This window comes from Shewanella sp. 30m-14 (assembly GCF_052977125.1).
Window position 1 is genome coordinate 57,672 of sequence record NZ_JBRILW010000019.1, and the last position, 43,207, is coordinate 100,878.

Genomic DNA, 43,207 nt, shown 5'->3' on the forward strand with positions numbered 1-43,207 from the left:
TGAAAATAAAAAAGCCCCTAAAAAGGGGCTTTTATACAGAAGCTTAAATTAAAGAGCGACGTTATGAACGCGCGCTTTTTCTTTAATGTAAGAGATATAGCTCTTAGCTGAACGCGCAGTCTTCTTATCATTAGCAGCAAGCTTGGCATACTTATATGCTGTCTTGTACTGCTTTTGATTTAAGTAAGCAAGGGCAAGTTCGAACTGAACTTCACCAGGGCTTTTAACCCCCGCATCCAACGCTTTCTTAAGTGCTGTAATAGCAGCTTTATGCTGACCATCTAGCGACAAAATACGGCCTTGTCTGAGGTAAAGCTTACCAGCGTTATTGATTGCAGCCGCTTTACCATAAGTTTGAGCAGCATTTTTCAGCTCCTTAGCATTATGATAAAAACCAGCAAGAGTCGTTAAGCTCTTTTCATCTTCCTTAATTAACCCAGACTTCATATGCTTAGCGTAGATCTGCGATGCATTAAATGGCGCGCCATTTTGTGCAAGCAGTTGAGTCAAACGCGTAATATTACCCGCCGTCTCCAAAAATCCATTTTTATAAGCTAAGTCATATGTAGCAAGTGACTTAGTGAAGTCTTCGGTCATTAGATAAAACTGAGCTAACTGAACCCAAAGGCGCTTGTCGTCTGGAAATAATGGCACCATGACTTCAAGCACATTAACCGCTTGCTTATACTGCTTCTTATTAAAGTAAGCAGTCAGCTTCATCTGATATAAACCTTTATCAGGCTTATCAGACAGGGTTAAGCCTTTATCTGCAACCGCAATCACCTTGTCCCACTGCTTCTGCTCAGAATATGCAATACCTATACGCTTATAGACTTGTGCATCTTCTTTACAGGTAAACTCCATCCACTTGTAATACATTGGGATAGACTCTTTGAACTGCTTCTCTCCAATCAGGAGGTCTGCATAGAGTCTTAGAGTTTGCGCGTGATCCGTGCCGCCTAAGATATCAGCTTCAACCGCAGACTTAAGGTGCTTAGTCGCCCTACCCATCTGTCCTTTTTCCGCATAGAAGTTACCTAACATACGGTCGATATAAGCTTTATCAAAATCGTTATTAACATTGGCCTCTAGAAGAATGGCAATAGCTTCATCAAGATTACCTTCGGTATAGGCTTGAAAAGACTTTTGCACTTTCTTAGAGGCACTTTGGCCAACGGCTTTCGATTTACGCTTCTCAATCGGGCACTTCTCGGCAGCATAAGCAACCGGTGCTAGCGCGATACTTCCACCTAAACAAAGTAATAAAGCGGCAGCAATCGAATTAACTTTACGCATAATTATCTACCTCCTTTATCTAGAGTGAAATCAAGTTGGACCGTCATGCCAGGTTGTTTAAGGGCTTTACCGTCAACAATCTTTGGCTTGTACTTCCACTTTTTAAGTGCACGGCGCGCTTCTTTATCAAATAAACGCTTTGGCTCGGCTTTGATGACTTTAACGTCTTCAACACCACCTAGCTCATTAATGGTAAAGCTAAGTTGTACCCAACCTTCTTTTCCATCACGTGCTGCAGCAATTGGATACTGAGGCTCGATTCTCACGATAGGTGTAGCATCACCATCTCGTGTCATCATATTGCCTAGTTTAAATCCAGTGTTTGCACCACCGGCATCAACCCCACCCATGTTAAATGACATATTTGTATCAATGTCAGATGAACTATCTGGTGGCGTAGTATCCGGTTTTGGCGGCTGCTCTGGGGGTGTTGGCGGTTTAGGCTTAACCCTTGGCTTTTTCTGCGCTGATGCATCATCTTTGTTCATGGTGATTTCTATGACAGGTGTTTCTGTCGAGGAATCGTGGCGGGTTGGACCGCCACCTACCAAAAATGCCATGAAGACAAACAAAGCAAAAGTCACAGCAGCACCAATTATCAGTGATACTATTCCTCTCAGCATATTATTCGTTCCCCGCCGATACAGATATCTTATCGATACCCGCAGCTTTAACGTTATCAAGAACCTTAACCACTAAACCATGTCTAGCTTCTTGGTCTGCTTGAATCAATACTGCAGCCTCTGGTGCTTCTGCAAGCATACGCTCTACGTTTGCAGTTACACGTTCGATATCAACTTGACGGTTTTCCATCATGATGACACCCGTTTTGCTCACACCGATAAAGATGTTAGCTGAAGGCTTCTTCGTCGCTTGTGACGCTTCAGGCTTGTTATAGTCAAGGCCTGATGGCTTTACAAACGATGTTGTTACAATAAAGAAGATAAGCATGATGAACACGATGTCGAGCATCGGGGTCATATCAATCTCAGCTTCTTCTTCTACGCTTGAATGCTTTCTACGTGCCATGTTCAATCTCTCTCTAGTGGTGAGGCATGCTGTCTTTTAGCTTTGCTAAACTGATTTTCATTTTTGCATCAAGGCGAGTACTGAAGAATACTCCCGATAATGCTGCCACCATTCCCGCCATTGTCGGCATGGTCGCCATTGAAATACCAGCTGCCATCATACGAGCATTACTCGTCCCATGAACTGCCATCACATCGAATACTGAAATCATACCGGTTACGGTACCTAGTAGACCTATCATTGGACAGATTGCTACTAAAGTTTTGATAATCAGCATACGTGCCGTTAAATCTTGCTTCGCTTGGGATACCCAAGCTTCACGGATGCGGTGTGCATACCAAGAGGTTGAATCCTCTCGTGCTTCCCATGCAGCAATGATTGCTTTGTGCTCTTTTGGTGATATCCAATTTAGATACCAGTAGCGTTCAAGCATCAATACCCACATAACAAACAATACAGCTGCCACTAACCAGAGGACGTCGCCTCCGGAGGCCATGAAGCCCCTGACGGAATCCCAGATATCCATCAGGAATAACATTAGGCTTTCCTCTTCTCAGCGTGTGAAGCAACAATACCCGCACTTTGCTCTTCAAGTACTTGAACAATTGTCTTGCTACGTGCAACTACGATTGCATGCATAAGCATTAGCGGTAGTGCAGCAACTAGACCTTGAACTGTCGTCATAAGTGCCATAGAGATACCACCAGCCATTAGCTTAGGATCGCCAGTACCGAATAACTGGATGCTTTGGAAGGTTGCAATCATACCGGTTACTGTACCTAGTAGACCCATCATAGGTGCAATAGCTGCTAGAACCTTGATGATAGAGATGCGAGTTTCTAACGCTGGTGTTTCTTTCAGAATTGCTTCGTCAAGTTTCAGCTCTAGTGTTTCAACGTCAACATCTTTGTTGTCTTGGTATGCTTTAAGTACGCGACCAAGCGGGTTGTTACCTGGGTTATCTAGGTTCTTACGCTGCGCCTTAACTTTAGCACCAACAACTCCTAGCGTGATTAGACGCTCGATAGAGATGATTGCACCAAGAACAAGTAAAGCGATAATGATGTAACCGATAGTTCCACCCGCTTCAATACGCTCTTCAATCGTTGCTTTTTGCGTAAAGATGTTTAGAAGAACACCACGAACAGGGTCGATATAAAGATTAGCTGTACCTGACGTTGTATTTTCGAAAGCGGCAGCAGATTTAACTTGATAACCATCAGGTTGCTGTGACAGCTCCTGGATTAGGCCAAGATCGGCGTTGTAAACAACATACTGACCATCGGCAATAAGGTTATATGCACCAACTCGAGTAATAGTCGTGTCATTCACGCTACCGTCGATACCAGTAACAGTGCCTTCAAACTTAACAACCTTTCCAGATTCAGCCATTTCAAACAGCTGCTCTTCCCAGAAACGCTCTAGCTCGTCAATCTTTGGCAGTTGTTTGCGTGCACCAAGGTCTGCAATAAATACGTCACGACCAGGGTACTGTGCAGAGATATTAGAACCCGCTAGCTTACCAGCGAAATCACCCGCATCACCTTTAACAACACCAAACATCTCACCCAAGTCACCTTGAGCCGTTTTTAAGTCTTCTTCTAACTGACCGATTTTACGCTCGTTATCCAAAAACGCTTGGTTTAAGTCTTTACCGCGTTGGCGCTCTGCAGCTAAAGCATTTTTTTCACGCTTTAGTAGTTGAGCTTTATCGCCACGCTCATTTTTAAATTCTTGCTCACGCTTTACGTTAGTCTTAGATGCATTAGCACGATCAACTTTTACTTGATTAAGTAATTGGTCGATTGTTTTAGGCGCATCTGCAGCGCTAGCTATACCGGCCGTTAAAGACAGGCTCGCAGCAACGATTGCTGTAGTGATAAACTTCTTCATTATTGTGCAGCCTCCGCAGCAGGAATTGGTAACGAGAATAGATCCGGTGCACCCTGTTTACGTGCAATTCGAATACCTTTGGTTAGCTCACGAAGCGTACCATCTTCTAACTGATCCCAACCTTTAGTTTCATCGTTATACATCCAAGCTGTTTTACCGTCTAAGCTCATCGCATACAGTGAAACACGACCAAAGTTAAAGAAGTCTACTAACACTTCCTTGCCATCAAGATCTAGCTTGCCGGTTTTTACAGTTAATGTTGTACCGTATTCACGCTCGATTGAGTATGCATCTAAAATTAGACGATACTTTTCAGCAAGCGTTACTTCAGCACTGTTTAGGAGGTTCTTGAGGTTTTCAACGCGCTCTACACGAACTTCCTTATTAAATGGAAGATCTAAAGCCACAAACTGCTCTAATGCGTCAACCATCTTAAACATCAATGGCACTACGCCTTGACGTAATGAATCAACGCCGTTGATGTCATTTTGAATAGATTTCATAGTAGCTTCTTGGTCTGCAACCAGACCTGCTACGTAGTCGTTATAAGATTTTAGTGATTCACGTTCATCAGCAACTGAACCGTACTCGAACAACATGTCCTGAGCCTGGTCAAAATACTTATCAACTTTCTTCTGAGACGTTGCTGCTTCAGCGTGAATTTTAGCGTCAGCTTTCTGAACATCAGAAAGAGGATCGGCCATCACTAAGTTGCTGCCTGCTAAGGCTAGTGCGCCAATGAGCGCTGTAGCGATTTTTGTTTTATTGCTTACCTTGGACATAGTTCCCAACCAATTTGAAGTGATTAAAAAAGCTTTAACTTATCGACAACAGGGTGCGTGCGCTTATTTTGCTTTAGTTCCCTATTGCCTAAGCCCGTCTTTCTATTGTGATTGTTAATTATTATCTTCCCTTTTCTACACCTTCGAGGATGTAGACCCGCTGGCATCATTTCACAAAATGTTGACCTGTGTCAACATTTCGAAAGGCCTAAAACTGCTGGAAAACGAGCTTAGAGGATGGAAAACAATCAAAAGAGGCTTTTTCCATAAACGAGTGTTAAATATAATAATTTTAAAAAAATTGCAAATGCACAGGCACACCTGCAAATAGCTGATTAATAAGACTTATAACATTACCAGTAACGAGACCATAATTAACATTTTATTAACACACGCTAGTAAAACCTGTAAAAGATTTGCGTGAAATGGATGCAATATAAGCCTAGTCTTTCAAAACTAGCAGGTAAAAACGCTAGACTGGTAGTCAAATTATTAGATAGTAAGCCCTGTGGCAGGTTTTAAGTTATTAGCAATAACTTATAAGGTTATTGTATAAAGTTTGGCGCTAAGAGATAGATGGAACAAGTCTGTACACACTCAAATCGTGACTAAATTTACACTTCGGTGCTAAATAGAAAATCATTCAAAAAATAAAATTTGATACCAGGCAAAACTAGCTCATTAACTCGATATAGCCCCCCCAATCAGCTGGCTTGCCATCAAGTAAAACAGGTGAAAACTAAATGTTATGGAAATAAAAAACCGCCAACAAGAGAACTTGTCAGCGGCTTTAGCTTAGAGAACTAACTTTACGTTAGCGAATCATTAGAACTTTTGCGTTAGACGCAATGAGTATGAACTACCAAACATACGGTATGTTGATGGATCAGTACTCGCGTTAAATCCATTATCGATATACGGTGGTTTTTCATTTGAAATATTAGTGAAATTCAAAGAAACACGTGTACCCGTCTCGAAAGAATATGCAAACGCTAAATCATGATATAGCTGAGAATCGATTTTCTGAAGGTAGCCTTCTTCCCAGAACGCTGTCGCAGCAGTTGTAGCACCTATGTACTCTGCGGCATAACTTACAGATAGATCATTCCAGTAATAATCTAGGTTGAAATTAACTTTATCTTCAGCAAACGTCTCACCAAGACTGAAGTCAAATGTTCCAACCATTTCACGAGCTTCTGCACCAACATAGTCTGTATCTTCACGCTTCAATAAGTGAGTCCAGCCAATAAATGCTTTGAAATCACCAATAGACGTATCAAAGTTATAACTAAACTCTGAGTCGATACCTGATGCAGTACGAGAAGCTAAGTTTCGGTTTGCAGCAAAAATAGCATTAATCGTTCCATCAGGGTTACGAGTAATCTGCTGACATTCATTAGTATTTAAATCGTCATAACATAGGTTAAGAACGTTCGTTGCAGACAATGAGTCGATGACGTTGTCTAACTTAATATCCCAGTAATCAACAGTTACGTTGAAGCCTTCTAAAAACTCAGGTGAATATGAGATACCGACAGTAACAGTATCACCTTCTTCAGGTTTCAAGTCTGGGTTACCACCAACACGAGCACGCAACTGTGAATCAGATTGTGTTGCACCGCCAGCTGGAACACCTTGTGCTAAACATAGCGCTTGGCCTTCTGCAGATAAATCACCAAAACCTGTAGTGTTACAAGGGTCTTGAGCTGTTGGGAAACTGTCAGACTGACCAGCATATAGTTCGCCAACGGTTGGAGCACGATACACTTCACCGTACGTACCACGAACAAGTAAACCATTCACTGGCATCCACATTGCACCAGCTTGGAATGTTGTATTACCACCAAACGAGCTGAATTCATCGTAACGAGCACCCAACTTAAGCTCTAACATTTCAGCACCTGTCACACCTGACAGAAGAGGTAGATTTACTTCACCAAATACAGAGTTAACCCAATAAGAACCTTCAACACCAGCACCAGTATTACCTGTTACTTCATCTTTTTGTTTTCCTGAATCAGGTGTATAAGTTAACTCTTCACGACGGTATTCATAACCCCATGCAGAACCAACCATACCACCAGGGAGCTCAAATAGATCACCAGCAACCGCGGCAGTAAATACGTCTTGACGAGTACGTGTTGTATCAACAAGTTCAACACCTACATAATCAAGCATTTCATCAGTAATAGAACCTGGCCCACCAAAGAGGTCCATTGGTACACAATCTGCAATAGGTGCATCGGCAGTACCACAAGTTGCTACGCCTTTATCATTTGTAAATGATGGGCCTAGAGCATTTGATACATTTGGACCAAACCACTGGCCTTTATCTGTATCAGTACGGCTACGGTAACCTAAGTTGTAACTCATGTCCCAAGACCAATTATCATTAAACTCACCAGTCAAACCGTTAACAAACTGGAATTGTAAAACGTCTTGCTCAAATGTACGGTTGTCTTCTAAAACACGACGACTTACACGTGTAATATCTTCACCGAACGGATTATATATATTGTCTTTAGAAACACCATTTGAATATGCTTGATTACCATTTTCATCTAAAACAGCGCTACCATCTTCATTTTTTAAAGCTACGGAATAACCTGGGTCATTCAGTGTATCAAACGGCATTGGAGCAAGCTTTTGCTCTGATTGACGTAAATTTACACGTAGTTCAGAGAAGAACTGAATGGATTCAGTCAACTCAAATTGAGTCTCTACAAATGCATTCCACTTTTTATAAGGTGTTTGTAGATAGTTTACTGGTGCGTAGTTATATGTATCATTGGCAGGATCCCACCAGTTACCATTGTAAGCGCGGAAATCATCAGGATTCGTACCACTAGTACCATCTTTCTTAGTTAAAGAACCACCTGCATATTGGCTGTCTTTGTTGAAGCGGAAGTTACCATTTGGAATTCGCGACGAACCGAATGGCATCGCATTAACGCCTGGTGCAAAACCGATATCTTCGTAGTAATTACCTTCACAAAATGCACAGTTTTCAGCATTTGCTTCAGTAATGTAGTAAGTATTCTGCATTGTGAACCAATCGGTATCATTTTGCTGAATCTTCTCTTGGTCATTATAGTCAAGGCCGACAACGACATTACCGCCGTCAAACGTCTTACCTGCCACAAATGAAAGTGTGTTTTGCACACCAGAGTCAGTCTCAAAAGAATCTGCGGTCTGCGCAGTAATTTCAACGCCTTCGAAATCATTGCGAGTAAGAATGTTTACAACCCCAGCTACAGCATCTGCACCGTAAACAGCTGAAGCACCATCTTTCAAGATTTCAACACGCTTAATCATTGAAGAAGGAATCGTCTGGAAATCACCGCCATCAACTGTGCGACGACCATTAACTAACACAAGAGTTCTGATTGAACCTAAACCACGAAGGTTCACCTGTACTGAACCATTACCACCATTATTTGTCGTTGTACCAATTGGTGAACCTGACATCGCTGGCAGTCTTTGAAGCAATTGCCCAACATCTGTGATACCCATTTTGACAATGTCATCACGATCTAAAACAGTAACTGGGTTAGCGCCTTCTAAATCTGTTTGCTTAATTCTTGAACCCGTAACTTCGATACGTTCAACAGCATCTTCAGCTGCGAATGCCGCTGGTGCTGTAAACGCTGCTGTCATTGCACCGCTAACTAGCGCTAAACGCACTGAGTTAGATAGAAAGTTATTCTTATACATTGTAAATCTCCCTGGACTCTCTTTTATTTTTTTTAGCAATTCACATCAATTAACGAAAAGTTACATAAATGGGAATTCGCACACAAATAAAAACACAATGGAAACATATTTACAACATCTGCATCTCATCAAGCTTTTTTCGATACAATTACAAAGAGATAACCTCTTAAACACTAAGCAGCTAAATTATCTTTAACGAATACTTACTGGATTACTTGATTGTTCTGAGAGGATTTAAGTTTTACTCAACAGCCAGACCCTACTTTATAAAAATACAAATCAACTTACACAAATGACTGAAAGTCAAAGAAATAATAGAGGTGTGACATTTTTAAACAATGAAAAAACTTCACCCCGATCTGATTTTTTTTGGTTACTTTTAACGCAGGTAACACAAAAGTACTGCCCACCGATTTTGATTGCTTTGCAAATAAACCAGCAGTATTTAAAGGGGGGAATAACACTAAAGACAGTTGATACGCATTATATGTAAACAATTCATTCCAGACAGCTCGACCATTACAAACACCGAGAGTGGAGCGCAAGCCCTTGATAAAAAAGAAATAAATCACTGAAAGGGGAAATTAAATCTATTGAAAAATAAAAAAACATGGAAATGTGCTAACTGAGTGTTTTTCAGACAGAAAGAAAGCGCCTGCCGTTAACAATATGAATAATCATACTCATTACCTAGATTGACACCACCTCAAACCACTCCAAACCACTCCAAACACCGAACCGTAAAATACAACTTTTATAATAGATATAACTAAATAGCATAACCAGCCAATATTAAAGCAAAAAAAAGCGCCCTTAATAAGGCGCTTTGTTCACTTTCCTGTTTTACACATTAAAGCGTGTAACGGATACCTATTGCGATACCGTCATCTTCTGATTTAGCCATTGCTGCAGCATTTACACCAGTGAAGTCGCTATAGTCTTTACGACCTTCTAGATAAAGCACGGTATTGGTATCCCAAACATAGTGAACACCAGCAACCACAAACTGACGCTTAAATACATCACCATCATATGCCGCTTCGTATTCACTGCCCGCATCTAGGATGTTGTAAGAGATGAAAGTACGAATGCCGTTTTCAAACTTGTAAGATGCTAGAGACTCTAGCCCCTTAGCTTCAGGCATCATACGGCCTAGGTTATCAGTATCGTGGTACTCTTGCTTGTTTACGTTAAATGCTGCGTAAACACCTTCTGCATCCCAGTTACCCCAAGTTGCACCGACACCATAGATAGAATCAGTTTCAGTTAGACGCTTACCTGCTGAAGTAGTTGCTTCAAACTCGCCTAGGTTGAAACCTGCAGTCAACGTTAGCATATCAGTTACATTATACGTAGCTGCGCCACCGTAGGTGTAGTTGTACTCAACAGTTGTCACTGAGCTCTTAATATTTACACCAGCAGCTTTAACTGACATAAAATCAGCTGTAGGGAAAATTGGATTAGAAGCGTTTGGCACCTCATCCACTTCAAACGTATCTTGCTTTAGCTGTGCTTGCAAAGCGAAGCTGAAATCACCAAACGCATTACGGTATTGAACAGTTTTATCACCGCGACCAGTACCGTTAATCGCACCGTCTGCTTTATTATATGTGTAAGTACCTGATGCATTACCATCCCATACGAAACCGTAGTTAGTGTTGTAAACTACGTCGTACCATGCGCCCCACTGCTTACCGATAGTGATAGAACCGTAAGTATCGTGGCTAAGACCCACGTAACCTAAACGGTTATTAAGAAAATCACCACTTTCAGACTCAAAAGTACTGTTGCTATTGTAAACAATTTTACTGTCACCGAATGGGTTTACGCCCCACTCTAACTTGGTGTAGGCTTTCCAGCCATCGCTCATCTGACGGGTAAAACCGAAATTAATACGTGAAGCGCCGTTAACTACTTCCGTAGCACCCTGTGTATTGATGATGCGAGCATCGACAAAACCACCGATTTCTACTGCATTTTTATCATCTTTATAGATTTCAATCGCTGATGCTGTTGGCACAAATATAACTGCTGCCAAAGCTGATGCTACTAGAGTCTTTTTCATTTAATTTGCCTAACCTTAATGTTGTTCAGTCTGCTTCATTCAAATCGTCTTCCATTCCGTTGTTTTCTTTCTATCCTGATTACAAATGAGATTATCAAAAGATCTGCAACCACTCAAAGACGAACATCACACTATTCGCTAGATTTTGCACTTAATTAACTAGCAAACACAGAAACGACGAAGGAAAGAACCATTTGTTAACATTTTTTTAGCAGCCCATTAATGCGGTGCAAACTAAATTAACGACATTTGATTTGTGGTAACCTCAGTGAAACTGGTTTTCATAATTGAAAGTATTGGTTCAGCAATAGGCTCTAGTTGCCGAGAAAGGTAGTAATTATAATCAATTAATGCGGATGTATGTGACACTGGTTCTGCCCCATTTAATGTCATCACATATTCAATTCTGGCCCCACGCTTACCGTACTGAGGATCCCCTGTTGTTTCACATAGTTTACGTGCTGCTTTTAAATGGGGAGCAGACTTAGCGGTGTACTCGCTTAGATCTCGTCTAAGCTGTTTTGTAAAAATGAGCTCATTATCGAGTTCACCACGATTCAACTTCTCTGCAGTGTCTCTGAGGTAAGACTCGACAGCTTGTTGCTGAAATAGTCTCTCATAGAGTTCATATTGAACTCGCCTTGCCAACGGCGACCAATCACTACGGACCTGTTCCATTCCTTTAAATATCAACTCGGAATCACCTAAGCTGTTGCGCTTAGTGCCAACATAACGTTTTTTTGAGCCCTCTATGGAGCCCCTTAGTGTGGGCATAAAAAACTGTTCAAAATGAGTTTCAAACTCCAACTCTAGAAAACTCTCTAGCTCAAAATCACTGTTAAGCTTGCTGCTCCATAATTGATTCACTTTTTCTGCTAGCGATTTGCCAGTTTGTTGGACTTGTGCCAGTTCAAAGTCATTTCCCAGCCAAACAAAGGTAGAATCAGTATCACCGTAAATGACCTCATAGCCTTCAGCTTCGATCCAGAGCCGCGTTTGTTTCATGATTTCATGACCACGCATGGTAATTGAACTCGCAAGCCTTGCGTCGTGAAAAACACAGCCGCGCGAACCGAGCACACCATATAAAGAATTCATGATGATCTTTATCGCTTGTGACAAGGGGGCATTATTATGTAACTTTGCGTCTTCTCGTGCCGATGAAAGGTGCTCGATTAACCTAGGTAAAATGGGCTGCTCACGGCTAAACCATGCGCCTAAGAAGCCTTGAACGGCTTTGTCTTGCTGTTGATGACTTGCAAGATTTAGCCCCTCAACCAAGCCTTTAGGATCTATAAGGAAGGTGCGGATAATTGAAGGGTATAAGCTTTTAAAATCGAGCACTAAAATATGGCGGTACAGACCCGGTACCGAGTCCATCACATAACCACCAGGGCTTTCTATGCCATCACTAACAGGTTTACTCGGCGCAACAAAGCCCGCTCTATGCAGATGAGGAAGGTATAGATTGTTAAATGCCGCGACAGATGCACCAACACGGCCAAGCTCTAAACCTGTAAGTTTGGCGCGCTCAATGACAAAATCAAATAACTGGGTCTTCTGAAAAATATCCCAAACTAAGCGGCTATCGGTTAGGTTATAATGCGCCAACGCGGGCTTATCATTTAAAAATAGATCGTTGATTTCATCAATACGATTATCAACATTATGAATCGCTTTACCTTCATCCAGCAGTTGCTGCGCTACAAACTCCAATGAATAGCGATCAAATTGATAAAAAGCGGCCTTAAGCCAATCAATACCATCTAATACGACACGGCCAGGAAGCGACAAGGTTTCGGGTCTAAACTTATCTTCGACCTTCCAACTAAGAGTGTGGTTATCACGGCCAATATTAAGGGTGATGTTATGGTGTTTCGCTCGGCGATAAAGCAAGGCCAAATCAAAAGTGACCACTGACCAACCAATAATAATGTCGGGATCATATTCATTAAACCAGGCAATTAAGCGATGTATTAAATCGGCTTCAGTTTGTGCCCATTCAATATAATCTTGCTCACAAGCTTGGCTCTGTCCGACCATAATGACCTTTTGGTAGACGATACCCTCGACCGTTTGCCCATACAGACCAACTGAGTAGAGTTCGCCGCTAAAGCTGCACTCAAAATCTAAAGAAATTGCTTTGAGGCTTATGCTTGATTCAGTCTTACGCGCGCGGCTTGCAATAAACAGTGGTTGATGTTTAACCGGATCTAAGTCCTCAGCTGCAACTTGTTGTTTGTCTATAAAATGCTCTTGGAACTGTCCCTGAAACTCTGCATCTAATGCAATAAAGCGTTCAATTAAAAATCGATGTTCAGCTTTAACATCGGCTTCAAACAGCTCAATATCGAGATCTTTTGCAGCTCTCACTAACGTGCGTAACTGCCTAGCATCGCTACAATAAAGTCCTGATACGGGGATATTTTGAAAGCTCTTAAGTGAGAGTTCACGACGGCGGATCCCTCTGAGACCAGCGCAGTGTAATAAGCGAGATGCATCAGTCGAATGTATAAAGCAAACATGCTCCTGATGAGGGATTTCAACTGTTATAGGGCCCGTTTGGGTTTGAATAAAATACTGTAAAATAAGGCTGCCCTGCCGGTGGGTGGCATGGCGAGTCAATACTCTACCTTTAATCACTTGCTGCATGCTCAACCTTGAATTCATACTTTATACTCAATTAAATACACTATTAATCACTAAACGCTTCTTAGGCTAAGTAATCACTGTTATTATGTACAGCACTATTTATTAGCTCAGTGCATTCATGTTATCCGCAGACGTTAAAACTCAAATTCGTACTATATATAAGGGCATTTCTGCATCCTTGCCTAACTTTCGTCCTCGTCGAGAGCAAAACTATATTGTTGCGGAAATATCAAAAACGCTTGCTGGAGAATATGACAAGAACCGCCGTATTATCGTGGTAGAAGCTGGCACGGGTATTGGTAAATCACTGGCTTATATTCTGGGCTCAATTCCACTGGCATTGGCCAGTAAGAAAAAGGTCTGTATTGCAACGGCGACAGTCGCACTGCAAGAGCAGCTGCTGCATAAAGACCTGCCTTTTTTTCTGCAACAATCAGGGCTCGACTTTACTTTTGGTTTAGTCAAAGGCCGTCAACGCTATGTATGTTTATCTAAGTTAGAAATGTTAGTTGGCCCAGATAACAGCACCCAAATGGCAATGTGGCAAACCAAGCCAGACCAAAGCCAAGTCGACATGTTAGAAGGTTTATTAAAAGACTATCAAGCAGGCACTTGGAATGGTGAACGCGATACGTTAACTAAGCCACTACCAGATCACCTATGGCAACAGATAGCATGCGATAAACATAGCTGTCATCGCCAACTTGCTAACCATAGAAACTGTCCTTTTCATAAGGCACGTGAAGATATCGATACGTGGGATGTGCTGATTGCTAACCATAGCTTGCTATTTGCTGATCTAGAGCTCGGTGGTGGCGTAATTTTGCCTGATCCCGAAGATCTATATTACATCATCGATGAAGCGCACCACCTACCTATTGTCGCCAGAGACTTTAGTAGCGCACAGTCGACCGTGCGCGGCGCAACTGACTGGCTTGATAAACTGAGCAAGACCACCAGCAAACTGCAAAACCAGATTAAAAGCAACTATATTATCGCGCCCGCGCAGTCGATGCTCGACCATATCGGTGATATTGCGGGTCTACTTAATCAAGTGGCGCAGTTTTGTGACGCGCAATCAGCAAAATTTGATAACCCAGAAAATCGCTTCCGGTTCGAACACGGTAAATTGCCTTCTGCATTATCGGTTCAAGCTGAAAATCTAGCAACGGCATCCAATTTGGCACTAAAGCAATTTAATAAAATGCTTAGCCTGCTAAACGAAGCAATAAAAGATGGCGAGATCCCCAAGCATCAATCAGAAGCATTACTATCTGAAACAGGCTTTATGCTGCAACGGCTTGAGAATTCACAAAAGCTGTGGAAGATGATGGCCAAAGAAGACAGCCCGAAAGGTGCACCTATGGCACGTTGGATTGAGCAACTAACGGGTAAGCAAGCCGATTACCTCTTTAGCGCCTCGCCAATAGAGGTCGGATTTATGCTAGAAAACCTGTTATGGAATAAGGCCGCTGGTGTCGTACTTTGTAGTGCCACATTGCGCGCGTTAAACAACTTCAATCACTTTACTCATCAAGTCGGGCTATCGATTAATGACGGCAGTCGCTATTTAGCTTTAGACTCGCCTTTTGATTTTGAGCAAAACGCGACCCTATTTTTACCTAGAATGGACTGCGAGCCAACGGATGACAAGTATACCGATGAGTTAGCCAAGCATATCATCGCACTGGTCGAAGACGAGATGGCAAGCTTAGTCTTGTTCGCCTCTTATTGGCAGATGGAAAAAGTCGCCGACTTAGTCGAAAGTAAAATTAAAACAGGACTACTGATCCAAGGAACCCTGCCAAGACAAGAAATTCTGAAGCAGCATAAGGCCCGATGTGATGAAGGCAAACCAAGCATTATATTTGGCACAGGCAGCTTTTCTGAGGGTCTCGATCTGCCAGGCGACTATTTAACTAACCTTATTATTACCAAGCTTCCTTTTGCCGTGCCGACCTCTCCCGTAGAGCAAGCACACTCAGAATACATCAAGATTAAGGGTGGTAACCCATTTCTGCAGCTTACGATCCCAGATGCTTCACGCAAACTGGTGCAAAGCTGTGGTAGATTGTTACGTAAAGAACAGGATTATGGCCGGATTTCAATCTTAGACAGACGTTTAGTGACTAAACGCTACGGAAAATCTCTGCTCGACGCCCTGCCACCTTTTCGCCGTGTAATTGAATAGGACGACCATTGGATTTATTTCTCGACCCAAGTAGTTGGGCCATACTCGCATTAGTCGGTTTTATTGCCGGGTTTATCGACGCTGTTTCAGGCGGCGGCGGACTGTTGTCGATCCCGGCATTGCTAACCATGGGCGTGTCACCCCATATGGCACTAGGTACCAATAAGCTAGCCGCGAGTTTTGGCTCCTCAATGGCAGCTTACACCTACTATAAGCAACGCCTATTTTCACCATCATTGTGGTATCACACTTTTATTGCCACCTTTATAGGCGCAGTAATCGGTACCTTTATCGTCTATTTAATAGATAATCAATGGCTTGAAAAATGGCTGCCTATCATGATTATCGCTATCGCGCTTTATACCCTATTTCAGCCTAATGCCATGGGCGATAACAACCACAAGATCCCGACTAAAGCTAAGAGTAAACTAAAACAATGGCTACAAGGCTTGCCATTAGGCTTTTACGATGGTTTTGCAGGTCCTGGTATTGGCGCTTTTTGGACAGTATCAAGCACTGGTCTGCACAAATTGCCTCTACTCTATAGCTGTGGACTCGCCAGAGCCATGACCTTTACCAGTAACCTCACCTCACTGATTATTTTTATTATGTTAGGCAAGGTTCACTTGGTCATAGGTTTATCTATGGGGCTGTGTATGATGGTAGGCTCATATATCGGCGCGCACTCAGCCATTAAATTTGGCCTGCCGTTTATCCGCCCTGTTTTTATCACCGTTATACTCTTAATAGCGGCGCAGTTAGTTTGGAGTGCTTGGTTATGACCACAGATGAGCTCATCAAAAAACTCAAGTTACAGCTAAAACAGTTGGAGCAAGAGGTATTACAGCATGATTCTCGCCTGCCACCAGGGCAGCGTAAAATGATGCAAGATATTGAACGTTTTAATAACGAACTATTTATTCAAGCGGGTGGCCAACTCCAGCCCTGTATCGATCAACTTTCAAAAAGCATTGCCCAACTTGAACAGCTATTAAAAGCGAAGCGCTCGCCTCAAACGATTGTCTCTAGCTGCGAGAAAATTCAAGATAGATTTAGTGCACTCAGACGTGCGCTATTAACAACCGGTATTAATGTTAAGTCAATTGAACAGCAAAAACGCAGCCGAAGAGCTTATGCCATTAAGCGAGGAATTCAGTCCCACAATCAAAGTGGCTTTAGCTGGATAGCCTCAAATGTGATGCAAAATAGCCATCAACTCTATGAAGAACTTAACAAACATTTGAACTGGGCTAAGATTATTGAACAAAAAATTGAAAATTTGCAATCTTCACTTGAAAACTGTCATAGTGCTGACAAAATCAAGCTGCAGAATGAGATCCTTTCGCTGCACAGTCGGCTAGGAAAATGTCGACAAGCTACGAGTTATATCGAAGATCGCATCCAATTATTCGAGCGACCTTTTAAGAGTCAAAATCGTTAAGGAACAAAAATGAAACCACGTCTAACCATTACCGCACTTCTTGCTCTCTGTGGTTCTTCAGCAGCTTTTGCCGCTGACTTCAACATCCCAATGGCTTTTGAATACATCGCAGTTGATGGACAAGAGATAAAGAGTAGCCTATTTAATCATAAGTCAGAGATTGAACTTGATAAAGGCACTCACAAAATCGCTATTCGCTATAACGACTTAGTTGAAGATGATTTTAGCGACAGTGAATCTAATATTAAATCAAATGCATTTATCGTCACGATTGATGTGGATGGTGATTACAGCTACCAATTAAAACCAGCCGATGGTGAGTTTGTTAAAAACCCAAAAAGCTTTGCGAAAGCGCCACAAGTCATTATTACTCGTGAAGACAAAGGCAATGTGAGTTACAAAGTCACTCAAACCGACATCACCGAAGAATCATTCGTGTCCCGATTTTTTAGTGGTAACGACGCCACAGACATAGACGCTGAAGCGGCGATAGTAACGAGTGCCGCGGTAGCCGTCGCATCAACACCTAGCGCCCCAGTTAGCAAACCATCTCCAGCTGCCACGGCAACAATGCCAGCAGTTGTAGGCGCTGCACCAGCGACTTCAGCAGAAGACGCCGCTAAAGCAGAGCAAATGCTACAATACTGGTGGCTACATGCTGATGAACAAACACGTAAAGAGTTCATGAGCTGGGCCATTAAACAGCTTTAACCTTGGTTTTGATCCTACATTGAGTATGATCCCATTGGTATATCACGCCAGCTACTCTAAGCTGGCGTTGCCATCACAGCATCAATTTCCTATTACCAAATACGGCGCTTTATACGAGTACCTACTCAATCAGGGAATTGCAGCACCAGCGCAATTTAACTCACCAACAAAAGCCGATTTCAAATATCTCACGCAATTACACCATCAAAGCTATGTTAAAGACTTTATTTCAGGTGAACTAGACAGCAAACTGATGCGTCGCATCGGCTTTCCGTGGAGCAATTCTTTAGTTGAACGCACCCTCTACTCCGTTGCAGGAACCGCACTTACTTGTAAGCTCGCGATAGAGCACGGCTGCGCAATACATCTAAGTGGAGGTTACCATCATGCCCACCAGCAATTTGGTAGTGGATACTGTATTTTTAATGATCTGACTTTAGCTGCTAATGCTAGCTTACAGCTGGACAATATTGAGACCGTGCTTATTTTTGACTGTGATGTGCACCAGGGTGATGGCACAGCCACTATGGCTCAATCATCAAGCCAGATAATCACTTGCTCTATTCACTGCCAAGAGAATTTTCCAGCACGCAAACAATCGTCCGACTATGACGTAGAGCTCCCCCGCGGCGCGCAAGATAAGCAATACCTAGAAACCGTCAACCAAACACTTGCTTACCTTATACGGCTACATAAACCCGATCTCATTATTTACGACGCTGGCGTCGATATACATAGTGATGACAATCTTGGCCATTTAAATATCAGCATCGATGGCATTTACGCGCGAGACAAAGAAGTTATTGCTCAAGCTAAAACAGCACAAATTCCCATTGCTTGTGTCATCGGTGGCGGCTACAGTAAAGAACCACAACAGCTTAACCTTCGTCATAGTCAGCTATTTATTGCCGCTAATACAATGTGGTAATGTCAGGGTTATCAAGATTCAAATCTGTTTAACACAAGGGGTGTTATATGCAATTAGAAATAAGAAACTACTATGAAGTCTTATTGCTCGAACTATTGTCAGATGAAGGTCTATTGGATGAACTCCCCGAAGATTATCTCGCCGATCTCTGCTGTATTACACTCAATCAACTTCCAGTACGTTATATCAGACACTTAGTCGATACCTACTTTTTTGAAGATTACAACGAACTACAACAGATGAAGGCTGAAATACAGCAAGCGCTAGAAAAGTCGCGGGTGTTTTTAAAAGAGTCTAATAAGCAGTAGTCGCTTCGCAGAGTTTAAGTCACGACTATTCGCACGTATCAAAATATCACAAAATTATCTGAGGTCTTTTAATAATATGGCCTCAGCGAGTTTCCCCCAGCCCCTCAAATACAACACAAAGACAAGCCTTTAGCTTTAGCCCTATTCCTTTAACCTGTGGACATAAACACTAAAGCAACCAAAGCCAAGCCCTAAGAATCATTAGGCTCATCAAACCACCGTTAGATGACACCATCGTAAGTGACCGCAAGCAGGTATCAACAAATTACCCATTGGCTTTAGTAAGCCTCATTATCGTTCATGACGCTTTATAAAAGGCAGGCTATTACAGCTCGATAAGGAGCAGCTTGATATTGAACGAGCAAGACTCTGCAGCATGGATGCTGTAGTTGATGCTGTAGTTAAGCCCTCAGGGATGAGTTCATGGCGTCTTGTGGAGTCAATATCCAGCAGCTAGAACATTCAGAGCCTAATCCAGATACAGGGGCAGGACAAGCTAATCCGATTTTTTACATGAGGTGGTACACACGAATTGTACAAGTAGGGAGTCTAATATAAAAAAGGCGCAATAGAACTGATAACGTTAGTTGGATTAGCACTAAAAAAAGTATGAAAACAAATAGTTATTTCTTAGGTGTTACAAAAAGCGGGGAGTTTTGGAGGCTCCCCTAGAGCCGCACTCCGGCACATGAGTCACTTGCTGCGGTTGCTCCCTTCCCGAGAGAGACCACCCACACAAGCCACCGTTGCTGGAGACGCGAGGTAAGCATCCATTAACTAGTTCAGAAATGACCCAAGTTGGGTTAAGTCGTTAATGTCGCACTATATGTACCACTCATTTATACAATCGACAAGATTTAATGTATTTATGTGAGACCTATCTATTATCAAAAAATAGCTGGACGCTGTTTATTATTGTCCCTACTGATCAAATTTGATAATGTCGCATGACTTCAAGATTAAAGGGCATCAAGTTGGCAAACTACCTGAAAACACATATGAAAACACTGGTTCTACGATGCTTTTATATCCTTATTCGGCACATTAGAAGAGCAAGTTTATGTTGTGTTTCAGCCATAGGTTTTAAAGCAAATTCATTAGCTATTGAGTTATTTCCTGAGAATAAACTTTATGAAAACTCTCTCCTGTCTGGTGAACTAATCAAAGACATCATTGATTTAGAAAGCTCAAAAAGTGATGTTAACCCCGAGCAATATGAGCTTTTAAAAGAGCGTATCCAAAATACCAACGTCTACAAAGAGTTAATGACAAATTACCTTTTATTAGAACTAAAGCTCAATAAACATATGGTTTTCTCTGATACGCAATCAGCAACATTAAGCCTTCATAGAAGGTTAAAAGAAATTTTAGGAGAAAACCCTCCACCAGAAGCAAAGCTTTCAGTACTAAGAAAGTCTGCAATCAAGTCCAAGAAAATAGAGAAAGCTAATTACTTTAAAGTAAGGGACGAGTACATAGAAACTAAGAAAACAGAACTGATAAAGCCTATTGATATAGAGTCAGCCCATTTGACTATCCTCATCACTATGTTTTCAGCTCTATTTCTATGCGGAGGATTTTTATACACCAAATATTTATTCTGGAAACTAGACGTTGAAGTAGCTAAGTTCTTTACTATTTCTGACTATTTGTCGAGTAGTATTGATGTGGTATTTGGAGCCGTTATTGCTACCTTAATATTTTTTGTATTTTTTATCAAAGGGGCTTCTAGTCGGTTACATACAGTGATACACAATGACCAGTACAAAATCGAATCCAAAAGCAAAGACTGGTGGATTTACATTGTCATTCCTATGACTGTGCTATCTATTTTTACTGAGTTGTATACAAATAGCGGTAAAAGTCTGGCAGCTCACATAGCTCTACTTTCAGTATTTGTTTTAATAGAGACTGTCGGTAAAATTAGGATTGAACGCTACGTAAAAAATTTCCATATTGTTATCCTATTAGCGGTAGTACTTTCATTGTTTTGTGTCTATTTAGTTCTAAAGGCCAACTCTCAGATACGAGACTTAAAATCTACAGCTTCTGCTGATGTCAGTTTGCAACTCAAAAACGAATACAAGCAGTTAAGCACTTATAAGTTGATAACAGTAAACTCTGGATATGCATTTTTATACGGTGACAATAAAGTCATCGTCATTCCTAAAGATGCTGTTCAGTATTACACTTATTGATACTTCTTTTACCCTAAAAACATCACAAAATTGTCTGAGGTCTTTTAATAATAAGGCCTCAGCTAGTTTCCCCCCTGCCCCCCCCCCCTCATTTAGCTCCCTACATTTAGGCTCATCTGCCGGAGCATTAGACAGCCTATGGGTAACCGCACTCAGCAATCTCTTTAAGTACACACTTCCTGTTTCTCTCTGGGGTAATCTCTAAAGAGAAACCAGACTGACATCTCATTTCTTTCTCGTTAGGGTGGTATTTAAATGAGAAACACATATTCTCATTGGTTCTAGAGTCTAACGAGAGCCAGAAGTCCCATGACCACATACATTTATGCTCGTGTTTCTACCAATGAACAGAATGTCCACCAGCAAGTAGACTACTTACAGGCTAAGTACCCTAAGACAGACTTTGTGGTAACAGAGAAAGCTAGCGGCAAGACCCTAGATCGTCCTGAATATAAGAAGTTGGTTGCTCATTTAGTCGAAGGAGACACGCTCATTGTCAAGTCTGTTGACCGTCTTGGGCGTGATGCTTTGGCAGTACAGCAACAGGCTGATGAACTGTGCAAACGTGGGGTTAACGTAGTCGTTAGTGACTTGGATGGTACAAACCTGAATAGCACCGCAGGCAGAATCATTCTAGCAGTCATGGCACAGATAGCTCAGGCTGAGAGGGAAACACTTTTGGAACGCCAAAGGATTGGTATTGATAGAGCCAAGGCCGAGGGCAAGTACAAAGGAAGAACCGCGACCCCTGATGCCACGGTAGCAAGAGCAAAGGAGTTGAGAACCAAAGGATTGTCTATGGCTGAGACTGCCAAGACTATTGGTGTCGGGGTATCCACACTGTATAGGCTACTGAAATGAGGCCCTACAACCCCTCTAAATAATCCGTAGAGGCACGTTAGACCTAGCTTAGTAAATGGTAGCCATGAGGCATATGAGCAGCTCTAGATCATTCAAGAGTCTTAAAGCTTATCTGTCTCTGACTACCTGTTTTAGTCGACCGCCAATAAAGATGACTTAACCACAGCATTGGTAAGACAATCAAATCTACACTCTCAAAGCGGACTATAGAACTAAGCAGCTACTCATTGCAGCCCTCACAACTTAAGGCTAACCTGAATCTCTTCTGTAGACACAATCTTGAAACCCAAACCTATCAGATTTTCCTTGTCACGGTCTCCCTTCTACAAGACTTCTCAGAGCAATGCCTCAGTAATGATGCCTACTTAGATAATGATATTTTATCCACCTAAGTTACTTAAGAGTGAAACCTAAAGCAGTCATAAGCTTTAACCTTAAGGATTTGAGTCGTAAATGAGGTCGTTACTTATATTGTCTTTACTCTTGTATGCCTATTAATTTTCAAAACAAGCATAAGGATGATGTAACTAACTGTTTTATAGTAACTAAAAGACTTCTATCGTTAAGAGAGCTTGAGACTTAGGTCAGACATCTTAGGATATGACTTAGCGGAGCTGTCAACATTAGAACCCTCTAATCAACTTTCATCATCCTAGAGATAAAGTAAATATCGAGATACAAAAACCGCCCCTCAAAGCGGACTAATGGAATGAAAGTCGTTCTGCCTCAATCTGAGTCAATTTAATCCCTGTTGTCGTGCCCTCAAACCATGGCAACTTCAACCAACACCAAGGTCACCCAAGGCCTATAACCCAAACAGCATTTAATTAAGCGCATTCACTCGAGACCACACTTAGGAAGTATCCTTTGCTGTTTGGCCTTTGTGTGGATGGGACTTGATGAGTGCCCTTACTTAAACTCAATGGATACAACCATATGAAAACTAATACAACACAATATAAAGTTAACTTAAAAGTCGTCGATGCGATGATGGGAGCAGGAAAGAGCACCGCCATTCAGCAATATATGAAGGATAACGCACTAGCCTCGAAGTTTGTGTATGTCTCCCCTCTTCTATCTGAACTCGAACGCTTTCAACAAGATTGCCCCGAGTTAAACTTTCAGCAGCCCACATCTATGGGTCGAAGCAAAAAGGACTCGTTCATGGATCTAATCCTTAACGGGTACAATATTGTCACTACACACGCAACACTCCAGAACCTCAATCATTCTGATGCTAACGAGATTAATGCTGCTGGATACGTCCTAATCATTGATGAAGCAGTGGAGGCAATCAAAGTCCCCCCACCTCTTGGACGCCATCGACTTAGAACCTTGATAGAGTCGGAAGCCTTATCTGTAGCAGCTGACGGCCTTATAACTTGGAACTGTGCGAGCTTCCCTATTGCAGCTATTGATGACGCAAGAGAGAAAGCACTTGCAGAGGACTGTTGTAACCAAAGCTTGTACTTGATCGGTGGTGAAACCCTCATACACCAGTATCCAATCAGTATCCTATCTTCCTTTGAAGAAGTTATCTGTATGACCTACCTATGGGAAGGCACCATCTTTTCCCATTACTGTCGTATTCATGACATCAAGCCACTGGATATTACCCATGAGCTTGCCTTAATGCGCAATGAGACTGAACTCAAGCAGATAGCCCGTGACAACATCAAACTGTTTGAACCCAAAAAGGACACTCGAGCTTCTTTAACTCAAGTTTGGTGGAGTAAAGCTAGACCAGCAGTCATCAAGCCACTTTCCGCTCTGATTACAAGCTTCGTGACCAACAGAAAGCTAACGTCTGAAAATATTCTCATTACTTGCCCAAAGGCAAACTGGGATTATAAGGATGAAAATGGTCAGCGTATCAAGTCAGGAAAAGCACAAGCCAAAGGAGCAAAGTACACCAACGCACTTTGGGTCGCTTCAACTTGCCGAGCAACTAACAAGCATGCCAACAAGACTGCTGTCGTTTACGCGCTTAGTAAGTTTGAGAACCCTGCTATTTACAACCATTGTAAGAACAAAGGAGTGACATTCAATAAAGACAAGTATGCCCTAGCTGAAATGCTCCAGCTCATATGGCGAGGGTGTATTCGAAAGGGGGAACCTATGCACTTATTTATTGTATGCCCTCGAATGCGCAAGCTGTTTAAAGCGTGGCTATATGAAAGGCAAACTCACCAACTTGCGTAAACCACAACCGTTCAAGAACTACGCCCCTATTCCCTTAGGGCATAACAACACGTTCAAAACCAATCTCCACTAACCGCACCTCTACCCAGTCCTGTTACAAGGCTCGTGTTGAGATGCTTACACAACCACCGACAGGCTTTAAGACCATCTGTAAGCCTGTCATTTCACATCGCAACATTAAGTAATTCACAAGGAAAAACTCATGAAAACTATCCAACTAACTTTCAATCAGGTCACTGCGACTATCACTTCTAATGAAGACGGCATGTTTGATCTTAACGACATCTGGCGTTCCTTTGGTCTGACCGAGAAGCAACGCCCTAGCGAATGGCGACACCGCGTCCGTAAGGAACTTTCTGAAACCGGAAATATGCGGGTTCAAAGAGACGGTCGAAACGGGCAATACACTTGGGCAACTCAAGAAGCTCTGTACGCTTACGCCATGTGGTGCGACACAAAGTTCTATATGGCTGTAGTCCAAGCATTCATAGCGCTAACCAATGGTGACATCCCCAAGGCTATCTCTATCGCTCGTTCTGTAGCTGACGTCCAAGGTGAACGTGCTTCTGAGTTATACGGTAAGTGCTGCAAAGGCGGCTTCGCAATGCGTACAGCTCTGGAGTCTTTAGACCACGACATGGCCGCAATGAAAGACCTGATTGATGAAGTCGCATCGACCCTCCTGATTAAGAAAGCTCGAGACGCCTACTGGACATCAGTCATTCGTCTTGTTGAAGAGCTGCATGACGAGTTCGCCAAGACAAACGGTCGCCGTATGGACCTACGTACCTATGAGGGTTACACAGACCTGACGCTGCACTGTATCAAGCGACAGAAACGTATCGTCCAGACCCGTCTAACCCGTTTGCAAAACTCTATTTGAGCTACTCCCAATCCAACGCCTTAACTAGCTTCAACATGTTCTCTATCCTGTATTCTTTGCCATAGCGGTCAAAGGTTATAGAGCCATGAGAATGACCAAGCAAACCAGCGACCATATCTGAGCTGTACTCTTTATGTTTGAGCTGAGTAGCCACCGCATGACGAATGCCATGTAAGGTGTCTCGCTCACCCCAGCCCAACTTAGGCTTAAAGGTGTAGAACCATTTAGAGACCTGATGTGAATAACCACGAGTCGATATCTTCCTGAGTTCTGGGAATAGTCGCTCGTGGCCGCTAGCCTGTTGCTTATCAACAAACTGAAGGAAGCCCATAGCGATTAGCTTAGGATGAATAGGGATGACACGTTCACTGGTCGCGGTCTTAATGGACTGATCTGGATGTGTCGCTCTAATGTGAATGCAGGGATAACCATCAATAACGGTAAAGTCATCTATATATAGTTGAGCTAGCTCCCCTAACCTCGCGCCAGTATAAGCAGCAAGCCTTGGCAACCATGCACGGTACGGCATTTTATGCTCAGTGGTCGGTGGGATTTCCCTGAATAGCTGTTTGATTCTGGTCTCGCTCAGTGCATCTCTAGCCTTAGAGGCCTTAACCTTAGCCGACACCTTAATACTTAAGCCTGTCATAGGGTTGCTAGTGCCGTAATGGAGAGCAGCCCACTGTAATAATGCAGAGACTCGAGTCAGTCGCTTGTTAACTGTAGATACCGCAAGGTCTGCTTTGGATGAGAAGTGTCGTTTGTACTCCAATGCCTTAGCCAATGTGAACTCATCTAAGCGTAAGTCACCTATAAGATTAATCATATCCTTAAAGGTCTGACGATTAACCTGCTCACTATGTGGTGACCAAGCGCCTTGCTTACGTTTCTCTTGGCAAAACTCTTCTACAACTTGGCTAAGTCTTGGGAGCTTAGGATGACTGTTGTTGCTTTGGGCGGTAATAGTGGGGGCAGAGACATTGGCTGGTCTTAAGGCCTCTTGCGTACAGGCTTGAGTATGAACCATCTCCGTAGTGTCTTGAGTATCACCTTCGGCAACACATCTAAGCTGGCTCAACACTTGCCAAGACTTACGAACAGCCTCAAGACGGTCTCGAGTCGCTAAGGACTTTCTGATTTCACGTTTACCGAGGATAGACCGAAGATTTTCAGGTACAACTACGCGCGCATACCAAATGCCATGGCGAGATTGAAACAAATATGGGGGAGTTTTATGTAAACTAATTCTCATCGAGTGTACCACCAAGTGTATCACCTGAGGTCTTTCTGAGATAAGTCTTTGATTAGACTTTAGTTTGGAGGCTCCCCTAGAGCCGCACTCCGGCACATGAGTCACTTGCTGCGGTTGCTCCCTTCCAGGCCTGGCCGAGTTCACAAGTTATCATTGCGGAGGGACCCTAGGGTCACCATCGATTTCTTTAAGAGCGTTACTCCAAAGAACGGCTGCATTATCTATCATGCATCACCAGCAATCAAGTGATTATCACCCAAGTTTACCCAATTTGGGTTTAATCGACGATTCTATAAACAAAAGCCCTTAAATAAGGGCTTTTTCACACTATAAACTAGAGCTTATCGCGTAAGGGGTTGGTTATCAGTTTAACTGTAGGTAGCTATAAACTAAGTTTGCTGCGGTTTTTCTCGATTAGCTTTTCACCAATCCCTTTCACTTCGGTGAGTTGTTCAATTGAATTAAAATTTCCATGCTGTTGACGATACTCAACAATTGCAGCGGCTTTAGCCTCACCGATACCACTTAATGCGGATAGCTGAGCAATTGTTGCGCTATTAATTTTAATCAACTCGGATTTAGCTTTAGATTGTTTTGCTTGCTGTGACGTGGGTGCTTCTGCAACTTTCGTTGCCGATACTGCAGGAAATATTAATAAACTCGATAGGCATAAAATAGACAAAATGACTTTATACATAGAAAACTCCTTTTATTTATCCATAAATGTGTGGCCGCAATCCTTTTTCCATCGCCACAACTAAAAGATAGATCACTGTCGCGAATTTAGCCAGTCAGCGCGCACCGTCACACCAACGCCAACACGAAAGAGATCTCGATCACGCTAAAGGTATAATGGCTAACTTTCAGTAACTTGTATTGCACATACAAAAAATGCCTGTTTGATGAATAAATGTCGAATTAACAGAACAACTTTAAGTGACAGTAATCTCAAATACGCTATTTTCGTGAGAGCTCACACGCTTTTTATATGCCAAATCTGTAAGTTTTTAACGCCATGCCAGATTTTGAACTTAGCTAAAGCTGAACTAGAGTGAGTCAACCTAAAATAATAATGGACATGACAATGTCATTTGAATCAACAAAAGTACCCGATAATACCGATGGCATGATGTCAAAACAGCAGAAAAAGTTAATCATTTTGGCTGCTGATATCATACTGTTATTTTTGATGTATAACTTCCTTCCCTTCGAACAAGGCGTTAATACGGGTTTAGCCTTGCTGGTATTTACAGCAATTCTGTGGTTAACAGAAGCCATTCATATCAGTGTCACAGCAATTCTAATTCCAATTTTGGCCGTTCTATTTGGTGTGTTCGAAACACAATCGGCAATGAGTCACTTTGCGAACCCTATCATTTATCTATTCTTTGGTGGTTTTGTGCTAGCTGCTGCGTTAAACCACCAAGGTATTGATAGGTTGATTGCCCAGAAAGTGCTTGGCGCTTCGAAAGGTCGCCTTTCAGTAGCCTGTGTGATGCTATTTGGGATCACCGCGGGTCTATCTATGTGGATCAGTAATACCGCCACAACCGCAATGATGTTACCTCTTGCTCTTGGTATTTTGCATCAAATCGATATCGCTAAACATAAAAGCACCTACCTGTTTGTGTTGCTAGGTATCGCCTACTCGGCCAACATCGGCGGGATAGGTACCTTAGTGGGCAGCCCGCCTAATGCGATTGCGGCTGCTCAAGTAGGACTATCTTTTGCCGATTGGCTTGAGTTTGGTCTTATTACTGTCGCAATTATGCTGCCAATGATGCTGATTGCACTTTATTTGTACTTAAAGCCCGATCTTTCGATGATCTGTGAAGTGAAAGCCGAGCAGCAGTCATTGAACTTCCAAGGTAAATTAACCCTACTTATTTTCATTTCAACAGTGTGCTGCTGGATTTTCAGTAAACCTCTTTCACAAGCCTTAGGCGGCATCGCTAAATTCGATACAATTGTAGCCCTGAGTGCGGTTGTACTATTGGCAGGTCTTGGGTTAGTCCAATGGAAAAAAATTGAAACCACAACAGATTGGGGCGTACTTATCCTATTCGGTGGCGGCTTAACCTTAAGTGCTGTACTTAAAGCAACGGGCACAAGTGTATTTCTAGCCCATTGGATCACCGATATTTTTGGTAATACCCACATGGCGCTATTTACATTTGCAGTAATAGCCTTTGTGGTCATGTTAACTGAATTTGCCAGTAATACGGCCAGTGCAGCATTATTGGTTCCGGTGTTTGCTGCCATAGCCGAAGCTTTAGGGCTGTCACCTGTTATGCTGTCAGTATTAATTGGTATCGCTGCATCTTGTGCCTTTATGCTACCTGTTGCCACACCACCAAACGCTATCGTTTATGGCTCCGGTTATATTAAGCAGTCTGAAATGATGAAGGCTGGTGTGATTATCAACTTTATCAGTATGGTAGTGCTTTATATCATCGCGCATACTTTCTGGGATATTTAACCCAACACAAAAGAGCCCAACCTTAGGTCGGGCTCTTATTATTCATTGTAAAAATCAGCAAGTATTAACCTCACACGAATTGGTTATTACCCCAGCTTATCTAAGCCCGCCTCAAGTGCCTGAATAATATCTTCTACCGATTCTAGTCCCACCGAGATCCGCAGCAAATTATCCGTGATCCCCGCTCGACTTCGCTCTTCATCTGTATAAGGAGAATGTGTCATTGAAGCTGGGTGCTGGATAAGCGATTCAGCATCGCCAAGACTGACCGCAATAGAAAATAACGGCAACTGATTAATAAAGCTTATCGATTCCTCAAGGCTGGCATCAAGCTCAAACGCTATTACGCCGCCCGCTCTTCGCATCTGCGTTCCAAGCAATTTATGACCAGGATGGCTTTTAAGTGCTGGGTAGTACACCTTAGATATTTTCGGGTGGTACTCAAGGTAACTAGCGATTTTTTCAGCATTATCACAATGCCTTTCAAGGCGAACATCTAAGGTTTTTAATCCTCGCAGGATGAGCCATGCATCATGGGGAGAAAGCACTGCGCCAACATCTTTGAGCACTTCATATTTAATCACCTCCATCTGCTGATGACTCGCGCAGATCAGCCCGGCAATAACATCACCATGACCATTGAGGTATTTAGTGGCGCTGTGAATAACAATATCGATCCCATGCTTGATGGGTTGCTGCAATAAAGGCGTCATAAAGGTGTTGTCCACCACACTCACCAAATTGTGCTGCTTAGCGATACCAGCTATCAAATCTAGGTTATACACATCTAAATGTGGATTTACTGGTGTCTCGCAAAAAATTACTTTGGTATTAGGCTTTACTGCGGCCTTAATTTCCGCTTCGTCATTGAAATTAACTAATGATACTTCAATGCCGAACCTCACTAACAGCGAAGTCATTAACGAAAAAGTACATCCATAAACTGCATTAGATGCGACTAAATGATCACCATGACTTAAGTTTGCCAATAATGCTGCCGATACCGCCGCCATGCCAGAAGCCGTCGCAGCCGCCGCTTCGCTGCCTTCTAGTGCAGCAATTTTGCGCTCAAGCTCTGCTGTCGTCGGGTTTCCTAAACGCGTGTAAATATAACCTTGTTCAGCTCCCGAAAATCTCGCTCCGCCCTGCTCTGCGCTATCAAACACAAAAGTAGCACTTTGGCATAATGGCGTCACCAGCGCACCGACGGGGTTACTCTCACGTCCAGCATGGATTACTTTTGTGGCGAGTTTCCATCTATCTTGCATATTGCTCTCCCTACTAGATCTGCACTGACTTTTTAATCGTTGTGAATGTCAGCTTCATCGTTTTAATTTCAGATGAATTTGCCAACCCATTTAATCGACAAATCAAACAACAGGCTCAGTTCAGCGTTGTGCAATCAACATGAACTACTCAGGCTAAAGATCATACTATTTGAGGCGAATAGGAGCTAAACCGCTTGTAAACTGAATGTTACAAACGGCTTAATATGTAAGGATGGGCGTGATGTGAGAGAATGCTTTTTAGCAAGTGCCCAACGTATAAATGCTTATATGTTGGCCCTCAAGCCGTCAGATGCTGGTAATGTTCAGGGCTAGTCTTTATGGACTTTGCTCTTCTCCACTTTAACCGTTTTAGACAATACGCTCGCCGATAGCTCTTTTAGACTGAGTAGCAGTTCTTTATGGATCCCTGAAAGCTTAGGCTTAGATTGCGCAGTAAACTCAAGCGGACGACATAATGCCATTGCTTGGTAACCGAGCCTTGCCGTTAGCAGTCCGCCACCTAGCCCTTGAGCGAGTCTGGCAGATAATTTACCTGACATCTCTACCGACAACAATTGAGTGCCTAAGTCGGTAATAATCTCGCTCGAGCCGGCGTAGATAATATTGCCTATAATGCTGCGGATCAGTTTTATGCGACTCCAATAACCCAGCTCAACGCCATAACAAGCTGCAAGCTTATTAATCATGCTCTGGTTACGCCAAAGAATAATCGCCATATCTAACATCGCTAAAGGACTCGCAGCCAGTAATAAAGCCGATTCTTGAGCAAAACGTCGCACAATTTTTTTAGCAGCTAAATCACGCTCACTCAATACCAGTGAATCGAACAATATGAGTTTTTCAGCGTCGTTATGTTCCGCTGTAACACTTTGCTGATATCGACTAACCTGCACGGTTTTAGGGAGTTTCTCAATGATCTCATCAATAAATGGATCGGCCTCTCCCATCTGCATGCTGTGCACTAAACGGTTACCAACACTTTGACTGTCTTCGATAGCCTTTAAGGCTTTTAGCTTTCGCCATTCAACAAAGGTCATCTTACCAGCCCATAATGTCACAAGAACGGTGACACTGGCATAAAGGCCAAATAACCAACTACTCTGTAAAAAAGCCGCTTGTAGGCTAAGAACGGCTTCTACAACCACGACCACAGCGATACCGACTAGGCACAACCTCCCCAACCAACTGCGTTTACGCGCTAAGTGCGGATCTTTTGTCGTTTCTTGCGCTAACGGATCAAACGCCGCTAAACGCTCGTCAACTAGGGTTTCAAGCTCTGACTCTGAGAAGCTAGCGGTTTCGATAAACTCGAGCTGTGGATCAAAGCTAGTCGCTGCAGCTAGCTTTATATCTGTCTCATTGCTATCAGAGTCACTATTGTCGAATCGTTGTTGTTTTTTAATGGAATTATCACCTTGTGACATACACACTCACTCGTCTAACGTTTACCTAAAGACTGATCTAGTATTATTTCAACTTGTCACCGAGCAAATACTGTAAAACATGATCTAAACGTATGTGCTCAAAATCGGCGTTACTGCGCTGCGGATGTTGATTCACTGCTGGCGCAAAATTGACAAACTCAAAGCCCTGATTATCCCAAAAATCAGCAGAGGGTAAAGACTTAGGCACCTCTCCTGGAAACAGGGTCACAGGCTCTTGCTCGCTAAGCTCGGTGCCACGTACCACTTCTATTTCGCGTCCATCTTGTTTGACCATGCCATGGCTAGTTGATTTAATCGCACTGATCGCCATGGTTTCAACCTCACAACCCTCAAACTTAGCGTGTTGCTGACTTTGATGAACCAATTGAGTCAATAAAGATAAAACATTGCCTTGCTGATCACGAGTAACATGGTCAACTTTACTGGCTGCAAACAACAGTTTATCTATTTTTGGCGAGAAAAGTCTTTTGAGTAAGCTCGACTGGCCAAATTGAAAGCTTTCCATCACCGCATGGATTGCTGATTTCATGTCATCAAATTGAGCACGGCCACGGTTTAGTGGGGTAAAGCAATCGACAAGTAATAGCTGCCTATCAAATTTGGCAAAGTAATCATGATAAAAAGGTTTAACGACCCGACTGACATACTCTTTATAGCGCTGCTTTAGCGTGTGATAAAAGCTGTTAGAGGCCGATTGTTCAAGTGTTTGAAAGCCTAACTCATCAATATCAAGCAGCGGAAACAATGCCAAAACAGGCGTGCCATCTAACTCACCCGGTAACAATAATCGCCCCGGCTGAGCATAATAAAATCCATGATTCGTCACGCAGTCTTGCAGTAGCTTTTGGTAACTGTCTGCAATTTGCTGCAGCTTAAGTTCATCAGCTTCGCTGGCCAAATCAATGCTATTAAGTAATTGAGTAAATTCAGCATAATAAGTCGAACACTGAAAAACGGCCTTTCTTTCTACTTGCGTATTTGACCACTGCTGAAATGACAGTTTTAGCATGGGCAGATCGAGTAGCCATTCACCCGGATAGTCGACAATATCTAAATATAAGGTGGCACTATCGGTAAGCTTTGACAGTAAACCTTTAGCTGGACGATATTTTATGGCGAGTCTGAGCTCGCTGATACTACGGGTAGATATTGGCCAGACCCGAGGTTCAGTCGTTAACGACTTCATCGCCCCGTCATAATTAAAACTTGGAATAGTTAAATCAGGTTGCATATCGCGTTTTACGCCATACAAGCGACCATCACGCGCGACTTGCCATAAGGGTAAGTGTGAGCTTGTTTCTGCAATACCGGAATGCAGCAGTTGATTAACAAGGCCAGTAATAAACGCTGTTTTACCCGCCCCAGCCAAGCCTGTAACCGCTAGGCGTAGATTTCTATCGGTTGTTCTAAGCGCAACGGCTTGGGTATTCTTAGTGAGCTTTTTGAGAGAGCGTTTAAGACTTGCCATAAAATGAAGTAAAACTCGTTTTGAGAAAGTTCTAGGGCAGTATAGCCTGCCCCGTCATTGAACTATAGATAATTGCTTATAGATCATTGGCTACAGATGATTCATCTATAAATTATTGATTTGATCTTTAAGATCGTAATTGTCAGAAGTGACGTGACGTTCTAGATTTTGTAGCCTCACTTCTAAAGTTCTAAACTGGCTATTCACATCCTTTAGGGCCATTTTAGCTGGCTCTCCTGATTGCCAAAACTTTTTCTTCAATTCAATCTCTTTGCTTGCAAACTCGTTCTTTCCTGTGCCAGGTTTAATATCCAAGATCATCCAAAGCAACACGTAGATGATCAGCACAATCCCTGAGCCACCCAACAAGAAGATTGAAGCGGCAAGTACTCTAACTAACCAAGTTTCAAAATTGAAGTAATCAGCAATACCGGCACACACACCCGCTATTTTACCTGACTGAGGAATCCGATATAACGTTCGTTTACCATCGTTCATCCTGACTTCCTCCTTGTTATTTAATTAAATAGTGGCGCAGTTCTACAGTAATGAGTCGAGGTTGTTTAATCATTTCGACTCCTCCACTGTGGTGCCTCACTGTCTAAGATTGCTTCTAACGTTTCAATGCGGTGTGACATTTTGTCAGCTTTGGCAATCAGCTCATTAAGCTGGTTAAACTCTTCTTCAGTAAGGCCTTGGCTAACCTGTCTCTTACTGCGGTAATGCAGTATTAACCATATTGGAGCCACGACTACCATAAAAATAATAATCGGGGCCATTAAAATATCCGGGTCCATAACTCACCTCCTTTTAGGTTATTACTTAGTTTTAGTTTTACTGCCCTTCATTTTCGCTTTAAGCGCTTCAAGCTCGGCGTTAACTGAATCTTCAGCTTCTAGCGCAGCGAATTCATCGTTCAGCGTGCGCTTATTACCCAAATCGTATGAATCAACTTGAGATTCTAAATTTTCTACACGACGCTCATATTGATCAAACTTACTCATGGCATTATCAATTTTACTTGAATCAAGCTGCTTCTTTACTTCTAAGCGTGATGAAGCTGTCTGCTTGCGCATGATGATAGTCTTTTGACGTGCTTTAGCATCGGCTAGCTTATCTTGTAGCAAGTTAACTTCTTCTTTAAGACGCAAGATATGCTCTTCAACAACCACTAATTCAGCAGCAAGTGTTTGCGCTAGGTCATTAGCTTTTTGTTTTTCAACTAAAGCCGCTTTCGCAAGATCTTCACGGTCTTTCGATAAAGCAAGTTCAGCCTTATTTTCCCAATCTTGTACCTGCTCTTGTACTTTAGCGATGCGGCGAATGATCTCTTTTTTCTCAGCCAATACTTTGGCAGAGGTAGAGCGCACTTCAACTAACGTGTCTTCCATCTCCTGAATGATAAGACGAACCATTTTCTCTGGATCTTCAGCCTTATCAAGTAATGAACTGATATTCGAGTTTATGATGTCTGCAAAGCGTGAAAAGATTCCCATAATAATTTCCTCTAATTAACGTTGGATTCGATAAATATAATCCACATTCCGTGCCAACTTTCTATTTACCCCACAATACAACGACTTAAACAATTATTTAACTTTTACTTTCATTTATAAACTGACCGTCATATTATTATTTTCACCACTTATTAGCGTGAAAGACTAAAAATTACTGTGAGAAAGCAATTTCAGCAAGATAACCTGATCGGACAATCCAATGCTTTACTGGAAGTCCTTGAACATATTTCACAAGTAGCGCCTTTATCTAAGCCGGTACTCATTATTGGTGAACGCGGTACAGGTAAAGAGCTTATCGCTGAGCGTTTGCACTATTTATCAAAACGCTGGGATCAAAGCTTTATCAAGCTCAACTGCTCATCGTTAAGTGAAAACTTACTCGAAAGTGAGTTGTTTGGCCATGACTCCGGTGCATTTACCGGAGCGAATAAAAAACATGAAGGCCGTTTTGAACGCGCCGATGGCGGCACCTTGTTTTTAGATGAGCTTGCCAATACTTCAGGGCTAATTCAAGAAAAGTTATTACGCGTAATTGAATACGGCGAATTTGAACGCGTCGGTGGAAGCAAAACGGTACAAACCGATGTGCGCCTTATTTGTGCCGCCAACGAAGATCTTCCCTCTCTTGCTGAAGCGGGTGAATTTAGACCAGATCTACTCGACAGACTCGCTTTTGATGTGATCACTTTGCCCCCCTTAAGACACAGAACAGAAGATATCATGCCACTTGCAGAGTATTTTGCGGTCGGTATGGCAAGACAGTTAAAGCTTGAGCTATTTGAAGGCTTTAGCCCAAATGCAACTAAGCAGCTTATGGAGTATCAGTGGCCTGGTAATATTCGTGAGCTTAAAAACGTTGTTGAACGTAGCGTTTATCGCAATGCCGATACCAACATCGCCATTGATCAGATCATTATTGACCCCTTTGCTTCCCCCTATCGACCAACAAAGCGCGTTAAAACAAAAGAGCGTCAGCAAAGTGTGTCTCCTGAAAACGTTAATTTCACTAACAATGGCACAGAAGTAAGTGCTAACCCAATAACAAAGGTCGACAATACGGTTAACTTCCCTATCGACTTCAAAACACACTGTGAGCAAAACGAAGTAGCTATTCTTAAACTCGCGTTAGAAGCGGGCCAATTTAACCAAAAGAAGACCGCTGAATTGCTCGACCTTAGTTACCATCAACTTCGCGGGATCTTAAAGAAATACAACTTGCTGGATAAATAATTGCTGTTAGCTAGCGGGCACTGTTAAAATGGCTGACAATGTTCAGCTAAAAAATGATTGCTTAATGAAACAGCTGCTAAAGAGAATAAAGTTGATCACCGGGATCGTTGCGATTAACTTGTTACTCATCGCCTGTGGGCCACAGCAAGTTCCCGCGGGTTTAGTCTACTGCTCGGAAGGCAACCCTGAGACGTTTAATCCTCAGTTAGTGACCTCAGGAACGACAATTGACGCCACTTCACAACAAATTTACGACAGTTTAGTCGATTATGACCCGATTTCGGGTGAAATAGTGCCTTCTCTTGCGACCTCATGGGACACCTCTGAAGATGGCCTAAGCTATCGCTTTAAGTTACGATCAGGTGTCAAATTTCATCATACCCCTTGGTTTACACCGACTCGCGAATTAAACGCCGATGATGTGCTGTTTTCTTTTAATCGCATCATAGATAGCAGCAACCCTTACCATCAAGTATCAAAAAGTGGTTACCCTTTCTTTCAAAGTATCGGTTTTAATCAAACTGTCGCCAATATAGAAAAAGTGGCTGATGACGAAGTGATTTTTCACCTGAATCAAAGTGATGCATCATTTCTTGCCAATTTAGCAACCGGTTTCTCTGTTATTTTGTCTAAAGAGTACGCCGATAACCTCATCAACCAAGGAACCCCTGAGCTGCTGGACAGAAACCCTGTCGGTACGGGTCCGTTTAAGTTGGTCAAATATGTCAAAAATGAGCTTATCCGTTACCACCGAAATGATGATTTTTGGCGCACTTTACCTGAATTGGAACAGCTTGTTTTTAATATTACCCCACAAAGTAGTGCCAGATTAACCAAGCTCATCACGGGTGATTGTAGTGTATCTGCGCTCCCTAAAGCTGGCGAGCTACCTGTGATTAAGCGCCACCCTAGCCTTGAGCTTGATACCCAACTTGGGTTCAATGTCGCATTTTGGGCTTTCAACACCCAAAAGAAACCTTTTGATGATGTTCGTGTTCGTCAGGCATTGGCCTACGCCGTCGATAAAAACAACATCCTAAGGGTGGTTTACCAAGAAACAGCGATAAAAGCGACGGGAATGCTGCCCCCCCAGTCTTGGGCCTACCATTACAATAAGAGCCGCTATCAATATAATCCTGAAAAGGCACGCGCCTTGTTAAAGGATGCTGGAATAACCAACCTAAGCATTGATATCTGGGCGATGCCCGTTGCACGTATTTATAACCCTAATGCGCTTAAAACAGCCGAACTAATCCAGGCCGACTTGGCCAATATCGGTGTTAAGGTCAATATTGTCACTTACGATTGGAGTGTATTTAATCAAAAACTTAATCGTAACGACTATGACTCAGTGTTAATTGGTTGGAATGCTGATAATAGCGATCCTGATAATTTCTTTTCACCTATTATGAGTTGTGACTCTCTCGACTCGTCGAGTAACCGTGCCCAATGGTGTAATTTAGAAATGGATAGCATCTTAGCAAAGGCCAAAGCCACGACATCAGAACCCGAACGAAAAATACTTTATCAGCAAGCTGAAGCGTTATTTATCGAACATGTGCCTATGATGACATTTGCCCACGCTACCCAGTTGACCTTTAAAAACAGAAACGTCAAACAAACACAGCTTACTCCTTTTGGCGGGATTTCATTTGAACGAGCCAAAAATATAGCGCCTGAGGGAGACTTATAATGGGTCGATATCTTTTACGCAGATTAAACCTATTTTTTGCCACAACGCTTGTATTAGTTGGCGTGTTGTTTGTGACGACTGAACATTTCCCCGTTAATAAGGCATTTGCTTTAAGCGGAATAGCGGCCCCGAGCGCAGAGCAATTACAGCAAATAGAAGAGACTTATCAGTTAAACGGCAATCAACTAGAGCAGTTTATTGCCTATGCAAAGACGCGTTTGAGTGGCGATTTAGGCTTATCTATCACCTCTCAACGTCCAGTTATTGAAGAATTAACCCAGGCATTGCCTGCTTCATTTGAGCTAGCAACGGTTGCAGGGCTAATTGCAGTACTACTGGGCGTTCCATTAGGGATATTCGCCTCATTAAGTAAGAATAAAATCACCCAACACAGTATTATGGCGATCACCTTAACCGGTTATTCAATTCCGGTATTTTGGTTAGGCCTCACCTTATCACTCTGGTTTGGTGTCGAACTTGGTTGGCTTCCAGTATCAGGGCGGATTAACCTATTATATGAAATCGAGCCAAAGACCGGATTTATGCTAATCGATACCCTCTTCTCTGACTCGGTATACCGTTTCTCCGCATTTAAAGATGCCCTGTTTCATATTATATTACCCTCGATAACCCTAGCCGTATTGCCTTTTACAGTGGTGGTACGAATTACCCGCGCCGCCATGTTAAACATTATGGACCAACCTTACATTAAGGCAGCTGAAGCTCGCGGATTACATACTGGAACCATTGTGCTACGCCATGCGCTGCCAAATGCGCTTATTCCCGTGCTAAAAAACTTGGGGTTAATGCTGGGGACTTTTGCAAGTTACGCCATGATTGTTGAAGTTATCTTCTCCTGGCCCGGAATCGGCAACTGGTTAGTATCGGGTATTTATCAGCGTGATTACACAGTGATCCAAGGTGGCGTGTTAGGCGTTGCACTTATCATCATTTTTTTAAGCATCTTAATTGAAGTACTTCATAACGCTTATAATCCGCTAAGCAGGAAAGAACTTTATGCCGCGAATTAGAATTTATCAAGAAGACCATATCCCTTCGCCAATGCAAAAGGTGTGGCAGGCATTTGCTGATAACCCGTTCGCATTAATAGGGCTTTGGGCTGTATGTTGTTTACTTATAGTGGCAATTTTTGGCCCATGGATAGCGCCATTTTCACCAGAGCAACAGGATCCATTGGCACTGCTTTTACCGCCGTCTTGGGATGCGAGTGGCACGGTTGAGCACTTTCTCGGGACCGATGATTTAGGCCGAGATATCTTTAGTCGCTTGCTTCACGGTGCGCACCTTACGTTTGGCATGGCGCTGGCTATTGTACTGGCGTCCTTGTTAGTCGGTTTCATCATTGGCTCAATTTCTGGCATGATGAAGGGGCTAAAATCATCAATTTTAAGCCACCTTCTCGACGCGCTGTTATCCATTCCATCTTTATTAATGGCAATATTGGTTGTAGCGGTTATGGGGCCAGGATTAGATAACGTATTTTGGGCTGTGGGTATAGCCCTAACGCCACAGTTTGTAAGGGCAATTCACCAAGCTGTGCACGAAGAACTGCAAAAAGATTACGTGACAGCGGCCAAGTTAGACGGCGCTAACTCAGTACAGGTTTTTTGGTATGTCATTATGCCAAACGTATGGGAAACCGTAATCATCCAAACGACGCTGGCCATTTCAGCTGCAATTTTGGATATTGCAGCACTGGGATTCTTAAACCTTGGAGCGCAAGCCCCAAGCCCTGAATGGGGCGCTATGGTGTCTCAAGGATTAGATAACTTATTGACCGCACCTTGGACTGTAACCATCCCAGGTGTTGCTATTTTATGTAGCGTGCTTGCTATTAACTTAGTCGGTGATGGTTTGAGATCGGCGTTATCGCCCATCAGAAATTAATACTATGCCTTTACTTGATATACGTAACCTCACCATTGAACTTGATACGCCTCAAGGGCGAGTCAAGGCTCTGGAGCGCGTTAGCTTAACCATAAACCCCGGCGAATTACACGGCCTTGTGGGTGAGTCAGGCTCAGGTCGTACTCTACTCGCTCGCGCGATTTTAGGGGTGCCTGGCCATAACTGGACCATTACTGCTGATCGTATGATGTGGGATGGCCAAAACCTAATGGACATGTCTACCAAGCAGCGCCGCAATTTAATGGGCAGTGAAATCGCAGTCATATTCCAAGATCCTACAGGTAGCCTAGATCCAGCGATTACAGTGGGTAGTCAGCTCGTTGAAGCCATGCCTCAAGATAAACAAGTTTCATTTTGGAAACGCAATAAAGCGCGTAAAGCAACGGCGCAAAAATGGTTGCATAAGGTTGGTATTAAAAACACTGAAGAGGTCATGAGCAGTTATGCTTGGGAGCTCTCTGCAGGTGAGTGTCAGAAAGTGATGATAGCAATGGCCATTGCCAATCAGCCACGCCTATTGATTGCAGATGAGCCCACAGACTCGATGGAGATCAGCACTCAAGCGCAGATATTTAGACTTTTAAGTAAACTTAATCAACTACACAATGTATCCATTTTACTTATCAGCCATGAATTAGAAACCTTATCGGGCTGGTGCGATCAGCTGACCGTACTCTATTGCGGTCAAGTGATGGAATCGGGCCCGACATCCGAACTCCTCGAGCAACCATTTCATCCTTATACTAAAGCGTTACTCGATAATATGCCCGACTACTCCGGAGTATTGGCCCATAAATCCGTGATGAAAACCTTACCTGGATCGTCGCCAGCATTGCAACATCTGCCTATAGGTTGCCGACTTGGACCGCGCTGCCCGCAGGCGCAGAAACGTTGTGTTAGTAAACCTAGTTTGTGCCATAAAAAAGGACGCTATTTTGCTTGTCATTTCCCCTACCACAGTGAGCCATGCAATGACGACACCACTTCTTAAAGTTAATGATCTCAGTAAAAGTTATTATGCTGGCTACAAACGTTTTAAGCGTCAATACAACAAGGCGCTTTCACCGGTATCATTTGAGTTAAACCAGGGTGAAACATTAGCCATTGTTGGTGAAGCGGGTTCGGGCAAGAGTACAATAGCTCGAATTTTGGTCGGTGCGGAAATTAGAAGTGGCGGAGAGATTTTCTTCGAAGGGGAACCATTAGATAAACACGATCTAAAACAGCGTTGTCGCCTGATCCGCATGATTTTTCAGGATCCCAATACCTCACTCAACCCAAGGCTGACCATTGGCGAATTGTTGGATGAACCCCTGAAATTTAATACTAAACTGGATAGTCGTGAACGCAAGGCCCAGGTGATTGATAAGCTTAGAAAGGTTGGCCTATTACCGGAGCATATTGAATTTTATCCACATATGATCTCTGAAGGACAAAAACAGCGCGTTGCCGTAGCGAGAGCGTTAATGCTTGACCCAAAAATTATCATTGCTGACGAAGCCTTAACCGCCCTCGATCTATCAGTAAGATCACAGATCTTAAACCTATTGCTCGAACTGCAACAAGATATGGGGCTGTCTTATATATTCGTGTCCCATAATATGAATATTATCCGCCATGTCAGCGATAAAATAATGGTACTTAAAAAAGGGGTGATGGTTGAGAAAGCAACTACAGAACAATTGTTTAATGCACCTCAACATGAATACACCCAAAGGCTGATCCAAGAGCAAAGTTTGTTTACCCGAAAAAAATAACAAGGGTTTGTTTCGCTTTGACTGGGCATAAACTCGTAGGATTAGGCCTCTAAGGCCTCTTTTCCAGTCTGTAAACTGCTCCAACCACTGATAAAAAAGCCGATTTTCAACAAAAACGAGTGCCATTTGATGTCGGTTTAATTATCCTAGAGACAATTTTTTAAGAGAATCAAAAAATATGATCATCAAACCTAGAATCCGTGGTTTTATTTGTACTACGACCCATCCTGTTGGCTGTGAAGCTAACGTTCTTGAGCAAATCAACTTTACCAAAGCTAAAGGCAAAATTGCTAACGGCCCTAAAAAAGTATTAGTCGTTGGCTCATCGAGTGGATACGGTCTGTCTTCACGCATCACAGCCGCTTTTGGTAGCGATGCCGCCACGTTAGGTGTGTTTTTTGAAAAGCCAAGTACTGAAACTAAACCTGGCACAGCGGGCTGGTATAACTCAGCGGCATTTGACAAGTTTGCTAAGGCAGAAGGCCTTTACTCTAAAAGCATCAACTGCGACGCTTTTAGCCACGAAGCAAAGCAAAAAGCGATTGAAATTATCAAGCAAGACCTAGGTCAGGTTGATATGGTCGTTTACTCACTCGCTTCTCCTGTTCGAAAAATGCCTGACAGTGGTGAGCTAATTCGCTCATCTTTAAAGCCAATCGGTGAAACTTATACTGCAACCGCTGTTGATACCAACAAAGACATTATCATCGAAGCAACGGTAGAGCCTGCATCTGAGCAAGAAATTGCCGATACTGTCACAGTAATGGGCGGCGAAGACTGGGAACTATGGATGCAAGCCTTATCTGAAGCTGGCGTGTTAAGCGATAACTGCAAAACCGTTGCTTACAGCTACATCGGCACCGAGCTGACATGGCCTATCTACTGGCATGGTGCACTGGGTAAAGCTAAGATGGACCTCGATAGAGCCGCTCACGCGTTAGATACTAAGCTTTCTGCTACTGGCGGTAGCGCTAACGTTGCAGTACTTAAGAGTGTTGTGACTCAAGCAAGTTCTGCCATCCCTGTTATGCCTCTATATATTGCGATGGTATTTAAGAAAATGCGCGCAGAAGGCTTACACGAAGGCTGTATCGAGCAAATTAACCGTATGTTCAGCGAACGCCTATACAAGGCCGATGGTACTGCGGCTGATGTCGACGATTCAAACCGTCTTCGTTTAGATGACTGGGAGCTTCGTGAAGAGATCCAGCAACATTGCCGTGACATGTGGCCACTAGTGACCACTGAAAACTTAAGCGAGCTGACCGATTACCGTGAATACAAAGAAGAGTTCTTAAAACTGTTCGGTTTCGGTATCGAAGGCATCGATTACGAAGCTGACGTCAACCCAAATGTTGAGTTTGATGTGGTTTCAATTTAACGAGCAACCGCTAGGTTTGGTTCGATAATAAAACGCCGCAATAGTACATTGCGGCGTTTTTTATTGCGCCTTCGCAAGCTCCATCACCCTACCGCGTGCCTAACTGACTTTGTCGTCAGGCCTATCTCTGAGTACCGTTGAAATTAAATATTGCTTCATCCAAAAAACAACGAGGGCAGTAGAAAAAGCAGTAAGCTTTTAATCTTTATCTTCGTGAAAGCTAACCGCTTCGTGGTAAAAAGTTCTGAATTAAAAATCAATGTGATACACCACGAAGGACATAGAGCGCTCCGCTACACGAAGAAATGCATCAGCAAGATTAACTATAAGATAATAGCTTTGCTTTTTTGCTCTCCTTCGTGATCTCCGTGAAAGCGGATCGCTTCGTGGTAAATAAGCTCTAAAGTAAAAGCCAATGCGATACACCACGAAGGACACTGAGCGCTGCGCTACACGAAGAAATCCATCGGCAAGATTAACTATAAGATAATAGCTTTGCTTTTTTGCTCTCCTTCGTGATCTCCGTGAAAGCGGAGCGCTTCGTGGTAAATAAGCTCTAAAGTAAAAGCCAATGCGATACACCACGAAGGACACTGAGCGCTGCGCTACACGA

At 42.9% G+C, this 43,207-nt stretch carries 35 protein-coding genes and 1 other RNA gene; 18 read left to right on the forward strand and 18 right to left on the reverse strand.

Going from position 1 to position 43,207, the window contains the following annotated elements; all coding sequences use genetic code 11:
• Positions 1–48 precede the first annotated feature (48 nt).
• The 9 genes from ACVBIU_RS14410 to ACVBIU_RS14450 form a co-directional block, all read right to left on the reverse strand.
• Positions 49–1,296, reverse strand: a complete 1,248-nt coding sequence (locus tag ACVBIU_RS14410) for a tetratricopeptide repeat protein (protein ID WP_447161234.1) — start codon at positions 1,294–1,296, stop codon at positions 49–51.
• Between the two features lie 2 nt (positions 1,297–1,298).
• The gene (locus ACVBIU_RS14415; protein ID WP_447161233.1) at positions 1,299–1,919 is read right to left on the reverse strand and encodes an energy transducer TonB; all 621 of its coding nucleotides are present in this window, start codon (positions 1,917–1,919) and stop codon (positions 1,299–1,301) included.
• A gap of 1 nt (position 1,920) precedes the next feature.
• Positions 1,921–2,325: an ExbD/TolR family protein gene (locus ACVBIU_RS14420; RefSeq protein ID WP_220759443.1), complete on the reverse strand. Its 405-nt coding sequence runs from the start codon at positions 2,323–2,325 to the stop codon at positions 1,921–1,923.
• A 13-nt stretch (positions 2,326–2,338) separates the two neighbouring features.
• Entirely contained in the window at positions 2,339–2,863 is a 525-nt protein-coding gene (locus ACVBIU_RS14425) for a MotA/TolQ/ExbB proton channel family protein (RefSeq protein ID WP_447161232.1), read from the reverse strand.
• Positions 2,863–4,218 carry a MotA/TolQ/ExbB proton channel family protein gene (locus ACVBIU_RS14430; RefSeq protein WP_447161231.1) on the reverse strand — a complete coding sequence of 452 codons (1,356 nt, stop codon included), beginning with the start codon at positions 4,216–4,218 and terminating at the stop codon, positions 2,863–2,865. The genes ACVBIU_RS14425 and ACVBIU_RS14430 overlap by 1 nt, the downstream gene beginning before the upstream one ends.
• Positions 4,218–5,000 (reverse strand): DUF3450 domain-containing protein, encoded by a 783-nt coding sequence (locus ACVBIU_RS14435; RefSeq protein ID WP_447161230.1) that lies wholly within the window; start codon positions 4,998–5,000, stop codon positions 4,218–4,220. The genes ACVBIU_RS14430 and ACVBIU_RS14435 overlap by 1 nt, the downstream gene beginning before the upstream one ends.
• A gap of 825 nt (positions 5,001–5,825) precedes the next feature.
• Positions 5,826–8,714: a TonB-dependent receptor domain-containing protein gene (locus ACVBIU_RS14440; RefSeq protein ID WP_447164109.1), complete on the reverse strand. Its 2,889-nt coding sequence runs from the start codon at positions 8,712–8,714 to the stop codon at positions 5,826–5,828.
• An 850-nt stretch (positions 8,715–9,564) separates the two neighbouring features.
• The gene (locus ACVBIU_RS14445; RefSeq protein WP_447161226.1) at positions 9,565–10,779 is read right to left on the reverse strand and encodes a porin; all 1,215 of its coding nucleotides are present in this window, start codon (positions 10,777–10,779) and stop codon (positions 9,565–9,567) included.
• A 234-nt stretch (positions 10,780–11,013) separates the two neighbouring features.
• Complete coding sequence (locus tag ACVBIU_RS14450; protein WP_447164110.1) at positions 11,014–13,449, reverse strand: DNA polymerase II; 2,436 nt, start codon at positions 13,447–13,449, stop codon at positions 11,014–11,016.
• 100 nt (positions 13,450–13,549) lie between these two features.
• On the opposite strand from ACVBIU_RS14450, the gene dinG reads away from it, so the two are divergent.
• From dinG to ACVBIU_RS14500, 10 genes are all read left to right on the forward strand, one after another.
• Positions 13,550–15,622 carry an ATP-dependent DNA helicase DinG gene (gene dinG / locus ACVBIU_RS14455; RefSeq protein ID WP_447164111.1) on the forward strand — a complete coding sequence of 691 codons (2,073 nt, stop codon included), beginning with the start codon at positions 13,550–13,552 and terminating at the stop codon, positions 15,620–15,622.
• An 8-nt stretch (positions 15,623–15,630) separates the two neighbouring features.
• Positions 15,631–16,404: a sulfite exporter TauE/SafE family protein gene (locus ACVBIU_RS14460; RefSeq protein WP_447161223.1), complete on the forward strand. Its 774-nt coding sequence runs from the start codon at positions 15,631–15,633 to the stop codon at positions 16,402–16,404.
• A complete protein-coding gene (locus ACVBIU_RS14465) occupies positions 16,401–17,063 on the forward strand; it encodes a primosomal replication protein (RefSeq protein WP_447161222.1) in 663 nt (220 codons plus the stop codon). The genes ACVBIU_RS14460 and ACVBIU_RS14465 overlap by 4 nt, the downstream gene beginning before the upstream one ends.
• A gap of 9 nt (positions 17,064–17,072) precedes the next feature.
• A complete protein-coding gene (locus ACVBIU_RS14470) occupies positions 17,073–17,774 on the forward strand; it encodes a DUF2057 domain-containing protein (protein ID WP_447161221.1) in 702 nt (233 codons plus the stop codon).
• 25 nt (positions 17,775–17,799) lie between these two features.
• The gene (locus ACVBIU_RS14475) at positions 17,800–18,702 is read left to right on the forward strand and encodes a histone deacetylase family protein (protein ID WP_447161220.1); all 903 of its coding nucleotides are present in this window, start codon (positions 17,800–17,802) and stop codon (positions 18,700–18,702) included.
• 47 nt (positions 18,703–18,749) lie between these two features.
• Entirely contained in the window at positions 18,750–19,010 is a 261-nt protein-coding gene (locus ACVBIU_RS14480) for a late competence development ComFB family protein (protein ID WP_447161219.1), read from the forward strand.
• Between the two features lie 974 nt (positions 19,011–19,984).
• Entirely contained in the window at positions 19,985–21,208 is a 1,224-nt protein-coding gene (locus ACVBIU_RS14485) for a hypothetical protein (RefSeq protein ID WP_447164112.1), read from the forward strand.
• A gap of 309 nt (positions 21,209–21,517) precedes the next feature.
• A complete protein-coding gene (locus tag ACVBIU_RS14490; RefSeq protein ID WP_447164113.1) occupies positions 21,518–22,069 on the forward strand; it encodes a recombinase family protein in 552 nt (183 codons plus the stop codon).
• 936 nt (positions 22,070–23,005) lie between these two features.
• The gene (locus ACVBIU_RS14495) at positions 23,006–24,271 is read left to right on the forward strand and encodes a DEAD/DEAH box helicase family protein (RefSeq protein WP_447164114.1); all 1,266 of its coding nucleotides are present in this window, start codon (positions 23,006–23,008) and stop codon (positions 24,269–24,271) included.
• A 202-nt stretch (positions 24,272–24,473) separates the two neighbouring features.
• Positions 24,474–25,154, forward strand: coding sequence for a KilA-N domain-containing protein (locus tag ACVBIU_RS14500; protein WP_447164115.1), 681 nt, complete (start codon positions 24,474–24,476; stop codon positions 25,152–25,154).
• Position 25,155: 1 nt separating this feature from the next.
• On the opposite strand, the gene ACVBIU_RS14505 is transcribed toward ACVBIU_RS14500, so the two are convergent.
• The 3 genes from ACVBIU_RS14505 to ACVBIU_RS14515 all read right to left on the reverse strand — a co-directional run bounded on the left by ACVBIU_RS14505 (position 25,156) and on the right by ACVBIU_RS14515 (position 27,103).
• On the reverse strand, positions 25,156–26,406 hold the full coding sequence (locus tag ACVBIU_RS14505) for a tyrosine-type recombinase/integrase (RefSeq protein WP_447164116.1): 1,251 nt from the start codon (positions 26,404–26,406) through the stop codon (positions 25,156–25,158).
• A gap of 73 nt (positions 26,407–26,479) precedes the next feature.
• Positions 26,480–26,576, reverse strand: an RNA gene (gene ffs / locus ACVBIU_RS14510) — signal recognition particle sRNA small type.
• Between the two features lie 212 nt (positions 26,577–26,788).
• Complete coding sequence (locus ACVBIU_RS14515; RefSeq protein WP_447161218.1) at positions 26,789–27,103, reverse strand: ComEA family DNA-binding protein; 315 nt, start codon at positions 27,101–27,103, stop codon at positions 26,789–26,791.
• 387 nt (positions 27,104–27,490) lie between these two features.
• On the opposite strand from ACVBIU_RS14515, the gene ACVBIU_RS14520 reads away from it, so the two are divergent.
• Positions 27,491–28,885, forward strand: a complete 1,395-nt coding sequence (locus ACVBIU_RS14520; protein WP_447161217.1) for an SLC13 family permease — start codon at positions 27,491–27,493, stop codon at positions 28,883–28,885.
• Between the two features lie 86 nt (positions 28,886–28,971).
• Here the strand turns inward: ACVBIU_RS14520 and ACVBIU_RS14525 are convergent, their stop codons facing one another.
• The 6 genes from ACVBIU_RS14525 to pspA all read right to left on the reverse strand — a co-directional run bounded on the left by ACVBIU_RS14525 (position 28,972) and on the right by pspA (position 34,583).
• The gene (locus tag ACVBIU_RS14525) at positions 28,972–30,153 is read right to left on the reverse strand and encodes a trans-sulfuration enzyme family protein (RefSeq protein ID WP_447164117.1); all 1,182 of its coding nucleotides are present in this window, start codon (positions 30,151–30,153) and stop codon (positions 28,972–28,974) included.
• A 329-nt stretch (positions 30,154–30,482) separates the two neighbouring features.
• Entirely contained in the window at positions 30,483–31,598 is a 1,116-nt protein-coding gene (locus tag ACVBIU_RS14530) for a TIGR01620 family protein (protein WP_447164118.1), read from the reverse strand.
• Positions 31,599–31,641: 43 nt separating this feature from the next.
• Positions 31,642–33,087 (reverse strand): YcjX family protein, encoded by a 1,446-nt coding sequence (locus ACVBIU_RS14535; RefSeq protein ID WP_447161214.1) that lies wholly within the window; start codon positions 33,085–33,087, stop codon positions 31,642–31,644.
• A gap of 105 nt (positions 33,088–33,192) precedes the next feature.
• On the reverse strand, positions 33,193–33,585 hold the full coding sequence (gene pspC, locus ACVBIU_RS14540) for an envelope stress response membrane protein PspC (protein ID WP_447161213.1): 393 nt from the start codon (positions 33,583–33,585) through the stop codon (positions 33,193–33,195).
• Between the two features lie 65 nt (positions 33,586–33,650).
• Positions 33,651–33,884, reverse strand: a complete 234-nt coding sequence (gene pspB, locus ACVBIU_RS14545) for an envelope stress response membrane protein PspB (protein WP_447161212.1) — start codon at positions 33,882–33,884, stop codon at positions 33,651–33,653.
• 21 nt (positions 33,885–33,905) lie between these two features.
• Positions 33,906–34,583, reverse strand: a complete 678-nt coding sequence (gene pspA / locus ACVBIU_RS14550) for a phage shock protein PspA (protein ID WP_447161211.1) — start codon at positions 34,581–34,583, stop codon at positions 33,906–33,908.
• A gap of 177 nt (positions 34,584–34,760) precedes the next feature.
• On the opposite strand from pspA, the gene pspF reads away from it, so the two are divergent.
• The 7 genes from pspF to fabV all read left to right on the forward strand — a co-directional run bounded on the left by pspF (position 34,761) and on the right by fabV (position 42,594).
• Entirely contained in the window at positions 34,761–35,834 is a 1,074-nt protein-coding gene (gene pspF, locus ACVBIU_RS14555) for a phage shock protein operon transcriptional activator (RefSeq protein WP_447161210.1), read from the forward strand.
• Positions 35,835–35,898: 64 nt separating this feature from the next.
• Positions 35,899–37,527 (forward strand): ABC transporter substrate-binding protein, encoded by a 1,629-nt coding sequence (locus ACVBIU_RS14560; protein ID WP_447161209.1) that lies wholly within the window; start codon positions 35,899–35,901, stop codon positions 37,525–37,527.
• Positions 37,527–38,558, forward strand: a complete 1,032-nt coding sequence (locus ACVBIU_RS14565; protein WP_447164119.1) for an ABC transporter permease subunit — start codon at positions 37,527–37,529, stop codon at positions 38,556–38,558. The genes ACVBIU_RS14560 and ACVBIU_RS14565 overlap by 1 nt, the downstream gene beginning before the upstream one ends.
• Entirely contained in the window at positions 38,545–39,435 is an 891-nt protein-coding gene (locus ACVBIU_RS14570; RefSeq protein WP_447161207.1) for an ABC transporter permease subunit, read from the forward strand. Before ACVBIU_RS14565 ends, ACVBIU_RS14570 begins: the two co-directional genes overlap by 14 nt.
• Positions 39,436–39,439: 4 nt before the next feature.
• A complete protein-coding gene (locus ACVBIU_RS14575) occupies positions 39,440–40,447 on the forward strand; it encodes a peptide ABC transporter ATP-binding protein (RefSeq protein ID WP_447161206.1) in 1,008 nt (335 codons plus the stop codon).
• The gene (locus tag ACVBIU_RS14580) at positions 40,428–41,213 is read left to right on the forward strand and encodes a peptide ABC transporter ATP-binding protein (protein ID WP_447161205.1); all 786 of its coding nucleotides are present in this window, start codon (positions 40,428–40,430) and stop codon (positions 41,211–41,213) included. The genes ACVBIU_RS14575 and ACVBIU_RS14580 overlap by 20 nt, the downstream gene beginning before the upstream one ends.
• A 178-nt stretch (positions 41,214–41,391) precedes the next feature.
• Positions 41,392–42,594 carry an enoyl-ACP reductase FabV gene (fabV, locus tag ACVBIU_RS14585; RefSeq protein ID WP_447161204.1) on the forward strand — a complete coding sequence of 401 codons (1,203 nt, stop codon included), beginning with the start codon at positions 41,392–41,394 and terminating at the stop codon, positions 42,592–42,594.
• Positions 42,595–43,207: the final 613 nt, after the last annotated feature.

Coding starts and splice junctions, on each gene's coding strand:
- ACVBIU_RS14420 (WP_220759443.1), bottom strand. CDS start 2,325: ATGGCACGTAGAAAGCATTCAAGCGTAGAAGAAGAAGCTGAGATTGAT.
- ACVBIU_RS14535 (WP_447161214.1), bottom strand. CDS start 33,087: ATGGCAAGTCTTAAACGCTCTCTCAAAAAGCTCACTAAGAATACCCAA.
- ACVBIU_RS14415 (WP_447161233.1), bottom strand. CDS start 1,919: ATGCTGAGAGGAATAGTATCACTGATAATTGGTGCTGCTGTGACTTTT.
- ACVBIU_RS14530 (WP_447164118.1), bottom strand. CDS start 31,598: ATGTCACAAGGTGATAATTCCATTAAAAAACAACAACGATTCGACAAT.
- pspB (WP_447161212.1), bottom strand. CDS start 33,884: ATGGACCCGGATATTTTAATGGCCCCGATTATTATTTTTATGGTAGTC.
- ACVBIU_RS14570 (WP_447161207.1), top strand. CDS start 38,545: ATGCCGCGAATTAGAATTTATCAAGAAGACCATATCCCTTCGCCAATG.
- ACVBIU_RS14410 (WP_447161234.1), bottom strand. CDS start 1,296: ATGCGTAAAGTTAATTCGATTGCTGCCGCTTTATTACTTTGTTTAGGT.
- ACVBIU_RS14575 (WP_447161206.1), top strand. CDS start 39,440: ATGCCTTTACTTGATATACGTAACCTCACCATTGAACTTGATACGCCT.
- ACVBIU_RS14430 (WP_447161231.1), bottom strand. CDS start 4,218: ATGAAGAAGTTTATCACTACAGCAATCGTTGCTGCGAGCCTGTCTTTA.
- ACVBIU_RS14520 (WP_447161217.1), top strand. CDS start 27,491: ATGTCATTTGAATCAACAAAAGTACCCGATAATACCGATGGCATGATG.
- ACVBIU_RS14470 (WP_447161221.1), top strand. CDS start 17,073: ATGAAACCACGTCTAACCATTACCGCACTTCTTGCTCTCTGTGGTTCT.
- ACVBIU_RS14490 (WP_447164113.1), top strand. CDS start 21,518: ATGACCACATACATTTATGCTCGTGTTTCTACCAATGAACAGAATGTC.
- ACVBIU_RS14505 (WP_447164116.1), bottom strand. CDS start 26,406: ATGAGAATTAGTTTACATAAAACTCCCCCATATTTGTTTCAATCTCGC.
- ACVBIU_RS14435 (WP_447161230.1), bottom strand. CDS start 5,000: ATGTCCAAGGTAAGCAATAAAACAAAAATCGCTACAGCGCTCATTGGC.
- ACVBIU_RS14425 (WP_447161232.1), bottom strand. CDS start 2,863: ATGTTATTCCTGATGGATATCTGGGATTCCGTCAGGGGCTTCATGGCC.
- ACVBIU_RS14450 (WP_447164110.1), bottom strand. CDS start 13,449: ATGAATTCAAGGTTGAGCATGCAGCAAGTGATTAAAGGTAGAGTATTG.
- pspA (WP_447161211.1), bottom strand. CDS start 34,583: ATGGGAATCTTTTCACGCTTTGCAGACATCATAAACTCGAATATCAGT.
- ACVBIU_RS14580 (WP_447161205.1), top strand. CDS start 40,428: ATGACGACACCACTTCTTAAAGTTAATGATCTCAGTAAAAGTTATTAT.
- dinG (WP_447164111.1), top strand. CDS start 13,550: ATGTTATCCGCAGACGTTAAAACTCAAATTCGTACTATATATAAGGGC.
- ACVBIU_RS14495 (WP_447164114.1), top strand. CDS start 23,006: ATGAAAACTAATACAACACAATATAAAGTTAACTTAAAAGTCGTCGAT.
- ACVBIU_RS14475 (WP_447161220.1), top strand. CDS start 17,800: ATGATCCCATTGGTATATCACGCCAGCTACTCTAAGCTGGCGTTGCCA.
- fabV (WP_447161204.1), top strand. CDS start 41,392: ATGATCATCAAACCTAGAATCCGTGGTTTTATTTGTACTACGACCCAT.
- ACVBIU_RS14500 (WP_447164115.1), top strand. CDS start 24,474: ATGAAAACTATCCAACTAACTTTCAATCAGGTCACTGCGACTATCACT.
- ACVBIU_RS14515 (WP_447161218.1), bottom strand. CDS start 27,103: ATGTATAAAGTCATTTTGTCTATTTTATGCCTATCGAGTTTATTAATA.
- pspC (WP_447161213.1), bottom strand. CDS start 33,585: ATGAACGATGGTAAACGAACGTTATATCGGATTCCTCAGTCAGGTAAA.
- ACVBIU_RS14440 (WP_447164109.1), bottom strand. CDS start 8,714: ATGTATAAGAATAACTTTCTATCTAACTCAGTGCGTTTAGCGCTAGTT.
- ACVBIU_RS14565 (WP_447164119.1), top strand. CDS start 37,527: ATGGGTCGATATCTTTTACGCAGATTAAACCTATTTTTTGCCACAACG.
- ACVBIU_RS14465 (WP_447161222.1), top strand. CDS start 16,401: ATGACCACAGATGAGCTCATCAAAAAACTCAAGTTACAGCTAAAACAG.
- ACVBIU_RS14525 (WP_447164117.1), bottom strand. CDS start 30,153: ATGCAAGATAGATGGAAACTCGCCACAAAAGTAATCCATGCTGGACGT.
- ACVBIU_RS14480 (WP_447161219.1), top strand. CDS start 18,750: ATGCAATTAGAAATAAGAAACTACTATGAAGTCTTATTGCTCGAACTA.
- ACVBIU_RS14560 (WP_447161209.1), top strand. CDS start 35,899: ATGAAACAGCTGCTAAAGAGAATAAAGTTGATCACCGGGATCGTTGCG.
- ACVBIU_RS14445 (WP_447161226.1), bottom strand. CDS start 10,779: ATGAAAAAGACTCTAGTAGCATCAGCTTTGGCAGCAGTTATATTTGTG.